This window comes from Micromonospora sp. NPDC005257, assembly GCF_042872445.1.
GTDB lineage: Bacteria > Actinomycetota > Actinomycetes > Mycobacteriales > Micromonosporaceae > Micromonospora.
Map to the genome: position 1 here is coordinate 230,911 of NZ_JBIAKL010000009.1, position 56,046 is coordinate 286,956.

At 73.7% G+C, this 56,046-nt stretch carries 51 protein-coding genes and 1 riboswitch (1 of these 52 only partly in view); of the genes, 27 read left to right on the forward strand and 24 right to left on the reverse strand.

All coding sequences use genetic code 11. The annotated features are described in order from the left end of the window. Positions 1-10 precede the first annotated feature (10 nt). The gene (locus ACFYO8_RS20505; protein WP_354868711.1) at positions 11-940 is read right to left on the reverse strand and encodes a sugar isomerase; all 930 of its coding nucleotides are present in this window, start codon (positions 938-940) and stop codon (positions 11-13) included. 197 nt (positions 941-1,137) lie between these two features. Between ACFYO8_RS20505 and ACFYO8_RS20510 the strand changes: the two genes are divergently transcribed. From ACFYO8_RS20510 to ACFYO8_RS20525, 4 genes are all read left to right on the forward strand, one after another. Further along, positions 1,138-1,923 (forward strand): DeoR/GlpR family DNA-binding transcription regulator, encoded by a 786-nt coding sequence (locus tag ACFYO8_RS20510; protein WP_354868709.1) that lies wholly within the window; start codon positions 1,138-1,140, stop codon positions 1,921-1,923. A gap of 96 nt (positions 1,924-2,019) precedes the next feature. Further along, positions 2,020-3,018: an ATP-binding cassette domain-containing protein gene (locus tag ACFYO8_RS20515; RefSeq protein WP_354868707.1), complete on the forward strand. Its 999-nt coding sequence runs from the start codon at positions 2,020-2,022 to the stop codon at positions 3,016-3,018. After that, the gene (locus ACFYO8_RS20520; RefSeq protein WP_355015078.1) at positions 3,015-4,028 is read left to right on the forward strand and encodes an ABC transporter permease subunit; all 1,014 of its coding nucleotides are present in this window, start codon (positions 3,015-3,017) and stop codon (positions 4,026-4,028) included. Before ACFYO8_RS20515 ends, ACFYO8_RS20520 begins: the two co-directional genes overlap by 4 nt. A 139-nt stretch (positions 4,029-4,167) precedes the next feature. After that, on the forward strand, positions 4,168-4,701 hold the full coding sequence (locus ACFYO8_RS20525) for a DUF3263 domain-containing protein (RefSeq protein ID WP_355096984.1): 534 nt from the start codon (positions 4,168-4,170) through the stop codon (positions 4,699-4,701). 6 nt (positions 4,702-4,707) lie between these two features. Here the strand turns inward: ACFYO8_RS20525 and ACFYO8_RS20530 are convergent, their stop codons facing one another. After that, positions 4,708-4,920 (reverse strand): hypothetical protein, encoded by a 213-nt coding sequence (locus ACFYO8_RS20530; protein WP_013288875.1) that lies wholly within the window; start codon positions 4,918-4,920, stop codon positions 4,708-4,710. 308 nt (positions 4,921-5,228) lie between these two features. Between ACFYO8_RS20530 and ACFYO8_RS20535 the strand changes: the two genes are divergently transcribed. The 3 genes from ACFYO8_RS20535 (at position 5,229) to ACFYO8_RS20545 (ending at position 7,362) form a co-directional block, all read left to right on the forward strand. After that, positions 5,229-5,738 carry a GNAT family N-acetyltransferase gene (locus tag ACFYO8_RS20535; RefSeq protein WP_354868700.1) on the forward strand — a complete coding sequence of 170 codons (510 nt, stop codon included), beginning with the start codon at positions 5,229-5,231 and terminating at the stop codon, positions 5,736-5,738. Between the two features lie 139 nt (positions 5,739-5,877). Continuing rightward, positions 5,878-6,324 (forward strand): hypothetical protein, encoded by a 447-nt coding sequence (locus ACFYO8_RS20540; protein ID WP_354868697.1) that lies wholly within the window; start codon positions 5,878-5,880, stop codon positions 6,322-6,324. A 3-nt stretch (positions 6,325-6,327) separates the two neighbouring features. Further along, positions 6,328-7,362 (forward strand): SRPBCC family protein, encoded by a 1,035-nt coding sequence (locus ACFYO8_RS20545; RefSeq protein ID WP_354868695.1) that lies wholly within the window; start codon positions 6,328-6,330, stop codon positions 7,360-7,362. Positions 7,363-7,389: 27 nt separating this feature from the next. Here ACFYO8_RS20545 and ACFYO8_RS20550 read toward each other — a convergent pair whose 3' ends face one another. The 7 genes from ACFYO8_RS20550 to ACFYO8_RS20580 are packed head-to-tail and all read right to left on the reverse strand — an operon-like array spanning position 7,390 to position 15,925. After that, positions 7,390-9,630 carry an AAA family ATPase gene (locus ACFYO8_RS20550; protein WP_355096490.1) on the reverse strand — a complete coding sequence of 747 codons (2,241 nt, stop codon included), beginning with the start codon at positions 9,628-9,630 and terminating at the stop codon, positions 7,390-7,392. 25 nt (positions 9,631-9,655) lie between these two features. Beyond that, positions 9,656-10,162, reverse strand: coding sequence for a hypothetical protein (locus ACFYO8_RS20555; RefSeq protein ID WP_354868692.1), 507 nt, complete (start codon positions 10,160-10,162; stop codon positions 9,656-9,658). 45 nt (positions 10,163-10,207) lie between these two features. Beyond that, positions 10,208-10,969: an ATP/GTP-binding protein gene (locus ACFYO8_RS20560; RefSeq protein ID WP_354868690.1), complete on the reverse strand. Its 762-nt coding sequence runs from the start codon at positions 10,967-10,969 to the stop codon at positions 10,208-10,210. Further along, on the reverse strand, positions 10,947-11,396 hold the full coding sequence (locus ACFYO8_RS20565) for a DUF742 domain-containing protein (RefSeq protein ID WP_354868689.1): 450 nt from the start codon (positions 11,394-11,396) through the stop codon (positions 10,947-10,949). The genes ACFYO8_RS20560 and ACFYO8_RS20565 overlap by 23 nt, the downstream gene beginning before the upstream one ends. Then, on the reverse strand, positions 11,393-11,857 hold the full coding sequence (locus ACFYO8_RS20570; protein WP_354868687.1) for a roadblock/LC7 domain-containing protein: 465 nt from the start codon (positions 11,855-11,857) through the stop codon (positions 11,393-11,395). The genes ACFYO8_RS20565 and ACFYO8_RS20570 overlap by 4 nt, the downstream gene beginning before the upstream one ends. Next, positions 11,854-14,778, reverse strand: a complete 2,925-nt coding sequence (locus tag ACFYO8_RS20575; protein ID WP_354868684.1) for a nitrate- and nitrite sensing domain-containing protein — start codon at positions 14,776-14,778, stop codon at positions 11,854-11,856. The genes ACFYO8_RS20570 and ACFYO8_RS20575 overlap by 4 nt, the downstream gene beginning before the upstream one ends. Further along, positions 14,765-15,925: a hypothetical protein gene (locus ACFYO8_RS20580; protein ID WP_355096593.1), complete on the reverse strand. Its 1,161-nt coding sequence runs from the start codon at positions 15,923-15,925 to the stop codon at positions 14,765-14,767. Before ACFYO8_RS20580 ends, ACFYO8_RS20575 begins: the two co-directional genes overlap by 14 nt. 374 nt (positions 15,926-16,299) lie before the next feature. Here ACFYO8_RS20580 and ACFYO8_RS20585 point away from each other — a divergent pair, with 374 nt between their 5' ends. The 3 genes from ACFYO8_RS20585 (at position 16,300) to ACFYO8_RS20595 (ending at position 20,725) form a co-directional block, all read left to right on the forward strand. Beyond that, positions 16,300-19,164: an alpha/beta fold hydrolase gene (locus ACFYO8_RS20585; protein WP_355015071.1), complete on the forward strand. Its 2,865-nt coding sequence runs from the start codon at positions 16,300-16,302 to the stop codon at positions 19,162-19,164. Then, on the forward strand, positions 19,164-20,126 hold the full coding sequence (locus ACFYO8_RS20590; RefSeq protein WP_355015070.1) for an ABC transporter permease subunit: 963 nt from the start codon (positions 19,164-19,166) through the stop codon (positions 20,124-20,126). The genes ACFYO8_RS20585 and ACFYO8_RS20590 overlap by 1 nt, the downstream gene beginning before the upstream one ends. A gap of 149 nt (positions 20,127-20,275) precedes the next feature. Beyond that, complete coding sequence (locus ACFYO8_RS20595; RefSeq protein WP_354868672.1) at positions 20,276-20,725, forward strand: DoxX family protein; 450 nt, start codon at positions 20,276-20,278, stop codon at positions 20,723-20,725. A gap of 56 nt (positions 20,726-20,781) precedes the next feature. On the opposite strand, the gene ACFYO8_RS20600 is transcribed toward ACFYO8_RS20595, so the two are convergent. Together ACFYO8_RS20600 and ACFYO8_RS20605 are read right to left on the reverse strand one after the other, a co-directional pair. Next, entirely contained in the window at positions 20,782-21,462 is a 681-nt protein-coding gene (locus ACFYO8_RS20600) for a DUF4232 domain-containing protein (protein ID WP_354868669.1), read from the reverse strand. A gap of 7 nt (positions 21,463-21,469) precedes the next feature. Next, positions 21,470-21,607 carry a hypothetical protein gene (locus ACFYO8_RS20605; RefSeq protein ID WP_355094578.1) on the reverse strand — a complete coding sequence of 46 codons (138 nt, stop codon included), beginning with the start codon at positions 21,605-21,607 and terminating at the stop codon, positions 21,470-21,472. Positions 21,608-21,613: 6 nt separating this feature from the next. Between ACFYO8_RS20605 and ACFYO8_RS20610 the strand changes: the two genes are divergently transcribed. Together ACFYO8_RS20610 and thrC are read left to right on the forward strand one after the other, a co-directional pair. Continuing rightward, entirely contained in the window at positions 21,614-22,195 is a 582-nt protein-coding gene (locus ACFYO8_RS20610) for a hypothetical protein (protein WP_355094576.1), read from the forward strand. A 130-nt stretch (positions 22,196-22,325) separates the two neighbouring features. Next, a riboswitch (SAM riboswitch) is annotated at positions 22,326-22,458 on the forward strand. Positions 22,459-22,470: 12 nt separating this feature from the next. Beyond that, positions 22,471-23,760, forward strand: a complete 1,290-nt coding sequence (gene thrC / locus ACFYO8_RS20615) for a threonine synthase (RefSeq protein WP_354868660.1) — start codon at positions 22,471-22,473, stop codon at positions 23,758-23,760. Here the strand turns inward: thrC and ACFYO8_RS20620 are convergent. Then, on the reverse strand, positions 23,714-24,607 hold the full coding sequence (locus ACFYO8_RS20620; protein WP_387257407.1) for a substrate-binding domain-containing protein: 894 nt from the start codon (positions 24,605-24,607) through the stop codon (positions 23,714-23,716). The two genes, thrC and ACFYO8_RS20620, sit on opposite strands and share 47 nt — an antisense overlap. Before the next feature lie 162 nt (positions 24,608-24,769). On the opposite strand from ACFYO8_RS20620, the gene ACFYO8_RS20625 reads away from it, so the two are divergent. The 3 genes from ACFYO8_RS20625 to paaN all read left to right on the forward strand — a co-directional run bounded on the left by ACFYO8_RS20625 (position 24,770) and on the right by paaN (position 28,906). Beyond that, on the forward strand, positions 24,770-25,939 hold the full coding sequence (locus ACFYO8_RS20625) for an MFS transporter (RefSeq protein WP_355094574.1): 1,170 nt from the start codon (positions 24,770-24,772) through the stop codon (positions 25,937-25,939). 221 nt (positions 25,940-26,160) lie between these two features. After that, positions 26,161-27,180 carry a GNAT family N-acetyltransferase gene (locus ACFYO8_RS20630; RefSeq protein ID WP_354868653.1) on the forward strand — a complete coding sequence of 340 codons (1,020 nt, stop codon included), beginning with the start codon at positions 26,161-26,163 and terminating at the stop codon, positions 27,178-27,180. 52 nt (positions 27,181-27,232) lie between these two features. After that, positions 27,233-28,906: a phenylacetic acid degradation protein PaaN gene (gene paaN / locus ACFYO8_RS20635; protein WP_354868650.1), complete on the forward strand. Its 1,674-nt coding sequence runs from the start codon at positions 27,233-27,235 to the stop codon at positions 28,904-28,906. A 63-nt stretch (positions 28,907-28,969) separates the two neighbouring features. Here the strand turns inward: paaN and ACFYO8_RS20640 are convergent, their stop codons facing one another. Then, entirely contained in the window at positions 28,970-29,485 is a 516-nt protein-coding gene (locus ACFYO8_RS20640; RefSeq protein ID WP_354868648.1) for a GNAT family N-acetyltransferase, read from the reverse strand. Positions 29,486-29,703: 218 nt separating this feature from the next. Between ACFYO8_RS20640 and ACFYO8_RS20645 the strand changes: the two genes are divergently transcribed. From ACFYO8_RS20645 to groL, 3 genes are all read left to right on the forward strand, one after another. Then, positions 29,704-29,907, forward strand: coding sequence for a cold-shock protein (locus tag ACFYO8_RS20645; RefSeq protein ID WP_039909088.1), 204 nt, complete (start codon positions 29,704-29,706; stop codon positions 29,905-29,907). Between the two features lie 113 nt (positions 29,908-30,020). Further along, positions 30,021-31,256 carry a hypothetical protein gene (locus tag ACFYO8_RS20650; protein WP_355015069.1) on the forward strand — a complete coding sequence of 412 codons (1,236 nt, stop codon included), beginning with the start codon at positions 30,021-30,023 and terminating at the stop codon, positions 31,254-31,256. A gap of 277 nt (positions 31,257-31,533) precedes the next feature. Then, positions 31,534-33,156: a chaperonin GroEL gene (groL, locus tag ACFYO8_RS20655; protein WP_354868642.1), complete on the forward strand. Its 1,623-nt coding sequence runs from the start codon at positions 31,534-31,536 to the stop codon at positions 33,154-33,156. Between the two features lie 69 nt (positions 33,157-33,225). On the opposite strand, the gene ACFYO8_RS20660 is transcribed toward groL, so the two are convergent. From ACFYO8_RS20660 to ACFYO8_RS20675, 4 genes are all read right to left on the reverse strand, one after another. Then, entirely contained in the window at positions 33,226-33,450 is a 225-nt protein-coding gene (locus ACFYO8_RS20660) for a hypothetical protein (protein ID WP_354868639.1), read from the reverse strand. Positions 33,451-33,520: 70 nt separating this feature from the next. Continuing rightward, a complete protein-coding gene (locus ACFYO8_RS20665; protein ID WP_354868636.1) occupies positions 33,521-34,447 on the reverse strand; it encodes a GNAT family N-acetyltransferase in 927 nt (308 codons plus the stop codon). A gap of 133 nt (positions 34,448-34,580) precedes the next feature. Continuing rightward, positions 34,581-36,023 carry a hypothetical protein gene (locus ACFYO8_RS20670; protein ID WP_354868633.1) on the reverse strand — a complete coding sequence of 481 codons (1,443 nt, stop codon included), beginning with the start codon at positions 36,021-36,023 and terminating at the stop codon, positions 34,581-34,583. A 706-nt stretch (positions 36,024-36,729) separates the two neighbouring features. Next, the gene (locus ACFYO8_RS20675) at positions 36,730-39,129 is read right to left on the reverse strand and encodes a S8 family serine peptidase (RefSeq protein WP_357710611.1); all 2,400 of its coding nucleotides are present in this window, start codon (positions 39,127-39,129) and stop codon (positions 36,730-36,732) included. 68 nt (positions 39,130-39,197) lie between these two features. On the opposite strand from ACFYO8_RS20675, the gene ACFYO8_RS20680 reads away from it, so the two are divergent. Beyond that, positions 39,198-41,015, forward strand: a complete 1,818-nt coding sequence (locus tag ACFYO8_RS20680) for a glycerol-3-phosphate dehydrogenase/oxidase (protein ID WP_355094177.1) — start codon at positions 39,198-39,200, stop codon at positions 41,013-41,015. Positions 41,016-41,026: 11 nt separating this feature from the next. On the opposite strand, the gene ACFYO8_RS20685 is transcribed toward ACFYO8_RS20680, so the two are convergent. Continuing rightward, positions 41,027-42,427: an FAD-linked oxidase C-terminal domain-containing protein gene (locus ACFYO8_RS20685; RefSeq protein ID WP_355094163.1), complete on the reverse strand. Its 1,401-nt coding sequence runs from the start codon at positions 42,425-42,427 to the stop codon at positions 41,027-41,029. Between the two features lie 33 nt (positions 42,428-42,460). Here ACFYO8_RS20685 and ACFYO8_RS20690 point away from each other — a divergent pair, with 33 nt between their 5' ends. Continuing rightward, on the forward strand, positions 42,461-42,793 hold the full coding sequence (locus tag ACFYO8_RS20690; RefSeq protein WP_354868625.1) for a DUF4031 domain-containing protein: 333 nt from the start codon (positions 42,461-42,463) through the stop codon (positions 42,791-42,793). Here ACFYO8_RS20690 and ACFYO8_RS20695 read toward each other — a convergent pair. Beyond that, the gene (locus ACFYO8_RS20695; protein WP_354868622.1) at positions 42,719-43,354 is read right to left on the reverse strand and encodes a metal-dependent phosphohydrolase; all 636 of its coding nucleotides are present in this window, start codon (positions 43,352-43,354) and stop codon (positions 42,719-42,721) included. The genes ACFYO8_RS20690 and ACFYO8_RS20695 overlap by 75 nt on opposite strands. A gap of 68 nt (positions 43,355-43,422) precedes the next feature. Between ACFYO8_RS20695 and ACFYO8_RS20700 the strand changes: the two genes are divergently transcribed. Together ACFYO8_RS20700 and ACFYO8_RS20705 are read left to right on the forward strand one after the other, a co-directional pair. Next, positions 43,423-44,661 carry an FUSC family protein gene (locus tag ACFYO8_RS20700; RefSeq protein WP_354868619.1) on the forward strand — a complete coding sequence of 413 codons (1,239 nt, stop codon included), beginning with the start codon at positions 43,423-43,425 and terminating at the stop codon, positions 44,659-44,661. Between the two features lie 65 nt (positions 44,662-44,726). Then, on the forward strand, positions 44,727-46,277 hold the full coding sequence (locus ACFYO8_RS20705) for a PrsW family intramembrane metalloprotease (protein WP_354868616.1): 1,551 nt from the start codon (positions 44,727-44,729) through the stop codon (positions 46,275-46,277). 21 nt (positions 46,278-46,298) lie between these two features. Here the strand turns inward: ACFYO8_RS20705 and ACFYO8_RS20710 are convergent, their stop codons facing one another. Continuing rightward, a complete protein-coding gene (locus ACFYO8_RS20710; protein ID WP_167796936.1) occupies positions 46,299-46,466 on the reverse strand; it encodes a hypothetical protein in 168 nt (55 codons plus the stop codon). Positions 46,467-46,556: 90 nt separating this feature from the next. Further along, a complete protein-coding gene (locus tag ACFYO8_RS20715; protein WP_354868613.1) occupies positions 46,557-46,904 on the reverse strand; it encodes a co-chaperone GroES in 348 nt (115 codons plus the stop codon). A 162-nt stretch (positions 46,905-47,066) separates the two neighbouring features. On the opposite strand from ACFYO8_RS20715, the gene ACFYO8_RS20720 reads away from it, so the two are divergent. Continuing rightward, the gene (locus tag ACFYO8_RS20720) at positions 47,067-48,353 is read left to right on the forward strand and encodes an AI-2E family transporter (RefSeq protein ID WP_354869160.1); all 1,287 of its coding nucleotides are present in this window, start codon (positions 47,067-47,069) and stop codon (positions 48,351-48,353) included. Positions 48,354-48,405: 52 nt separating this feature from the next. Here the strand turns inward: ACFYO8_RS20720 and ACFYO8_RS20725 are convergent, their stop codons facing one another. After that, entirely contained in the window at positions 48,406-50,550 is a 2,145-nt protein-coding gene (locus ACFYO8_RS20725; RefSeq protein ID WP_354868610.1) for an ATP-dependent DNA helicase, read from the reverse strand. 124 nt (positions 50,551-50,674) lie between these two features. Between ACFYO8_RS20725 and ACFYO8_RS20730 the strand changes: the two genes are divergently transcribed. Then, positions 50,675-51,181, forward strand: coding sequence for a DUF402 domain-containing protein (locus ACFYO8_RS20730; protein WP_354868608.1), 507 nt, complete (start codon positions 50,675-50,677; stop codon positions 51,179-51,181). Between the two features lie 6 nt (positions 51,182-51,187). On the opposite strand, the gene sigJ is transcribed toward ACFYO8_RS20730, so the two are convergent. Next, the gene (gene sigJ / locus ACFYO8_RS20735) at positions 51,188-52,141 is read right to left on the reverse strand and encodes an RNA polymerase sigma factor SigJ (protein ID WP_354868605.1); all 954 of its coding nucleotides are present in this window, start codon (positions 52,139-52,141) and stop codon (positions 51,188-51,190) included. 167 nt (positions 52,142-52,308) lie between these two features. Here sigJ and ACFYO8_RS20740 point away from each other — a divergent pair, with 167 nt between their 5' ends. The 3 genes from ACFYO8_RS20740 (at position 52,309) to ACFYO8_RS20750 (ending at position 55,045) form a co-directional block, all read left to right on the forward strand. After that, the gene (locus tag ACFYO8_RS20740; protein ID WP_354868603.1) at positions 52,309-53,259 is read left to right on the forward strand and encodes a PPK2 family polyphosphate kinase; all 951 of its coding nucleotides are present in this window, start codon (positions 52,309-52,311) and stop codon (positions 53,257-53,259) included. Between the two features lie 150 nt (positions 53,260-53,409). After that, positions 53,410-54,036 carry a DUF47 domain-containing protein gene (locus ACFYO8_RS20745; RefSeq protein WP_030504473.1) on the forward strand — a complete coding sequence of 209 codons (627 nt, stop codon included), beginning with the start codon at positions 53,410-53,412 and terminating at the stop codon, positions 54,034-54,036. A gap of 4 nt (positions 54,037-54,040) precedes the next feature. After that, the gene (locus tag ACFYO8_RS20750; protein WP_354868600.1) at positions 54,041-55,045 is read left to right on the forward strand and encodes an inorganic phosphate transporter; all 1,005 of its coding nucleotides are present in this window, start codon (positions 54,041-54,043) and stop codon (positions 55,043-55,045) included. Between the two features lie 42 nt (positions 55,046-55,087). Here the strand turns inward: ACFYO8_RS20750 and ACFYO8_RS20755 are convergent, their stop codons facing one another. Further along, positions 55,088-56,046: the 3' portion of a Gfo/Idh/MocA family oxidoreductase gene (locus tag ACFYO8_RS20755; RefSeq protein WP_354868597.1), read on the reverse strand. 10 nt of this gene lie beyond the right edge of the window; 959 of the gene's 969 nt are visible here — the last part of the coding sequence; its start codon lies off the right edge, out of view; its stop codon occupies positions 55,088-55,090.

A 56,046-nucleotide genomic window follows, 5' to 3' on the forward strand; every position in this document is an offset into this window, starting at 1 on the left:
GTGCGTTCGCTCATGCCAGGACCACGGACCGGGTGAGGTGGCGGGGCGCGTCCGGGTCGAGGCCGCGGCTGGTGGCGAGCGCTACCGCGAACCGCTGGGCCAGGATCAGGTCGGCCATCGGGTCGACCGGGTTGCGGCCGGCCGACCAGCTCGTCAGCACCGTGCGCCAGCCGTGCGTGCGGCTGTGCACGAACGCGGCGCCGGTGGCTGCCACGTCCTCCGGCAGGCCGTCCGGGATCTCGCCGAGCGCCCACACGAGACGGCCGGGCGCGGCCACCGAGATCGGTCCGTGCCGGTAGTCCATGGCCGGGTACGCCTCGGCCCAGAACGTGGCCGCCTCGCGGCACTTCAGCGCGGCCTCCTGGGCCAGGCCGACGGTCCAGCCGCGACCGAGGAAGGTGACCTGCTCGATGCCGGCCGGGTCGATCGGCAGCGGGGCGCGTACGGCCACCTCGGCGTCGGCGGCCAGGCGGCCCAGGTCCTCGCCGAGGTGGGCGCGCAGCAGCGCGAGCGCTGTGGTGGCGAAGCGGGTCTGCACCACGGCCCGCTCGTCGGCGAAGGGCAGCGTGACTGTGGCGTCGGCGAGCGTGACGGCGGCCGAGTCCGGGTCGCCGACCAGGACCGTGGTGGGGATCCGCCCGCGCAGCGCGGTGAGCAGGTCGAGCACCTCGGTGGTGGTGCCGGAGCGGGTGATCGCGATCAGCCGGTCGTAGTGGCGGCCGGCCGGGAACTCGCTGGCCTGGAAGGCGTCGGTCTCGCCCTGGCCGGCGGCCTCGCGCAGCCCGGCGTACGCCATGGCCATGAACCACGACGTGCCGCAACCGACGACGGCGACCCGCTCGCCGGGGCGCGGCAGGTGCTCCGCGACGGTCGGGGCGAGTCGCGCCGCCTCCCGCCAGCAGTCGGGCTGGCTCGCGATCTCCGCGTGCACGTACGCCATGACAACTCCTCGCCGGGGGAGACTTTGCGCAATACGGCGCGATACGGCCGCCTTTCGCGCGCCATTCTGCGTGAAACCCTGCGGTCGTGGCAACCGTCCCCCAGTTCGCGCAGCGCAGGGTTTTGCGCGGACCCATTTTCGCGCACTAGTGTGCACGCAACCGATCACCGTTCACGCACAACTGGGGAGGCCCCGCGGTGGACCGCTACGCGCGCTGGAACGCGCTGCTGGAGATGCTGACCAACAGCGGCCGGGTCAGCGTCGAGGAGGCGGCCGAGCGGCTGGATGTCTCCCAGGCCACCATCCGGCGTGACTTCGACCAGCTCGCCCAGCAGCAGATGATCACCCGTACCCGGGGTGGCGCGGTCGCCAACGGCGTCTCCTACGACCTGCCGCTGCGCTACAAGACCGCTAAGCACTCGGCCGAGAAGCAGCGGATCGGCGCGGCGGCCGCCGCGCTCGTGTCGCCGGGCACCGTCGTCGGCCTCAACGGCGGCACCACGAGCACCGAGGTGGCCCGGGCGCTGGCGGTCCGTCCGGATCTCAACACCAGCGCCGAGGGCGCCCAGCTCACCGTGGTGACGAACGCGCTGAACATCGCCAACGAACTGCTGGTGCGTTCGCGGATGAAGGTGGTGGTGGCCGGCGGCGTGGTCCGGCCCAAGTCGTTCGAGCTGGTCGGCCCGCTCGGCGGGGCGCTGCTGCGCGAGGTCACGCTCGACGTCGCGCTGCTCGGCGTGGACGCGATCGACCCGCAGCTGGGTGCCGCCGCGCACCACGAGGGCGAGGCGGCCATGAACAGCCTCATGGTTGCCCGGGCCAAGCGGGTCGTGGTGATAGCTGATTCCTCGAAGCTCGGCGGGCACGCGTTCGCGCGGATCTGCGCGGTGGACCGCGTGGAGACCCTGGTGACCGACTCCGGCGCGTCCCCGGAGGTGGTGGCGGCGTTCCGCGACGCCGGCGTACACGTCGTCTGCGCCTGACCTCACCCGACACGCCGACGCTGCATACCGGGTATTGCCTTCTGATGCATACCGCGTATGGTGTCGCTGACGCCTACTTATCGGGGGAGGTCAGCTGTGTCGGCTGTCCTGGAGATCGAAGGTCTCCGCAAGACGTACCGGAGCCGGAAGCGAGGGGTCCGCCACGCGCTCGACGGCTTCGACATGCGAGTGGAAGCCGGCCAGGTGCACGGCTTCCTCGGTCCGAACGGCTCGGGCAAGACCACCACGCTGCGTACGCTGCTCGGCCTGATCAAGCCGAACGGTGGCCGGATGGCCATTCTCGGCCAGGAGCTGCCGCACTCGCTTCCGGCGGTCGCCGGGCAGGTCGGCGCCATCGTGGAGAGTCCGCAGTTCTTCCCGCACTTCTCCGCCCGCGACACCCTGGGCCTGCTCGCTCAGGCCGGTGAGCTGCCCAAGCAGCGCGTCGACGAGGTGCTGGAGCTGGTCGGGCTGCGCGACCGGGCCGGCGAGCGGGTCAAGACCTACTCGCTCGGCATGAAGCAGCGGCTGGCGGTCGCCTCCGCGCTGCTCAAGAACCCCAAGCTGCTGATCCTCGACGAGCCGGCGAACGGCCTCGACCCGGGCGGCATCCGGGAGATGCGCGGGCTGATGCGGGAGCTGTCCGAGGCCGGGATGACAGTGGTGCTCTCCAGCCACATCCTCGGCGAGATCCAGCTCATCTGCGACTCGGTCACGATCATCTCGCTCGGCCGCCGGGTCGCGTTCGGCCCGGTCGACCAGGTGCTCGCGGCCCACTCCCAGGGCGCCGTGCGGGTACGCCTGGAGGCGGTCAGCGACCTGCCCCAGGCCGCCGACGCGCTCAGCCGTGCCGGGGTCCGCGTCGCCGCCGAGCCGGACCACCTGATGCTGTCCGGCGTGGACAAGCCGGCCACCGTCAGCCGGCTCCTCGCCGAGCAGGGCCTGTACGTCAGCGAGCTCACCCCGGTCGCTGTCGACCTGGAGAGCGTCTTCCTCGAACTGACCGCCACCGCGCCGATCGCCGGTCAGCACCGTCAGGTCGACCAGTCCGCGAAGGTCGACCAGACCGTCACCGCAGGAGGTTGGGGCGCATGAGCCTGTTCGTCACCGAGCTGCGCCGGCTCGGCAAGCGCCGGGTCACCCGGCTGATGCTGGTCCTGCTGGTGCTCGGCCTGGCCACCGTCGCGACCGCGTTCAGCTTCTCCAGCGAGAAGCTCTCCCCGACGGTGGTGGCGGCGGCGGAGGCCGACTCCCGGGCCCAGTACCAGCAGGCGACGGAGCGGTGGAAGCGTTCGATCACCGAGTGTGAGGCTGCTCAGGCCCGCGGCGAGCAGACCGAGGAGGAGTACGGCCCGAACTGCGGCAAGGACTACCAGCCGCAGCCGGACATGTTCGACCCGAAGTGGAACCTGCCGTACCAGTTCGACTTCCGGGCCGAGTTCCCCCTCTTCATCGCCGTGTTCGCCGCCTCCGTGGCGCTGTTCGGCTTCATCGTCGGCGCCTCCTTCGTGGGCGCCGAGTGGAACACCGGCGGGATGATGAACCTGCTGCTCTGGCGGCCGAAACGGCTGACCGTGCTGGGCACGAAACTGGCCGCCCTGCTCGCCACCGTGTTCGGTCTGACAGTGGTGCTCGGCGCCCTCTGGACGGCGGCGTTCTGGCTGATCGCCAGCCAGCGCGGCAGCACCGCGAAGATGACCCCCGGAGTGTGGCAGTCGATCGGGCTGGACGGGCTGCGTGCGCTGGCGATGACGCTCCTCGTGGCGGCGTTCGGGTTCGCGCTGGCCTCGCTCGGCCGGCACACCGCGATGGCGCTGGGTGCGGCGGTGGGCATCTTCGCGGTGAGTGAGATCGGCATCCGGATCGCGGTGGCGGTGCTCGGGGTCCAGTTCGGTGACCGGTACGTGCTGTCCACGTACGCCCAGTCGTGGTTCCTGAAGCAGGCGGAGCTGTTCGACTACGACACCTGCCAGTTCTCCCAGGGCGCCTGCGAGCCGGCCACGTACATGGTCACCTGGCAGCAGTCGGCTGTGGTGTTCGGCGTGGCCCTGCTCGGCGCGGTGGTGGCCGCGTTCTGGACGATGCGGCGGCGGGACATCGCCTGACCTGGTCCGCGCCGCCGGCACCGCCCGGCGGCGCGGACCCCGCGTCCGATGCGGCCGGGGGGGGCGGCCCTGGTTACGCTGGGGCTCCCCCGGCCGGCGCGCTCCGCGCGCCGGTCACCCGCCGTCGGAGAGGAGCACCATGTCCGCCGACGCCTCGCAGCGGGCCGCCGTCGACCGGTCCGACCCGCCGGGGCCCACAGCGGGTACGCGCCACGCGGGCGGGAGCGTTCCGCCACCGCGCACCGCTCCTCCCGTCGAGTCCACAGCACCGCCGAAGCCGGACGCGCCGTCGGAGTCCGCACGACCGGTCGAGCCCGGATCGCCCGTCGAGCCCGGATCGTCCGTCGAGCCCGGATCGTCCGTCGAGTCCGCCGCGCCGGTCGAGCAGGCCGGGCCGGACGCGGCAGACGTGGGCGCTGCGGCCGGTGCGGGCGCGGCGCCGGCCGGCCTCACCGAGCGCGAGCGGCGGATCCTCGCCTTCGAGGCGCAGTGGTGGAAGCATGCCGGCGCCAAGGAACAGGCCATCCGGGACACCTTCGGGCTCTCCGCGACCCGCTACTACCAGCTGCTCAACGCCCTGCTCGACCACCCGGCCGCGCTCGCCGCCGAGCCGGTGCTGATCGGCCGGCTGCGCCGGCTGCGTTCGTCGCGCGCCCGTAACCGGCGACGCTGACAGGCGTCACTTCTCGTACGTGCGCAGCCCGTTGCCGATGGCGAAGAACGTCGGCGCCCACTCGCCGATGAAGATGCCCCAGCGGTCCGCCCGCGCCACCCCGGCGCGCTCCATGTGCTTGGAGAGGAACCAGCTCGTGACCGAGAGGCCGATGCTGACGAATCCGGCGAGGTAGGCGTGCTCCGCCCGGATGCCACCCTCGTGCAACCGCTCCAACATCTCGTACCCCCCTGTCACCGGGACCGACCCCCGTCACCCCCGACGCTACCGAAGGTCCGGAGATGATGACGCACGGTTGCCGCGATCGGGGTCGGCGGCGGCACAAGCGCACCGACGACGCCTCGGCCGTGTGCTGCGAGTTCGATCCCCCGGCCGTGACCACGCTCACCCCGGAACGACCGGTCGGATGACAACGCAGCGTGAGGCGGAAACACCCGGGGGTACGACCGGACGAGGCGGTCGGCCGTAGCGGCAATCCCTCCCCAAAGCGGTGGACGACTCGGACGGGCGGGCGGCAGACTGCGGACGTGACGGGTGCGGTACGGCTGGAGCCGGTGAACGAACGGAACCTGGAACCGTTGCTCTCCGTAGCGGCGGCTGAGGCGGAACCGGATGACGTCATGCCTCCGGTGGACGCCCCGGCGGGCTGGTCGCTGGCCCGCCGCGACGCGTTCCGCGAGTTCCACCGCGCCAGCCTCGGCGGGCTGAACGGCCCCACCGGCACGGCCATGTACGCGATCGTCTCCGGCGGCGAGGTGGTCGGCGTGGTGCGGATGACCCGCCGGGACGAGCCGGGAACCGTGGAGACCGGCATGTGGCTCGGCCGGTCGGCGCGGGGCCGGGGCCTGGGCGTCGCCGCCCTGCGCCAGTTGCTGAACGCCGCCGCCGCGGCCGGGATGCACACGGTGGTCGCGAACACCACGCCGGACAACGCGGGTGCGATCTCGGTGCTGCGTAAGTGCGGCGCGGAACTGCGTACCGAAGACGGAAGGCTGCACGCCCGGATGTCGCTGGACTCCGCCCTGCCGATCCGCTGAGCCACCTCATCCGGGTTCCTCCTGCTCGACGCCGCCTCGGTGGGCGGTCTCGCGCTCGTGTGGAGACGTTTCTCCGATGGTCTGACGGGTAGCCCGCGTCTCCGGGTCCGCGACTTCCCGGGAGCGCGAAGGAGAGCGGATGAGAAGCGGAGCACGGGTGGCGTTCGCCGTCGGGTTCGGCTACCTGCTGGGTCGCCGGAAGAAGATGCGTACCGCGTTGACGCTCGCCACGGCGGTCGCCGCCGGGCGGGCCAGCCGGCACCCCGGGGGCCTGAAGCAGCTCGCCGAGGACCTGATGGCCGCGAGCCCGCAGTTGCGCAACCTCGGTGGGCTGGGCCCGCCGCTGGTGGCCGCCGGGCGGGCGGCCGCGACCGCCGCCGCCGGCAACGGCATCGACGCCATCGGCGGACGACTGCGCGGGGGCGCCGACGCGTTGCGCCGCAGGACCGGTGCCGACCGGCCGGCCGGCGAGCGTTCCGCGCCGGCCGCCGGAGGTGCCGCACCGGGAAAGGAGCGTTCCGCGCCCGATGAGGAGCCGGAGCTGGACGACCAGCCGGTGCCGGCCCGAGCCGATCGGGGGCGGTGAGCCGTGGCGACGAGCAGCCTGGCCGACCGGGCCCGCGACCAGATCGGCGCCGAGCTGCGCAACCTCGCCGCCGCGCTCGGTGAGCGGGCCGTGCAGGTGGTCACCGACCGGGTCACCGACGCCACCGGGCGGTTGAGCGAGTACGCGAAGCGCGACGGCGATCCGGGCCTGGTGGCCGCCGCCACCGGCGCGCACCGGCTCGCCGAGGGCGCCTCCCCGGTCAAGGCGATGTTCCACGCCGGCCTGGCCGGCGGTAAGGAGAAGCTGATGACGGCGCTCGGCGTGCGCAGGGGAGGCCGGGAGGGCGGCCGTACGGCCAGGGTCACGAACATCGTCGAGGCCATCGAGGTCGGCGTCCCGGTCCGGGTCGCGTACGACCAGTGGACGACGTTCGGCGACTTCCCGAGTTCCCTGCCGCAGGTCGAGCGGGCCGACTGCGACGCCGACGAGAGGATGACCTGGACGGCGCGGATGCTCTGGTCGCGCCGGAGCCGGCAGTCCACCATCGTCCGGCAGATCCCGGTCCGGCTCGTCCACTGGCGGTCCACCGGAGAGAAGGGCTCGGTCGACGGCACCGTCAGCTTCCACGAGGTCGCCCCGGAGCTGACCCGGATCCTGGTCGTGCTGGAGTACCACCCGCGCGGCCTCGTCGAGCACACCGCCAACCTGTGGCGGGCCCAGGGCCGCCGGGTCCGGCTGGAGCTGAGGCACTTCGTCCGGCACGTGATGACCCGGACCGTGCTCGACCCGGACGCGGTCGAGTGCTGGCGCGGTGAGATCGAGGACTCCCGGGTGGGCAGGGACCACGCGACCGCGCTCCGGGAGGAGCGAGGCGACGCCGGGCCGGCCGACGACGAGTACGCCGCCTACGACGCGGGCAACGACTTCGGCGACGACGAGTACGCTGGCCAGCCGGTCCGGTCGGCGGCGGAGCGTTCCCGCGACCGGCCGGCACGCGGGCGCCGGGAACCCGGACGCCGCCGCCGTGTCCCGGAGCCGCCCCGCCGCCCGGCCGCGCGCCGCCGCGGCGAGAGCTGACCGGCCGCTCGGCGAGCCGGCCGGTCGCTACCGGCCGGCGGCGTACGACTCCAGGCGCGCGAGCTGCACCGGGTCCAGGGAGGGCCGGACGCGGGCCCGGGCCGCCTCGACGTGCGCGGCGGTCACGGTGCTCGCGTGCAACGACTCGCGCATGGCGGCGAGCGCCGCCTCCCGGATCAGCGCGGCGCAGTCGGCCGCGGAGAAGCCGTCCAGCTCGGCGCCGAGGGCGTCGAGGTCCACGTCCGGCGCGAGCGGGACGTCCCGCGCGGACGCACGCAGGATCTCCGCACGGGCCGGACCGTCCGGCGGGGGCACGTAGACCAGGCGTTCCAGCCGGCCCGGACGCAGCAACGCCGGGTCGACCAGCTCGGGGCGGTTGGTCGCGCCGACAACCACCACGTTGCGCAGTGCCTCCACCCCGTCCAGTTCGGTCAGCAGTGCCGCCACCACCCGGTCGGTCGTACCGCCGTCGGTGGCCTGCCCGCGTACCGGGGCCAGCGCGTCCACCTCGTCCAGGAAGACGAGCGTGGGCGCGGCCTGCCGGGCACGGCGGAACAGCTCCCGGACCGCCCGCTCGCTCTCACCCACCCACTTCGAGAGCAGCTCCGCGCCCTTCACCGACAGCACGTTCGCCCGCCCGGAGCCGGCCAGCGCGGTCACCAGATAGGTCTTGCCGCAGCCTGGCGGGCCGTAGAGCAGCACGCCGCGCGGCGGCGTCACGCCCAGCCGGGCGAACGTGTCCGGGTAGGTGAGCGGCCAGAGCACCGACTCGGTGAGCGTCTGCTTGACCTCGTGCAGCCCGCCCACGTCGTCGAGCGTCACCGACGCCAGCTCCAACGTGGAGGCGGACATCGTGGTCGGCCGGACCACCTCCAGCGCGGCGGTGAAGTCGGCCATCGCCACGCTCGGCGTCTCCGCCGTCTTCTGCCGCAGCGCCGCGCGTACCCCGGCCTCGCGGACCAGCGCCGCCAGGTCCGCCGCGACGAACCCGGGAGTGCGGCCGGCCACCTCGTCCAGCCGGACGTCACCGGCCAGCGGTACCTCCCGGGTCAGCACCGTCAACTGCTCACGGCGCAGCGACGCGTCGGGCAGCGGCACGGTGATCCGCAGCGCGAGCAGGTCCGGGCCGCGCAGCGCCGGGTCCACCGCCTCGGGGCGTCCGGTCGTGCACACCACCGCCACGCCGGCGCGCAGCGTCTCGGCCGCCACCTGCCGGAACACGGTGGCCAGCGGACCCGGCTCGTCGGCCGGGGCGATCGCCTCCACGTCGGTGACCAGCAGCACGGCGGGGCCACCGGCGCGTACCGCCGAGGCCGCCTCGCGCAGCCGGCCCGCCGCCGCGTCGTCGGTGAGCGCGGCCAGCTCCGGCGCCCAGAGCGGCCGGACGCCCGCGCCGACCCGGGCGGCGACGGCACGCACCAGCGCGGATTTGCCCGACCCGGCCGGGCCCTCCACCAGCACGCCGAGCGAGACGGTGGTGCCGAGGCGGCCCAGCACCTCGCGGTGGTGGAAGCCCAGGTCCAGCAGTTCGGTCAGCTCCTCGGCCTGGGCGCGCAGGCCGGGCAGCTCGTCCACGTCGGGCGCGTCCTCCGGGCCGAGCAGGCCACCGGCGGGTCCCGTCCCGGCCGGGGTGGCCGAGGGCGCGGAGACCCGAGCGGTGGAGGCCGGGGACGCGGGGCCGGAGCCCCGGGTGGCGGGGCCGTGTTCCCAGCCCACCACCGTGTCCATGGTGACGAGCGCGCCGACCGCCGGCTCGGCCGACACGACGGTGAGCAGCGTGCTCGTCCAGGCGTACCCGACGGAACTGGCGAGACTGCGCCGCGCGGCCTCGATCAGGCCGCGCACGGCGGCGTCCGGGAGCACGTCCTGCGGCAGCAGCGAGACGTCGTCCCCGGCGGTGACCACCTTGCCCAGCAGCGCGAGCCGCAGCATCTCCGGCGGGACCGCGGCGATCACGGCGGCCGGGCCGGACAGGGTGAGCCGGCGTGCCGGGGTCGCTGGTAGCGGGCTCACCGTGACCTGGCCGCCGGCCCGCAGTCCGAGGTTGCCCAGCAGCAGGTCGTCGGCGTGCAGCAGGGCGCCGCTGGTGCTCGCGTCGGCGGCGGCGGCGATGCCGGCCGTGACCCGGCGGCCGGTCAGGCGTACCGGATCGCCCGGGCGCAGCGCCAGCGCGGTGAGGACCTCGGGGTGCAGGCGCACCACGCCGCGGCGGGCGTCGAGCGCGGCCGGCCGCAGCGTCGCGGTCAGGGTCAGGTCGGGTTCGGCCACCCGCCGACAGTAGCCGCCCCGATCATCAGGTGCCGGGTCGGCGCGGGCCCCGGTCGTCCAGCAGTGAAGGGTCGCGCCGGATCATCTCGGCCAGCCGGGCCGCCGGGTCGGACTCCAGCGAGTCGTGGCCGGGCGCGGGCACCGTCTTCACCGACATCGGCCAGGCCGGTGGCGGCGCGGGCGGCGTCGCCGGTCCCACCGTCACCGCCGCGCCGGACCAGGAGACCCGCAGCGGGTACGCCTGCTCGCCCAGTTCCACGCGCAGCGTCACGGCCAGCCCGGGGTGCTCGGCCACCACCCGGCGAACCGCCTCGGCGACCTCCTCGACCGGGTCACGCCGCACCGGCGCGTCTCCACCCCGCAGCCGGTACGCGCCGCGCCCCGCCCGCCCCTCGCCCGGCTCGTCCGCCGCCTCCGCCGGCACGTCCCGCTCGGGCGTCCCGGCCGGCTCGTCGGCCAGCGGTGCCCGGCGGCGCATCGCCTCCTCGCGCCGTGCCATCCGGGCCAGTGTCTCGTCCAGATCACCTCTCATGGCGTCCACCCCTTCGCCAGACAACGGATCGAAACGACTACCGGTTCAGCCTGCCCGGGATCGGGTCGCCCGGTCCAGCGCGCGGTCCAGGACGACGAGCAGGGCGTCCCGTACCGAGAGGCGGTCCCGGGCGTCGAACTGGACCAGCGGCACCTGCTCGCCGATCGCCAGCGCCCAGCGGATCGACGGCAGGTCCAGGGCCAGCCGGCCGTCGAAGGCGTTGACGCCCACCGCGAAGGGCAGCCCGGACCGTTCGAAGAAGTCGATCGCCGGGTAGCAGTCGTCGAGCCGGGCGCTGTCCACCACCACGAGCGCGCCGAGCGCGCCCCGGGACAGGTCGTCCCACATGAAGCCGAAGCGCGCCTGGCCGGGCGTGCCGAAGAGGTAGAGCTTCAGGCTGCGGTCGATCGTCACGCAGCCGAAGTCCATGGCGACGGTGGTGGTGGTCTTTCCGGCGACCCCGCCCGGGTCGTCGATGCCGATGCCAGCGGTGGTCATCTCCGCCTCGGTGGTCAGCGGCGCGATCTCGGAGATCGCGCCGACGGTGGTGGTCTTGCCGACCCCGAAGCCGCCGGCGATGAGGATCTTTACCGGGATCGGCGGCCGGGGTGCCGGCACCCGGCTGACGATCGGGGCCGGTTCGGCCGGCGGCGCACCCGGCGGCAGGTACGGCAGCGGCATGCTGTGCGGGGGTGGCGTGGCCCGGCCGATCAGCGGTGCCGGGCCGCCGTAGCGGCCCGGGGCGCTGTTCGCGGCCGGCCCGCCCGTGGCGGCCGCCGGCCATTCAGGAGATCGCACGAAGTCCATCAATCACTCGCAGGATGATGTCGGGATCGAGGGCGTCGTCGACGTCCGCGACGTGCACGTCGAGATGGCCGGCGGCGCGAAGGTCGCCGACCAGCACCCGGGTCACCCCGAAGTGCATCCGGGTCCGGGCGGAGATCTCTGCCACCGAGACGGGCTCGGCACAGATCGCGACGATCGCCGCCAGTTCCGGGGCCAACCGGGCGGTCACCGCCCACGAGGTGCTGCCCGGGCGAGCGGTGACCTGGGTCTCCAGGCCGATCGCCGGGTCGCCGTCCACCCGCCCGGAGGTCAGCACGAAGGGGCGTGGGCCGGTCGGCTCCCCGTCGCCCGCGTCCGGCTCCGGCACCGGAGCGGACGCGCTCAGGAAGGGGCGGATCCGGATGCCGGGTTCCGGCTCCGGGTCCGCGCCGGCGGCCCCCGGGATCATTGCTGTACGGCGTTCTTCAGCTCGGCGATCAGGCGGGGACTCAGCGCGCCGCCGGCCCGGCCGGCGAACAGCGTCATCTCGTACGCCACGGTGCCCAGGTTGGCGGTGCGGTCGGCGACGACGCCGAGTACCGAGCCGCTGCTGATCGCGCTGATGAGCAGGTACCCCTCGGCCATGTCGACGATCACCCGGTTGAGCGCGCCGAGCGCGTACCAGCTCGCGGCGCCCCCGGCGAGGCTGGTCATGCCGGAGACGACGGCGGCGAGCCGTTCCGCGTTGGACCTGTCCTTGATCGCGGACATGGCCATCAGCAGCCCGTCCGAGGAGACCGCGATCGCCTCCATCACCCCGGCGGTGCTGGAGGTGAACGAGTCGAGCAGCCAGTTGAAGGTGCGCGCCTCGGGACTGAGGTCCCCGGTGGTGCTCTGTTCGACGTTCTCGTGGAGGTAAGGGCTGGTCACCGTGATGGGTCCTCTTCGTAGCGACGGTCGGTACTGACTTCGCGCAGAGCACGGGCGACGCCCGCCTCGAACTCGCTGATCCGGTTGCGGACCTCGACGGGATCGCCGGGGTCGGAACTGGTGGGGGGCACGGACTGCGTCGGCGCGACGGACAGGTTCGCGCCGGGCACCCGGCGGCTGAGCCGGGGCCGTTCCGCCGCCGGGGGTGTGTCGCCGACGTCGCCCTGGGCCCGCCGTACCCCGTCCTGGAACTCCTCGACCAGGGCCCGGACGCTCGACGGATCCGCCGGCACGCCGATCAGCGGACCGCCGGTGGCCGGACCGGCCGGCGCGGCGGGCGGGGCGGTCGGCAGGTTCGCGCCGGGTACCCGCTGCCGGATCGGCGACCGGGTGCCGGGCCGGCCGGCGGGCGGGCCGACCGGGTTCGGCCCGGTCGGCGCCGGCATGGCCGGCGGTGACCCGGCCGGTGCCGGCGGGCGGGCGCCACTCGGCGGCGGCGCGGGCGCCGGCCGGTGCTGTGGCGCGGGCCCGGGACGGTGCTGTGGTACGGGCCTGGGACCGTGCTGCGGTGCGGGCCTGGGACCGTGCTGCGGTGCGGGCCCGGGACCGTGCTGCGGTGCGAGCGCCGGGCCGGTGGGCGGCGGGACCAGGGCCGGGCCGGTAGGTGGCGGGGCGAGCGTCGGCCCGGCGGACGGCGCCAGGGCCGGGCGGGCGGCCGGCGGGGTCCGGGTCGGGCCGGTCGCCGGCCCGGTGGCCGGGGGAGCGGCCGGGGCCGGGCCGACGACCGGGGTCGGCGGGGCGACGTGCCCGGCACGCGCGGCCGGGCCGGCCGGCGATACGGCCGACGGCGGCCAGACCGGCGGCGGACCGCCGACGGGCTGCCCCGGCCCCTCGGCCGGTTCTGCCTCGTCGTCCTGGTTGCCGAAGGCGTTCCACGGGTCACCGCTGGACATGCTGCGGGTGGCCCGGCTCAGCAACTCGACGTCGAAGCCGGCCGGGACCTCGACGGTCGGCGGCTCCGGCTCGCGGGTGCCGGGCACGGCGGCCCGGCCGGCGCTGACGCCGACCGGCTCGGGGCGGCGGATCACGAGCGAGGCGGCCGGGATCTCCAGGGCGGCCGTGACGCCACCACCGGGGGTGTGGCTCAGCCGGGCGCGCCAGCCGTGCCGGCGGGCCAACCGGCCGACCACGAACAGGCCGAGCACCTCGGTCGGGGCGAGGTCGAGGCGTTCCCGCCTGGTGAACCGGGCGTTCTCCTCGACTATCCGGTCCTCGGTGAGACCGATGCCGTGGTCGACCACGACCAGCCGGGCTCCGCCGTCGGTCAGCTCACCGGTCACCACCACACGGGTGTGCGGCGGCGAGAACGAGGTGGCGTTCTCCATCAGCTCGGCGAGCGTCAGCACCAGGTCGCCGACGATGGCGGGGGCCGCCGCCACACCGGGCGCGACCTCCACGTCGACGCGGGTGTAGTCCTCGATCTCGCCGAGCGCGAGCCGGACCACGTCGGCCAGCGGGACCGGCGCCACGTGGCCGTCCGAGCCGGTGGCGCCGGAGAGCACAACCAGGCTGCCCGCGTTGCGGCGCAACCGGCTGGAGATGTGGTCCAGCCGGTAGAGGTGCTCCAGGCGGCCCGGGTCGGTCTCCTGCCGTTCCAGCCGGTCGATGAGCGCGATCTGGCGGCCGACGAGGTTCTGCGTACGCCGGCCGACGTGGCCGAACATCTGCGCCACGTTGCGCCGGCCGGCGACCTGTCGCTCGACCAGCCGGGCGGCGGTGTGCTGCACCCTGTCGAACGCGCGGGCCAGGTCGCCGATCTCGTCCCGGGCGCTGACCTCCACCGGGTCGAGGCGTACCGGGGGGACGGTCTCGGACTCGTCGTCGGCGACCCGGGTCAGCTCGGCCTCGGTGACCCGGGCGACCCGCTCGGCGGAACGGGTGAGCCGGCTCAGCGGCCGGGCCACCGTACGCGCCACCGTCATGCTCAGCAGCACCACGACGAGCAGGATCGCCGCCGCCGCGAGGCTGACCAGCCAGGCCGCGGTCAGCGCCTCCCGTTCCCGGGCGCGGGTCTCGGCGATGACGTCCGCGACGACCTTCTTCTCCACGAACTGGCCCAGCGTGATCATCGAGCGAGCCGAGGGGAACAGCACGTCCAGTGGCACCGGCGCGATCGCCGCGTCCGGGTCGCGGAGGCTGTCCACCAGGAACGTCGGGCTGGTCCGGGCGGCCACCGCCGCGTCGTCCAGCTCGGCCACCTTGAGCTGCTCGGGCGTGATCAGCTTGCGGAACCGCCGGTTGTCGACGTTGAGCCCCGCCATGCAGGCCACGAACGACCGGGCCACCAGCGGGTCGCCCGTCGCCTTGACCAGCACGATCTGGGTGGTGCACGAGCTCAGGGCCTCGTCGACGCGCAGCAGCGAGTCCAGGGCGAGCACCTGCCGTCCGGCCGCGGTGTCGGTGTTCACCTTGAAGGGCAGCCGCAGCGCGTCGATCAGGGCGGTGTCGACCTCGCCGAAAACGGTCAGGATCTGCTGCGGCGTGGCCCGGCCGCCGAGCGTGGCGTTCCGGACGTCCTCCAGCCGGCGTATCTGGTCGAGGCTCTCCCGGACCGGCGCCGGCAGCGGCTCGGCGCGCAGGTCGGCGACCCGGTCGTCGACGGTGGCCGACTTCTGGATCAGCTCGGTACGGCTCACCCGCCGCAGCAGCAGCCCGATCGAGAGCAGGCGTTCCTGCTGGAGATCCTGGACCAGGCTGCCGACCCGGCTGGCGATGCGGACGGTCTCGGCGGTGTCGGCGGCCTGCCGGGCGGCGGACACCCGGTCGATGACCACGGGTACGGCCAGCCCGACCATGCTGAGCAGCGGGATGATCACCAGCAGGGCGAGCTTGCCCCGGATCCGCAGACTACCGAGCAGCATCGAACGGCCTCCACCCGTCGGTGTCGATGCCGCGCCCCACCGCGACCGGCTGGCGGTCGGTCTCGGGTGCGGTGAGCGGCGGGTGGACCGCCGGCGCGGCCTCGGCCGGCTCCCGGCGTGTCGCGGCCGCGCGGGCCCGGCGTAGCGCGGCCACCTGCAGCGCGACGATCCCGGCGATGAGCACCAGCGCCGCCCCGGCGGCGATCCGGCCCAGCAGCCGGTCCCGTTCGAGGGCGTCGAGCCGGTCCCGCAGCAGCGCGTCGAGCTGGTCGAGGATGACCGTACGGAGCTGCTTGGCGGCGTTCTGCGCGTTGAGCCCGGCGCGGGTGAGCTGGTCGGTGCCGGGCGCGGACCGGCCGGCGCCGGGCGCCGAGTAGACCGAGAACGTCTCCAGCGAACGCTGGTAGGTGTCCAGCGGGGTGAGCACGTTGGCGCCCAGGTCGGTGCTCTCCGAGTTGTCCACCGCCGAGCGCAGGTCGGCGACCAGGTTGGTGGCGGGACCGAGCGCGGCGACCCGCAGCTCGGCCAGCTCCGCGCCCGTCCGCACGCGTTCGTCGGCGGGACGCTTGGCGGCCAGCCGGCCCAGGTCGACGAGCCGTCCGGCCAGCACCGTCGCGGTGGGCAGGTCGCCGCCGATGCCGTCCTGGAGGAAGAACGAGTCGGCGCGGGGGTCACGGACCAGGCCGGAACTCTCCCGTACCTTGCCGTAGAGGGCCAGCAGCAGGTCGGACGCCTCGCCGTAGGCCCGGTACGCCGCCTCGGGGTTACCGATCCCGCGATCGGGCAGCGACTCCAGCTTGGCCCGCAGCCCGGCCCAGCGTTCGTGGGTGCGCAACTCGTCGCCGACGGCGTTGTCCACCTCCGCGACGCCCTCGATGGCGGCGGCGAGCGAGGCGCGGGACACGGTGCCCTCGGCGACGGCGATGGCCTGGGCCTCCACCAGGGTGTCGGTGATCGGCCCGAGGGCGCGCAGGTAGCGGACGCCGAGCCGTTCCCGGCTGGCCAGCTCGTGGTCGTCGGCGTAGTCGCGCTCGGCCTGGATGAAGATCAGCCCGAGCGGGGCCAGCAGCGCCAGTGCCAGCACCAGGGCGAGCGTACGGCCCGGTACGGCGGGCCGCCGACGGACCCGCGACGCGGGGACTGTCATGGTGTGTCTCCTCCGGCGACGGCGGGGCGGTCGGTGCGCCGGGAGGTCGCCGTACGCAGTCCCGTGCACCGGACCGGAAAATTAGTCGAACCGGACGCGGGTGTGACCTCGGCCGATGAGTCGGCTTAACGTCAGTCCACTTCGGGTGACCCTGTGTCAGGGCGAAAGGCACGTAGCGTGCGATCGTGTTGCCGAGAAATGACATCGGCGATGGTTTGCGTCGGTAGATGTGAATTCACATGATCCGAATACGTCTCGCTGGGATGCTCTGGACCTTTGGCGGATGAGGGACGCCGCGCGACGAACGGTGCAACCGGACAGACGTACGGCGGATCTCAGCGAATGCTCAGCCACCGGCCCGTACCGTGTGGCGCATGAGATCAACCGCCGCGCGGCTCCGGCGCGCCCTGGCCGGCCATCCGCGCCGCACCGTCGCCGCAGTGGTGGTGGTCGTTCTCGTCGCCGCCGCGCTGGTCTGGACGGCCCGGCCGCGGGGCGCGGACTTCCGGACCGAGTCGACGTTGGTGACGGTGCGTTCCGGGCCCTCCGGCGACGAGCCGGTCGATCTGGACACGACGCTCTACCTGCCGGCGGACGCGTCGGCGTCGAAGCGGGTACCGGCGGTGCTGCTGGCGCACGGCTTCGGTGGCACCAAGGATTCGGTCCGCTCCGACGCCGAGGACCTGGTCGCCCGTGGGTACGCGGTGCTCACCTGGACCGCCCGCGGCTTCGGGCGCAGCGGCGGCCAGATCCACCTGGACAGCCCCGACTACGAGGTGCGGGACGCGCAGCGGCTGCTCGACCGGCTGGCCGAGCGTCCGGACATCCGCCTCGACGCGGCCGGCGACCCCCGGGTCGGTGTGGTCGGCGGCTCGTACGGCGGCGGCCTCGCCCTGCTGCTGGCCGCGCAGGACCAGCGGATCGACGCGATCGTCCCGATGATCACCTGGAACGACCTGCCCCGCGCCTTCCTGCCGGAGAGCAGCGGCCGGCAGCCCACCGACGGTGTGTTCAAGAAGGGCTGGGCCGGCATCTTCTTCGGCGGCGGCGGGAACGCTGGCTCCGGCCCGGCCGGGCTCTCCGGCGCCACCGCCGCCGCGCCGGAGGGCGCTCCCGAGTCGGCCGGCCCGCCGAGCCCGCAGCCGGGCGCCGGACCGGGCACCGGTTCCGGTCGCGCGCCGGGTGGCGCCGCCGACCCGGCGTGCGGGCGCTTCGCGGCCGACGTCTGCGCCGCGTACCTGCGCATCGCCACCACCGGCCGGGCCGACGCGGCGGCGGTCGAGCTGCTGCGCCGGTCGTCGCCGGCCGGCGTGCTGAATCGGATCAAGTCGCCGACGCTGCTGGTGCAGGGCGAGGCGGACACGCTGTTCCCGCTGGCCGAGGCCGACGCCAACGCCCGGGGCATCGCCGCCGCCGGCACGCCGGTGCGGGTCGCCTGGTTCACCGGCGGCCACGACGGCGGCTCCGGCCCCACCTCCGACTCGGACCGGGTGAAGTTCCTGACCGCGCAGTGGCTCGACCACTACGTCAAGGGGGACGGGGCAGCGCCCGGCGACACGTTCACGTTCTCCCGGATCGCCGGGTTCGACGCGCTGGACCGGGGCCTGGTGGCGACCGGCTTCCGTACCGCCGACTATCCGGGGCTGGCCGGGCAGGACCGCCGCGAGGTGACGCTCGCCGGCCCGCCCCAGCCGGTCGCCGTACCGCCGAACGGCAACCCGGCGGCGATCTCCTCGGTGCCGTTCGCGGGCGCGCTCGGCTCGCTGCTGGACGGCGTCGCCGGTGACATCCCCGGCCAGCACGCCCGGTTCGAGTCGGCGCCGCTGGACGCGCCGGTCGACGTGGTGGGCGCGCCCACCGTGCGGATCAGGGCCGCCTCCGCGACCGGCGAGGCGGTGCTGTTCGTGAAGCTCTACGACGTCGACCCGCAGGGCGCGGCCACGCTGCCGTCCGGCCTGGTCGCGCCGGTGCGCCTGACCGGCCTGCCGGCCACCGTCGACGCGGCCACGCCGGTCACCGTCACGCTGCCGGGGATCGTCCGGCGGGTCGAGGCCGGGCACCGGCTGCGGCTCGTGGTGGCGACGTCGGACCAGGCGTACGCCTCCCCGGCCGAGCCGGCGGTGCACACGGTGGCGCTCGCCGACGGGCCGCTGACGCTGCCCACAGTCGACGCCACGCCGATCCCCACCACGGCCACCGTGTGGCGCTGGGCGCTGGCCGGGCTGGTCGCCGCGATCGTGCTCGGGCTCGTCGTGGTCGTGCTGCTCACCCGCCGCCGGCACCGTCGCCAGGACGACTCCGTGCACCCGGAGTACGCGGGCGTCCCGCTCGCCGTACGCAACCTGCGCAAGGAGTACGCGGACGGCTTCGTCGCGGTCTCGGATGTGGACTTCGAGGTGCACCCCGGCCAGGTGGTCGGCCTGCTCGGGCCGAACGGCGCGGGCAAGACCACCACGCTGCGGGTGCTGATGGGGCTGACCCAGCCCACCGCCGGGGAGATCTACGTCTTCGGTCACCGGCTGGTGCCGGGCTCGCCGGTGCTGTCCCGGATCGGGGCGCTGGTCGAGGGGCCGGGCTTCCTGCCGCACCTGTCCGGCCTGGACAACCTCAAGGCGTACTGGCGGGCCACCGGGCGGCCGTGGGAGGACGCGCACTTCGACGAGGCGCTGGAGATCGCCGGCCTGGGCGACTCGGTGCACCGGCGGACGAAGAAGTACAGCCACGGCATGCGGCAGCGGCTGGCCATCGCCCAGGCGATGCTCGGCCTGCCCGAGCTGCTGGTGCTGGACGAGCCGACGGACGGGCTGGACCCGCCGCAGATCGCCGAGATGCGCCGGGTGCTCCAGCGCTACGCCACCGGCGGACGGGCGGTGCTGGTCTCCAGCCACCTGCTGGCCGAGGTGGAGCAGACCTGCACGCACGCGGTGGTGGTGAACAAGGGGCGGATCGTGGCGTCCGGCCCGGTGGAGGAGATCGTCGGCGAGTCGCCGAGCGTGCTGTTCGAGGTGAGCGACCCGGACGCGGCGCGTACGGTGCTCGACCGGCTCGACGGCGTACGGGTGCTGCCCGACGACGACGGCGGGCTGGTGGTCGACACGAACGGCACCGCCCGCAGCGAGGTGGTGGCCGAACTGGTCCGCGCCGGTATCGGGGTGGACCGGGTGGTGCCCCGGCGCCGCCTGGAGGACGCGTTCCTCGCCCTGGTGGGCGAGAACTCTCGGGGAAGCGGGGACCGGTGATGGCGGGTTCGTCTGTGGCATCGTCGCCTGGCGGCGGCACGTCCGGCACGTCCGGCACGTCCGGCACGTCCGGCACGTCCGGCACGTCCGGCACGCCGGCGCCGGGCGCGGGCGGCGCGGCGGCCGGTTACCGGCCCTCGGCCACGCTCCCGTTTGGCGCGGAGTTCCGGCGGCAGGCGTCGCGCCGGCGTACCCAGCTCGCGCTGGGGTTCATGGTGCTGCTGCCGCTGATCATCCTGGTGGCGTTCCAGTTCGACGCCGGGGACGACGACGGCGGCGGGCGCGGCGAGTTCTCCAGCCTGGCCGACCTGGCCACCTCGGGCGGGCTCAACTTCACCCTGTTCTCGATCCTGGTGTCCGCGTCGTTCCTGCTGGTCGTGGTGGTGGCGCTGTTCTGCGGTGACACGGTGGCGAGCGAGGCGAGCTGGGGCAGCCTGCGCTACCTGCTGGCCGTGCCGGTGCCCCGGGCCCGGTTGCTCGCGGTGAAGCTGGTCGTGGCGCTCGCGTACTCCGGGCTGGCCCTGCTGTTGCTCGCCGGCACCGCGCTGCTGGCCGGCACCCTGCGGTACGGCTGGAAGCCGCTGAGCAGCCAGGTCTCGGCCGAGCTGGCGCCGGCCGACGGGTTGCTGCGGCTGCTCGGGGTGCTCGGCTATCTCGCGGTGGTGCTGCTGGTGGTGGCCGGGCTGGCGTTCCTGCTGTCGGTGACCACCGATGCCGCGCTCGGCGCGGTCGGCGGGGCGGTGCTGCTGTGGATCCTGTCCAGCATCCTGGACCAGATCACCGCGCTGGGCGGGCTGCGCAACCTGCTGCCGACCCACTACAGCAGCGCGTGGCTGGGCCTGCTGTCGACGCCGATGCAGACCGACGACGTGGTCAAGGGCGCGTTCTCGGCGGTCGTCTACGCCACGTTGTTCTGGGGCCTGGCCTTCTGGCGTTTCACCCGCAAGGACGTCACGAGCTGAGGTGACCGGCGGGGTATCCCTGGAGCGCTGCCGCCCATATCATGGGAGCGTTCCCAAGCAATTGTCCCGCCTGCAAAGAAATCGATACACATGGATGTGTGTGATCGTCATCCTGGGGTTTGTCAGATGCCCGTCCCAGGAGGTCCCACATGATTCCGTCCCAGCTCAGCGGCCCGGCCCTGTCCCTGTTCCGCATGGTGGTGGGGGTGCTGTTCCTGTGCCACGGCGCCGCGTCGATATTCGGCGTCTTCGGCGGCAACCAGGGCTCCGGCGCGGCCGTTCCGTTCGCCACGTGGCCCGGCTGGTGGGCGGCGCTGATCCAGCTCGTGTGCGGCGCGCTGGTGCTCGTCGGCCTGTTCACCCGGCCGGCGGCGCTGCTCGCCTCCGGCTCGATGGCGTACGCGTACTTCGTGGTGCACCAGCCGGACCACCTGATGCCGATGCAGAACGGCGGCGAGCTGGCCGCGATCTTCTGCTGGTCGTTCCTGCTCGTGGCAGTGCTCGGCCCCGGGAACTGGGCGCTCGACGCGTTGCTGGCCCGGCGTCGCGCCACCACCGCCGAGCCCACCGCGGTTCCGACGGCTTCCGTCCCGGCCTGAGCCGTCACCGGCGAGCCGGGGGTCCGGTACGGCAGCGCCCGTACCGGACCCTGGTTCTACAGCGGGTTGACCGGCGGGGTCGTGGGCGGCGGTGGGGCGGCCGGCGTGGGCGTGCCGGTGGCCGGGCCGGGCTTCTGGCGCTTCCACGCGCTGACGCCCAGCCGGCCGGTGTTGCCGAGGTCGATCGGCCCGTCCAGGGCTACCGGGTACGCGGGCCTGCCGGTCACCGGGGCGACGTCGAGTTCGGTGCCGTTGGTGGCCACCACTGTCGCGTCGGTGACCAGGTTCCGCCAGATCAGCGCCGCGCCGGCCCGCTCGCCGGGGGCCAGCACGATCCGGGTGGGCGGGTGATCGAAGCCGGAGGTGATCGGCTTGGCGCCCGGGATGATCCGCACCTTGATCGGGTCGCCGTCGGCGTCCCGGAGCGTGACCGCCGGATAGCCGCGCAGCTCGTACGGCCGGTCGCCGCAGTTGACCAGTTCCAGGCCCATCGCGCGCAGGCCCATCGCGGCGCTCACCCCGCTCTCGGTGATCGCGATGCCCTCCGGGGAGCAGGTGGCGGCGGGCGTGTGGTCGGCCGTGGGCGCGCCCGGCCGCGGCGGAACCGTGGTCAGCGGGTCGATGCCCGTGGGCGGCGGGTCGGGCAGCCTCCCGTCCGCGGGCCCCTGCGTCGGGGCGCAGGCGGCCATCAGCGTCACGCCGGTGAGGGCGCCGATCAGGCGCGCCGGTCTCCGCATCCGGCGATCATGCCACTTCGCCGCGCTCGGCGAGGACCGCATCGAGCAGGCCCGGGTAGATGCGGTCCATTTCCTCGCGGCGCAGCCGCACGTAGCGGGTGGTGCCGGCGTCCCGGGTGCGGGTCATGCCGGCCTCGCGCAGCACCTTGAGGTGCTGCTCGCCCTGCTGCTGGCCCGCGAGGGGGTCACCGCCCTGGCCACCCAGCGGCGCGGCGTCGAGGTGGTGCTCCTCGGCGCCCTCGGCTTCGCCGGGTTCAACACGCTGATGAACCTCGCCCTCGGCCACGCCGCACCGCAGCAGATCGCGCTGTTCGCGGCCACCGTGCCGCTGGTCACCCAGTTCGTCCGCTGGGCGCGCGACGGCGTCCGCCCGCGCCCGGCGCTGCTCGGCATCTCGCTCGTCGCCCTGGTCGGCGTCGGTCTGGTGATCACTCGCGGCCGGCTCGACGGACTGGGCCAGTTCGGCTGGGGCGGGCTGCTCATGATCGGCGCCGTGCTCGGCTGGGCCTTCTACACCCACGGCGCGAGCCGGTTCCCGGAGTGGTCCGCGCTGCGCTACACCACGCTGACCGCCGTCGCGGGCATGCTCGCCATGCTCGCCATGCTCGCCGCCAGCGCCGTCGCCGACCTCACCGGGCTCCAGCACGCGCCGGCCGCCGCCGACCTCGCCGCGATCGCTCCCCAGCTCGCGTACGCGGTGCTGGTCGCCGCCGTCCTCGCTCGGCAGCGGTGACCACGACGGCGCCCGAGCCGCCCGCGGTGGCGGACCCGGTCGCGGTGGTCGGGCGCTGAGCGGCCCACAGCGTGGGATCCCGAGGTGGCACGGCCGTGAGCAGCGCATAGACTCGGCGGCACAACTGAATACCTCATCCAGAGGGGCTGAGGGATACGGCCCGACGACGCCCCGGCAACCACCCGCACGCTCGACGACGAGCGACGGCGGGCAGGTGCCAATTCCGTCCCCGCCGCACCCGGCGATGCGGGGAAAGATGAGAGGAAATCCTCGACATGACGTCGACGCTTCCCGTCGCCACCGGCATCGACACCACCCTCAGCCCGGCTCGCGCCCTGGTCTGCCGTGCCTGTTCGGCGCGCTACCCGCTCGCCGCGCAGCACGCCTGTTACGAGTGCTTCGGGCCGCTGGAGGTCGACTACGACAGCGCCGCCCTGGCCGCCGTCACCCGCGAGCAGATCGAGGCCGGTCCGGACAACATCTGGCGGTACGCGGCGCTGCTGCCGGCCGGTCAGGACCCGGCCACCCGGGTCACGCTCGACCCGGGTCTGACCCCGCTGGTGGCCGCCCCGCACCTCGCGGCCGAGTTGGGGCTCACCGCGCCGCTCTGGGTCAAGGACGACAGCGCGAACCCGACCCACTCGTTCAAGGACCGGGTCGTCTCGGTGGCGCTCACCGCGGCCGGGGCGCTCGGCTTCACCCGCTACGCCTGCGCCTCCACCGGCAACCTCGCCAACTCCGTCGCCGCGCACGCGGCGCGGGCGGGCGTGCCGTCGATCGTCTTCATCCCCGGCGACCTGGAGCAGGGCAAGGTCGTCACGACCGCCGTCTACGGCGGCGACCTGGTCGCCATCGACGGCTCGTACGACGACGTGAACCGGCTCTGCGGCGAGCTGGTGGAGACCGACGAGTTCGAGGACACCGCGTTCGTCAACGTGAACGTGCGGCCCTACTACGCCGAGGGCTCCAAGACGCTCGGCTACGAGGTGGCCGAGCAGCTCGGCTGGCGGATCCCGGCCCAGGTGGTCATTCCGATGGCCAGCGGCGAGCTGCTCACCAAGATCGACAAGGCGTTCACCGAGCTGGTCGAGATCGGGCTGGTCGAGGCGCCGGCCGGTGGCTGGAAGGTGTTCGGCGCGCAGTCGGCCGGCTGCAACCCGATCGCCACCGCGCTGCACGGCGACACCGACACGATCACGCCGGTCAAGCCCACCGGCATCGCCAAGTCGCTGAACATCGGCGACCCGGCGGCCGGCCTGTACGCGCTGGAGGCGGTGCGGCGTACCGGTGGGTGGATGGAGTACGCCGACGACGACGAGATCCGGGCCGGCATCCGGTTGCTCGCCCGTACCACGGGTGTGTTCGCCGAGACCGCGGGCGGGGTGACCGTCGCGGTGCTGCGCAAGCTGGTGGAGTCGGGCCGGCTCGACCCGGCCGTCGAGACGGTGGTGTTCAACACCGGGGAAGGGCTGAAGACGATCGACGCGGTAGCCACCCAGGTCGGCCCGACGCACCGCATCAAGCCGTCCCTGCGCGCGGCCCGCGAGGCGGGCCTGCTGTCCTGAGGACCGTCCACTCGGCGGGTCGGCTGGTGGCGCGCACCACGACATGCCACTCCCGCCGCGTCGGAGTCGTGACCGGGAGGCCGAGCGCCACCCGGGCGCAGTAGGCGCCCTGCTCGCGCAGGGACTGTGCCAGGGTGGTCAGCCCGCTGGGAGCGGCGGCGTCGCTGTCGTCCCAGCCGGTCACCGCGAGATCTTCGGGCACGCGTCGACCGGCGGTGGCGGCGGCGCGCAGCGCGCCGAGGGCGAGTTCGTCACTCATCGCGGCGATCGCGTCCGGCGGATCGCCGCTGGCCAGCAGTTGACCGACGAAGGCCTCGCCCTCGGCGCCGTGGTTGATCGGGCAGACGGCCAGCCGTAGCTGGTCCGGTGGACGCCCGGCCTCCGTCCAGGCGTCGCGGAAGCCCTGCCACCGGCGGCGGGTCACCGGGAACCGCGCCTCTGTCTTGTCGTTGCCGTTGAGCAGTTGGCGGACGCGTCCGCGATCGAGTGGAAAGCCGAGCACGAGTGGGCGGCGGGCCCGCGCGAAGGCGACCCGGCCGATCGCGACCGCCGCGGCGCGGTCGTCGATGCCGACCACCGGCATTCCCCGTCCCTCCGGGCCAGCATGGATCACGGCGGGCAGGCCGGTACCGGCCACGGCATCGAGGACCGGATCGTCGTCGCTGGTGGTCCAGACCACGTAGCCGTCCACGGCGGCCTCCGCGACCCGCCGGAGGTCGGTGCGGGCGCCGGTGATCGGCACCAGGGCGAGTCCGACACCCTCGGCGGCGCACACATCGGCGACGCCAGCGAGAAAGCGCGCGGCCTGTGGGTCCTCGAAGGCGTAGGTCAACCGTTCGCCGAGCACCACACCGACCGTGCCCGCCCGGCCGGTCCGCAGGGAGCGGGCGGCCGGATGCGGCCCTGGATAGCCCAACCTGCCCGCCGCGGCGCGGACCCTCGCGGCGGTCGCGGCGGAAACCCTGTCCGCGCCACCGCGCCGGACACGTTCGTCCGGGACGCACCGACCGTGCTGTCCTACGCGGTCCTGGCCTGCTTCACGTTCTGGCTGTACGCCTTCACCCCGGCAGTGACGCTGTTGCGCGCCGAGTTGGGCTTCTCCTACTCGGTGCTCGGGCTGTATCAGGTGTTCTGGTCCGGCGGCGCGGCGCTTGCCGGTGCCGCATTCGGATGGGCCGCGCGCCACCTCGCACGCGGCGCGCTGCTGTGGGGGTCGGCAGTGGCCACCGCCGTCGGCGCGGCGGCGTTCACCCTCGGTGGCGGGGTGCCGGCCACCCTGATCGGTGCCGGTGTCTTCGGCACGGCGGGCACGATGCTGCTCGCGGTGGTCCAGGCAATCCTGTCCGACCGGCACGGAAACCGGCGGGACCGGGCGCTGACCGAGGCCAACGTCGGCGCCGGCGCCTCCGCGGTCCTCGCCCCGCTGGTCCTCGGCGGGGCGGTGGCCCTGGCGTTGGGCTGGCGTGTCACCTTCGCGCTGCCGGCGGTCGTCCTGGTAGCGCTCTACCTGGGCTACCGGCGTCAACCTCTGCCGCCGGCGACCGGGCGCCGGGCCGTCGGCGGAGCCGGACGGTTGCCGGTGGCCTGCTGGCTGTTCGCCGTGCTGACCGCGGTGAGTTCGGCAGTCGAGTTCTGCCTGGTGTACTTCGGACCGCAACTGCTCCTGGACATCGGATTGTCCGCAGCCGCCGCCGGCACGGCGCTGAGCAGCAACCTCCTCGGCATCCTGGTCGGGCGCCTGATCGGCGCACGGGTCACCCGACGCCCGGGCCGCAGCGTCACCCTCCTGTACGTCTCCCTGGCGACGACGTTCGTCGGTGTCGTGCTGTTCTGGGTGACCGGCCGGCCGGCCCTCGCCATCGGCGCGCTGTTCCTGTCCGGGCTGGGGATCGCCAACCTCTACCCGCTCGCGCTCGCGCTCACCCTCGGCACCGCCCAGGGGCAGGAGGACCGGGCCAACGCCCGTACGCAGTTGATCCTCGGCGTGCTCGCCGCCGCGTCGCCCTACCTGCTCGGTAGCCTGGCGGACCAGCGTGGACTGGCCGCCGGCTTCGTGGTCGAACCGGTGCTGATCGGGGGCGGTGCCCTCCTGCTGTGGGCCGGACTACGCGCCCTCCCCTCGGGTGTTCGGTCAGTCGCGGCTCGCCCGGACGGGGGATCGGACAAGATCGGTGGGTAACCGGCGATGTGCGGTGAGTGCGAGAAATCCACCGAGCGGGACTTGACGACAGGAACCGGACGGCGCAAGATGCTTCGTGCGGGAGGGCATCCGCCGGAGAATTTTCAAGTTCTCGCGACCCAACGCCGGAGGCGTTGTGTGGACGTCCCTCCCGACCAACGTCCGAAGGGGCCGGCGGAAACCGCTGGCCCCTTCGCTGTGTCCGGTGCACGCTCGACGCCATGGCCCTGACCGTGACACCGCTGGACCCCACCGACCTGCCGGCGCTCGACGCGGCGTACCGGATCGAGGTCGCGGCGCAGGCCGTCGACGAGCCGGATCTGCCGCCGCCCTGTCGGCGGCGCTTCGATTCGCTGCTGCGGCACCCGATGCCCGGCATCGACGCGCGTTGGCTGGTGGCCCGGCTCGACGGGACCCCGGTCGGCTGGCTCCGGCTGTACCTGCACACGCTCGAGAACACCGAGAACGCCAGCGTCGAGCTGGTCGTGGACCCGACGTACCGGCGGCGGGGCATCGGCCGAGTGCTGCACGAGCACGGGGTGCGCCTGTTCCGCGAACACGGCGGCAAGCGCCTCGTCGGCTCCACCGGCGCGGCGTTGCCGGGCGAGGAGGAACGGGTGTTCCCGGGCGCGGCGTTCGCCGTCGCGGCGGGCGCGAAGCCGGCCCTGGCCGACATGCGCCGCCGGCTCGACGTCACCGCGCTCGACCGCGACCGGCTGGCCGCGCTGGTGAGCGGGGCCCGTGCCGCCGCCACCGGCTACCGGACGGTGCGCTGGGGCGACCACACCCCCGAGGAGTACGTCGCGGATGTCGCCTACCTCCAGGGCCGGCTGCTGCTCGACGCCCCGATGGGCGAGCTGGAGTGGGAACCGGAGCAGCGGGACGGGGCGCGGTTGCGGGACGCGGAGCGGGCGCTGGACGTCCGGGGCGTACGGCGCTACAACACCGGGGCGGTGCATGAGGCGTCCGGCCGGTTGGTCGGCGTGACCCAACTCACCCTGGAGGCCAGCAGCACCGGGCACGCCTGGCAGGAGATCACCCTGGTCGACCCCGGCCACCGTGGCCACCGGCTGGGCCTGCTCTGCAAGGCCGAGAACCTGGTGCACACGCTGGCCCACGAGCCGGCCCTGCGGACCGTCGACACGTGGAACGCGCTGGCGAACACGCACATGGTCGCGATCAACGACCAGCTCGGATTCCGCCCGGCCGCCGGTTCCGTCGACTGGCAGTTGACGATCTGAGTTGTGACACGCCCCTACTGATCTGGTGCCTTTCTGTTGCATGATGGCGGGCATGACGGAGACCCCGCACCCCCTGTACGACAGGCACCGCGAGACCCTCGACCGGGCGCTGACCGCCATCGCGGAGCGCGGGTACTGGTCGGCCTACCCCGAGTCGCCCAGCCCTCGCGTGTACGGCGAGACCGCCGCCGCCGACGGCAAGGCCGCCTTCGAGGCGTACCTGGGCGGGGACTTCCCGCTCGACCAGGCCGGTGACGGCACCACGGTGGCCACCGAGGTCAGCCCGTTCGGGCTGGCGCTGGACGTGCGCTACCCCCACGCGAGCGCCGACCAGCTGGTGTCCGCCGCCGGCACCGCGCTGCCCGCCTGGCGCGACGCGGGCCCGCAGGCCCGGGCCGGCGTCTGCCTGGAGATCCTGGACCGGCTGCACAAGAACATCTTCGAGCTGGCCAACGCGGTGCAGTTCACCAGCGGCCAGGCGTTCGTGATGGCGTTCCAGGCCGGTGGCGCGCACGCGCTGGACCGGGCCCTGGAGGCGGTCGCCTACGCGTACGCGGAGATGACCCGTCACCCGGGGACCGCCGGGTGGGAGAAGGCCGCCGGCAAGGGTGACCCGCTGCGGATGACGAAGACGTTCCACGTCGTGCCGCGCGGTGTCGCGCTGGTCATCGGCTGCAACACGTTCCCGACCTGGAACTCGTACCCCGGCCTGTTCGCCTCGCTCGCCACCGGCAACCCGGTGGTGGTGAAGCCGCACCCGCGCGCGGTGCTGCCGCTGGCGATCACCGTGAAGTACGCCCGTCAGGTGCTCGCCGAGGCCGGGTTCGACCCGAACCTGGTGCAACTCGCCCCCGAGACGGACGGCGAGAAGCTCGCCACCACGCTCGCCCTGCACCCGGCCGTGAAGATCGTCGACTTCACCGGCTCCACCGAGTACGGCGACTGGCTGGAGGCGAACGCCCGGCAGGCCGCCGTCTACACCGAGAAGGCCGGCCTGAACACGGTGGTGATCGACTCCACCGACGACTTTGCCGGGCTGTGCCGCAACCTGGGCTTCACGCTCACGCTCTACAGCGGCCAGATGTGCACCACCTCGCAGAACCTGCTGATCCCGCGCGACGGCATCGAGACCGACCAGGGGCACAAGAGCTTCGACGAGGTGGCCGCCGGGATCGCCGGCGCGGTCGCCAAGCTGACCGCCGACCCGGCCCGGGGCGTCGAGCTGACCGGCGCGATCGTCAACGACGGCGTGCTGGAGCGGCTGGAGGAGGTCACCAAGGTCGGCGAGCCGGTGCTGGAGTCGCGCACCGTCGGGCACCCGTCCTTCCCGGGCGCTGTGGTGCGTACGCCGACGGTGGTGAAGCTGGACGCCGCCGACACTGCGATCTACTCGCGGGAGTGGTTCGGCCCGATCTCGTTCGCCATCGCCACCGACTCGACCGAGCACAGCCTGCGCATCATGCGCGAGACGGTGGGGGAGAAGGGCGCGCTGACCGCCGGCGTCTACTCGACCGACGAGGCGGTGCTGGACGCGGCCGAGGCGGCGGCGATCGACGCCGGAGTGCACCTGTCCTGCAACCTGACCGGTGGGGTGTTCGTCAACCAGTCGGCGGCGTTCTCCGACTTCCACGGCTCGGGCGCGAACGCGGCGGCCAACTCGGCGCTGACCGACGGCGCGTACGTGGCCAACCGGTTCCGCATCGTGCAGAGCCGCCGGCACGCCTGACCGGAGGGGCCCCTTCTCGACGCCTCCGGTAGGGGAGGGGCCCCTTGTCGACGCCGCGCCGGGTCAGGCCGGGCGGCGCATCTGGAGCTCGTGCAGGCCGGTGATCCGGGGGTGCGGCACGCGTACCCCGGTGTCCACGAAGCCCAGCTTCTGATAGGCCCGGTAGGCGCGGTCGTTGCCGGCCACCACCTCCATCATCAGCTCGGGCCGCCCGCAGGCGCGCGACCAGGCGGCCACCTCGTCGACCAGCGCCGCGAGCAGGCCGCTGCCCCGCCGGGCCGGCGTCACGTAGACCGCGTAGACGAGCGTCAGGCCCGGCTCGTCCGGTGCGGCGGTGCCGCCCGCGTGGCCGACCAGGCGACCGCCCGGGTCGGCCACGAACTGCGCGATGTGGTCGCCCCGCGAGACGGCCGCGATCCGGGCCGCGAACTCGGTGTGCGGCCGCGCCGCGGCCTCGGCCACGGTCTCCAGGAACGCCAGCGGGGAGTCGGCCAGCATCTCCAGCCGGAGCGCCCGCATCCGGGCGGCGTCCTCCGGCCGGACCCGGCGGACGGTGGTCGTGGTGGTCGCGCTGGTCATGCCGCATGCATACCGGACGGCCCCCGCGGGTGTGCGACAGGCCCGGGTACGGCCCGGAATATGCCCGATTTGTGGTCGTGCGCCGTCGTCACGCCTCGTGTAGCGTGCGATTTCGGTCACCGAATTCAGCGTTACCGATCGCTGAGCCCGGTGCGCCACCGGTGCCGGTCCGCCGGCTTCCGGGTCTTGGAACGCCGCGCAGAGTGAGGAAGTGCACCGTGGCACAGGGCACCGTGAAGTGGTTCAACGCCGAAAAGGGCTACGGCTTCATCGCCGTCGACGGCGGGCAGGACGTCTTCGTCCACTTCTCCGCGATCGAGATGGACGGCTACAAGGCGCTCGACGACGGCCAGCGGGTCGAGTTCGAGATCGCGCAGGGGCAGAAGGGTCCGCAGGCCGAGCACGTCCGCGTCATCGCCTGACGTCCGCCCGCCGGGCGGTTCCGCAGCCGGGTCCGCCGATCGGAGGGCTGTGGAGCGAGCGCGCACAGTGGAAGATCGGGAGCCGTTCCAGCCGTAGCCGCTGAGGAGGGCCCTTGTCCGATCTGCCTCCGCCGGATCCCGCCGAACCGACGCCGTCCGGCCCTCCGGCCGACCCGACCGCGCCCCCGCCTGCAGGTCCGGTGTCGTCGGACGCCGCTGGAGGGTCCGCGCCCGACTCCGGCCGGACCCCGCCCGCCGACCCGTGGGCCGGTCACACCGGCCACACCCCGGCCGTCCCGCCGCAGCCCGGGTACCAGCCGCCGCAGCCCGCCGCCCCGAACCTACCCGGTCAGCCCGGCCAGCCCGGGTGGACCGCCCCGGGCGGCCCTCCCTCGCAGGGCTGGAACGTGCCGCCGGGCTGGGGCGGCCCCGCATATCCGATGCCCGGGGCGGCGTACCCGGCGCCGGCCGGTCCCGGGGCGTACGCCGGTTGGCCTTCCGGCGTCGACCCGCAGGACCCGCTGGTCAACCCGCCGCATGCGGGCATCGGTCCGTGGTTCGCCCGCTGCGCCGCCGCGCTGCGGCGTGGCTGGCGGCAACTGCTGCCGATCGTGCTCCTCTGCCAGGTACTCCCGGCGGCGGTGATCAGTATCATCTCGCTCGTCCTCCCGCCCGACGTGGAGCTGACGACCGGCGCGGGCGGCGCACAGGCGCTGCCGACCGGATTCTGGGGCCAGCTCTCCGCCTTCTACGGTGCGACGTTGTTCGCCGCTCTGGCGTTCGGCGCGCTCCAGGCGCTGGGCTGGGCCGCGGGCGCCTGGGTGGTCGCCCGGCAGGCGGCCGGCCAACCGGCCGGGTTGTCGGCGGCGCTCCGCTACGGGCTGCGCCGCGCGCTCGGCCTCTGGGGCTGGACCATCGTCGACTCGCTGCTTGTCACGATCGGCACCTGCTTCTGCCTGCTGCCCGGCATCTACCTCACGTTCGCGCTGGCCCTGTTCGGCCCGGTCTACCTGTTCGAGCGGGTGGATCCGATCGGACGGGCGTGGCGGATGTTCCACAACCGGTTCGGCATGGTGCTGGGCCGGGTCGTGCTGGTGATCGGAGCGGTGCTGGTGGCCACCGTTGTGCTGGACGCCGTGCTGCGCAGCATCAGCGTGACGGTGTTCGGCGTCGAGCCGATGGGTGCCGTGGGCACCGCGATCGGCGCCGTGACGCTCGCCGTGTCCGGTGCCCTGCTGGCTGCTCCGGCGTACCTGGCGCAGCAGGTCGGACTGGTCGTCACGTACGCCGAACAGCGGGCTCAGGAAGGCCCGGTGAACGCGGCCCAACTGGCGGCGGAACTCGGCTGAGCGGGGCTGTCGTGCTTGCACTCGGCTAGGGAGAGTGCTAAACAAGTCATTGGCACTCGCGTACGGTGAGTGCCAGAAGGTCGGGGCGGTAGGGCCACGGTCGCGCCGGTGTCCGAAGGGACGCCGGAGCGGTACGAGGCCGGTCGTCGCGGGCTGTCCGGCCCGACCGAGGAGAGACGTCGTCGTCGCCAGGTGGCGACGTCCCCAAGGTGCGTACACCAGACGGCCCATCCGGGCATCCCGGGTGGCCCGTGAGTGTCCAGGAGGGCAACGCCGTATGGCCAAGATGATCGCGTTCGACGAAGAGGCACGCCGCGGCCTCGAGCGGGGCATGAACCAGCTCGCCGACGCCGTAAAGGTGACCCTCGGCCCCAAGGGCCGCAACGTCGTGCTCGAGAAGAAGTGGGGTGCCCCCACCATCACCAACGATGGTGTGAGCATCGCCAAGGAGATCGAGCTCGAGGACCCGTACGAGAAGATCGGCGCCGAGCTGGTCAAGGAGGTCGCGAAGAAGACCGACGACGTCGCCGGTGACGGCACGACGACGGCGACCGTCCTGGCCCAGGCCCTGGTTCGTGAGGGTCTGCGCAACGTGGCCGCCGGCGCCAACCCGATGGCCCTGAAGCGGGGCATCGAGGCGGCCGTGGCCAGCGTCTCGGAGGAGCTGCTCAAGCTCGCCAAGGACGTGGAGACCAAGGAGCAGATCGCCTCCACCGCCTCCATCTCCGCCGCCGACCCCAGCGTCGGCGAGATCATCGCCGAGGCGATGGACAAGGTGGGCAAGGAAGGTGTCATCACCGTCGAGGAGAGCAACACCTTCGGCCTGGAGCTCGAGCTCACCGAGGGCATGCGCTTCGACAAGGGCTACATCTCCGCCTACTTCATGACCGACCCGGAGCGTATGGAGGCCGTCTTCGACGACCCGTACATCCTGATCGTCAACAGCAAGATCGCGTCGGTGAAGGACCTGCTCCCGATCCTGGAGAAGGTCATGCAGTCGGGCAAGCCGCTGCTGATCATCGCCGAGGACCTGGAGGGCGAGGCCCTGGCCACCCTGGTGGTCAACAAGGTCCGTGGCACCTTCAAGTCGGTCGCCGTCAAGGCGCCGGGCTTCGGTGACCGCCGCAAGGCCATGCTGACCGACATCGCCATCCTCACCGGTGGCCAGGTCATCAGCGAGGAGGTCGGCCTCAAGCTGGACGCGACCGGCCTGGAGATGCTGGGCCGCGCCCGCAAGGTCGTGGTGACCAAGGACGAGACCACCATCGTCGACGGTGCCGGCGACGCCGACCAGATCCAGGGCCGGGTGAACCAGATCCGGGCCGAGATCGACAAGAGCGACTCCGACTACGACCGGGAGAAGCTGCAGGAGCGTCTGGCCAAGCTGGCCGGCGGTGTTGCGGTGATCAAGGTCGGCGCGGCCACCGAGGTCGAGCTGAAGGAGCGCAAGCACCGCATCGAGGACGCCGTCCGCAACGCGAAGGCCGCCGTCGAGGAGGGCATCGTCCCGGGTGGTGGCGTCGCGCTGGTGCAGGCCGGCAAGACCGCCTTCGACAAGCTGGACCTGGCCGGCGACGAGGCGACCGGCGCGCAGATCGTCAAGATCGCGCTGGACGCCCCGCTGCGGCAGATCGCCGTCAACGCCGGCATGGAGGGTGGCGTCGTCGTCGAGCGGGTCCGCAACCTCGACCCGGGTCACGGCCTCAACGCCGCGACCGGCGAGTACGTGGACCTGCTGGCCGCGGGCATCATCGACCCGGCCAAGGTGACCCGTTCCGCGCTGCAGAACGCCGCCTCGATCGCCGCGCTGTTCCTCACCACCGAGGCCGTCGTGGCGGACAAGCCGGAGAAGAACCCGGCCGCCCCGGCGGGCCCGGGTGGCGGGGAGATGGACTTCTGAGTCCAGCTCCACCCAGTACGCCGAAGGGGGCGGGCCGCGTCAGCGGTCCGCCCCCTTTCCGCGTACGCGTCAGGTGGGCAGCCGGCGCTGGTTGCGGCGCTTGTGCGCCCGGTCGTACGGCGGCGGCAGCCGCCTCGGCTCGTCCACCGGCTGCCGTGGCTCCTCCACCGGTTGCCGGTCCGCGCCGGCCAGCTCGGCGAGCTGCTCGGCGTCGCCGATGTCGAGCCGGTCGAACGGGAGCTGGCCGGGACGCTCGTCGGCCGGTTCCTCGGCCCGTTCGTCATTCGTGGTCATGCGCCGCCTCCTCTGCCCCGACCGTAGAACCCGGTCGATGATGAAGGAGGCCGAATGGCGCTATTGGCGTCTATGCGCCGTTGATGGCTTTCCGGTAGAGGAAGAACACCCGCTCGATCCGGGCCCCGGCCGCGTTCGAGTAGAACGGCACCGGTCCCACCCAGCCGATCTGCGCCGCGCCGACCCCGGCCGCCGCCTGGTCACGCAGGCAGCGGCGCAACAGCACGCCGCCGATCCCGGAGCCCTCCGACTCCGGTGCGGTGCCCATCGGTCCGAACCAGCTCGGCCGGGCCGACCCGTACGCGGCGAACCCGAGGATCTCGCCGTCGCGCTCGGCGAGGTGCGCGCCCGCATCCGGCCGCCCGACCGAACCGGCCAGCTCGCCGTCCCAGGCGCCGCCGAACGTGGACCTGGCGAACGCGGCCAGCGCCGGCAGGTCGTCCGGGGTGGCACGGCGTACCGTCACGCCGCGCCCGGCCAGCCGCTGCTCGGCGGCCTCGGTGGAGCGCAGCGCCGCCGATCCCTCGGCCAGGCCGGCGGTCATGTTCCACGCGGTACGGTCCTGCCGGTAGCCCAGCCGCTGCGCCGCGCAGACCGCCGGCGTGTAGCGCACGTCGATGCCCGGCCAGGCGTAGTGCGGCGGGCTCCCGGCGAGCAGCACCTCGGCCGCCCCGAGCACGCCCAGCCGCCGTTCCGCCTCGTCCAGCAACGCCTGGCCGACGCCCTGGCGGCGTTCCTGTGGCGCGACCGCGACCAGGTCGACGTGGCCGACGCGCGGATCGGCCGCCGACAGCGATCCGACGAGTACGCCCACCAGCGCGCCGCCGCGTACCGCGCCGAGCACCACGACCGGCCGGTGCGCCGCCGCGCGCCGGGTGAGCGTCTCCAGGATGTCCGGGGCCTCGGCCGCGTCCTCGGGCAGGTCGAGCGCGTGCCGGCAGAGGTCGACGACGGCCGGCGACGGCTCGGGCGGCAGCTCGGTGATCTCCACGTTCATGGCTGCCGACGGTAGCGCCCGCAGCCGGGCGGCGGGTGCCGGACCTGGTGTGACGCGGTCATCTGCCGGCTCGACTGACGCCGCCGGCGAGCCGTGGTGGCCGGCGTGACCAGCCGGCCACCACGACTCACGCTCAGCGCAACCTGCCGGTGACGTGGGCGGCCCACTGCCGCTCGAACTCCTTGTACGAGACGCCGAACAGCTCCTGGGTCAGGGTCTCGACCGACTTGCCCCGGTAGTTCCCGACGACGAACTGGAAGAGTTTCTGCTCACCGTACTTCCCGGCGATGTAGTCCATTGCCGCGTGACCCAGCAGGTAGTGGTAGTTCAACCGGCCCGGGGACGACGCATCCCAGACCCCGTTGCTGGGCAACGACACCTCGCCGCGATCCGCGCGTAGCTGTCGCCTTCCCTCCGGGATGCTGTGGTTCGTCGTCCACGGCTTGGGGGAGTAGGCCATGTACTCGGCGAACCCCTCGACCGTCCACATGGACCGCTCGGATCGGTGCGGGTTCTCCTTGTCGACGGCGACGAGGGTTGCCACCATCGAATGGGCGAGCTCGTGCCGGAAGATGATCGGCGGGCCGTCGGGATGCGCGCTCGTGAAGTACGAGGTCTTCAGGTCGATCACCACCCGGCTGCCGGCGATGAGCGGGCCGTCGAGCCGTTCCAGCTTCGCGTCGTACTCGGCGGTGCGCATGCCGATGGAGACGCCGGCCTCCGTGGGTGGCTCATCTTCGATACGCCACAACGACCCCAGTTCCTTCCGGCCCTTCACGAGCGAGACGACGAATCCCGACGGGATCTCACCCTCCACTCCGGCGGCCTTCCAGGCGTCCATGTTCTTCACCGCCGCGGCTTCGACAGCCGGTGCGTGACGCCGGGCCTCGGCGCGCAGTGATCCGTCGACGATCAGCACCGTGTGCTCGGTCTTCTCGACGTGGACGGTGTCCCACTTGTCCCAGGGGGTGGGGTAGAAGTCGTCATCCGTCGCCTTGAATCGCGCCGGAATCTTGTCGATCGCGGTGACCTTGAGCGGGCCGTCCTTCACGTCCTGAACGACCTTCCAGAAGTACCTCCGTTCGACCGGCGCACGGTCGTACTCACCGATCCGGTGGAGGAACCCCAGCATCAGGTCGAAGGTGAAGCCCGCGCCGAGTGGCTTGACCTCACCCAGGCTCCTGTTGGCGAACGTCGCCTCGCTGAACGGAATCTTGGTGAGGTTGTGGAACACCCGGGTCTGGTCGGCGATCAGTTTCTTGTCGGCCGGGTCGAAGGGCGCCAGGAAAGCCTTGAGATCCCGGTCCTTCAGCGCCCGGGTGTGCTCGGCCAGCAGGCTGTCGACCAGCTCCCGCTTGACCGGGTTGTCCCTCTCCTCGCGGGCGGCGATGCGCTTTTCGGTCTGCTGGTGGCCCCAACTGCGCAGGGCGAACGCGCCGCCGACGCAGAGCAGCACGACCGCCATGAGCGAGGAAAGCGTGATCCAGATCCAGCGCTTCGACTTCTTGCGCGGTGGCGGCCCGGGACGGTACTGGCCGGGCGGACCATACCCGCCGGGGCCGTACGGGCCGGGCATGGCCGGCGGTGGGCCGTACTGGCCCGGCGGCCGACCCGGCGGCGGCCCGTACGGTCCACCCGGACCCGGACCCGGACCCGGACCCAGAGGCGGAGGCGGGTAGGCCCCCGGCGGGGGATGGGCACCGGGTGCCGGATACGCGCCAGGTGGCGGGTACGCACCCGGGTGCGGGTACGCGCCGGGCGGCGGCGGATGGGCAGCCGGACCGTGCGGGGCGGCCGGGTGCGGTGGGGTCGGTAGGTGTCCCTCGGTCATTCGCTCAGTCCTTGCTCGTCTCCGTACCGGCGAGGGACGCGCGAAGACACAGCACCGTCCCCCGATCGGTTGCTTCAGATCGCACCTGTTGTTCCGCCCGGTGCCAGGCGTCGAACGCCGCGAATCCACAGGCGTCAGCCGGCCGCGCAGCGCGTCGGCTGACTAGTGGTGCCGGCCGGTGCCCTCGACCCGGTCGCCGGGCGTGCGGCGGCTGCGGGTACCCGGGTGCTTCGCGGCGGCGTCCGCCGTCAGAGCCGGACCGAGCCGGCTGGGCAGTTCCCGCTCACGGTGCCTGGCCCGGATCGTCGTCGCTGGAACCGCCGCATGTTTCCCCCGTTGTCGTCGATGTCAGCCACCGGTCCGATCTGCCGACGGCCGGGTGCTGGAGTGCCCACATGATCAGCGGGGCGCCGTCCACTGTCAAGAGTGCTGCCGCGGTGACGACGTGTGCTCACCCGGCGCGGGCCGCGCGCACCGCCGCGTACGCGTCGACCAGCCCGGCGCCGGAGACCTCGCCCGGTCCGCCGCACGCGTCGGTGGGCGACGGAACCGGCCGGGCGGTGTCGCGCAGGATCGCCCGGGTCCGCTCCAGGTCCCCGATCAGCGCCGGGTTCGCCGACCACATCAGCGCCACCACGCCCGCCACCTGCGGGGTCGCCATTGAGGTGCCGCTCAGTGCGGCGTACCCGCCACCCGGCATCGCCGAGACCACATCGGCGCCCGGGGCGACCAGGTCCGGCTTGGCCCCACCGTCCGGGGCCGGGCCGCGGCTGGAGAAGTCGGTCACGCGGCGCTGCCGGTCCACCGCCCCGACGGTCAGCACGTCCGGGTAGGGCGCGGGCGGGTCGACGATGGAGCCGCACGAGGGGCCGGTGTTGCCGGCGGCGGCGACCACCAGGATGCCGGCCGCGGTCAGGGCGGCGGTCGCCGGTCGCAGTGCCCCCGGGTCGCAGCCCTCCACCGGCGGGCAGCCCCACGAGTTGGTGAGCACGTCCGGAGCGCGGGAGGGACGGCCTTCGGTGAGCGGGTTCCCGCCCGCCGGGAACGGGGCCAGCATGAACTGGAGGCAGTCGAGGTAGCGGGCCGGGCTGCCCATGTTGCGGTCCAGGTTGACGCAGCCGACCCAGCTCGCGCCCGGCGCCACGCCGATCCCGTCCCGGCCGACCGCGCTGCCGAGCGTGTGGGTGCCGTGGCCACCCCGGTCGCCCGGGGCTCGGCGGCCCTCCCAGGGGTCGTACCAGGAGTCGTCGCCGCCCCGGAAGCCGCCCGCGAGGGCCGGGTGCCGGCCGTCGACACCGGAGTCGGAGCTGCCCACCACCACGCCCGACCCGGTGACCCCGAGGTCCGACCAGACGCGGTCCGCGCCGATCAGCGAGATGTTCCAGGCCGGACCGGCCGGGGCCGGCACGTCGCCGCGCGCCGGTGGGGCGAGCGCGGGCAGCGGGCGCAGCCGCTGGCTGACCAGTACCCGGGCCACCTCGGGACGGCTGGACAGCCAGGCGCGCACCGCCGGCCCGCCGTCCGTCTCGATGGCGTTGACCAGGTAGTACGGCGTCGGATTCAACCCCATCCGGGTCAGCGTGCGGCGCAGGTCGCCCTGCGTGCGGTCGGCGGTGGCCACCAGCCGCCGGTAGACCTCGCCCGCCCGGGCGTCCCGCCCGGCCCGGCCCGGCGTCCCGGCCGGCAGGCCGGTCAGGCCGGCCTGCTCGCGCAGCACCACGAGCAGCCGCTCGCCGTGCAGCCCGGGCTGGCCGGGGACCACGTACACCACGGCGACGGCGGCGAGCAGCGCGGCGACGGCCAGCGCGGCCGGACCGCGCCGGGGCGCGCGGGCGCGGGACCGGGCGAGCAGGACGCCGTACCCGACGGCCAGCAGGACCGCGACGGCGAACGCCACGCCGGTGCCCACCGCGACCCAGAACGGCAGGTCGCGGACCGTGGACAGCAGGAGGCTGATCTCCTCCGGGTCGGTGAAGGCGAGCGGCCCCACCAGGGCGAGCCCGACCAGCCAGCGCACCGGCGCGGGCCCGGCCGGCCGGCCCGCGTTGCGGGCCGCCGCCTCCAGCGCGGCCAGCACGAAACCGAGCGGCGGCAGCAGGACCAGCGCCGGCAACTGCACGCCCGACTGCCCGGCGCCGGCCGCGAGCGGGGTCAGCGCGACGCCCGCGACCAGGCCGCCGACCAGCACCAGCCGGGCCGGGCCGGGCCCGAACGCGGCCCAGAAACCGGTGCCGAGCAGCGTCCCGGCGAGCGCGCCCAGCGCGGCGGCGACCAGGCCGGCGAGCAGCGTCTCCAGCGTCCCGCCCAGCGCGCCCACCCACGCCCAGGGCAGCAGCACGGCCAGCCCGGCGGAGATCGCGAGCAGCGACACCGGCCCGAACCGGCCCTCCGGGACCGCGTCCACGACGACCGGTGGCCGGACGCGGCCGAGGCGGGCGGCGACGAACGCGAGCACCGCGACGGTCACCGCGAGCGCGGCCAGGTACGCCTCGTGGTGCACCGGCGGGACCGCCCGCAGCAGCGTGGTCGCCCCGAGCGCCACCACGGCGGCGGTCCAGGCCCGGCCGGTCGCCCGCAGCGCGGGGGAACGCGGCGCGAGCGCCAGCGCCAGCGCCGGGGCGCCGGCCAGCAGCACGGTAGCCACCGCGACCACCGGCCAGGCCACCACCGGCCGGTCCGCGCCGACCACCAGCGCCACCTGGTCGGCCAGCCAGCCGATGATCTGGCCCGGCACGGTGAGCAGCACGATCCACACCCCGGTCGCCACCGCCGCGACGACCGGCCACGGCCCGTTCTCGCGCGGTGGCGGCGGCGGTACGGGGAGAAGCGGCGGACCGGTCAGCATGGTCATCACGGTACGGCCGGGCCGTGTCACCGCGTGCCCGAGACGGTTACCGTTGACTGGTGCGTGATCCGAGTGTGTCCCGATCCACGGCCGGCCGGCTGTCCGCCGAGCGCCGCGCCGACGACCTGCGCCGGCTCCGGGCCGAGCGGTTCGACGTGCTGGTCATCGGTGGTGGCGTGACCGGAGCGGGCGCCGCGCTCGACGCCGCGTCCCGAGGGCTGAAGGTCGCCCTCGTGGAGGCGCGCGACTACGCGGCCGGCACGTCCAGCCGGTCCAGCAAGCTGATCCACGGCGGCCTGCGCTATCTGGAGCAGCTGGAGTTCCACCTGGTCCACGAGGCGCTGACCGAGCGCGGCCTGCTCGCCACCCGGCTCGCCCCGCACCTGGTCCGGCCGGTGCCGATCCTGGTGCCACTCCCCGCCGAGGGCGGCGCGGCCGACCTGCCCCGGCGGTTCTTCCGCCGCTCGTACTACGGGCTCGGCGTGGCCGCGTACGACGCGTTCGCCGGGGTGTTCGGCGGCGGGCGGGGGATGCCGCTGCACCGGCACCTGACCCGTGAGGGCGCCCGCCGGATCTTCCCCAGCCTGCGCCCGGACAAGCTGGCCGGCGCGATCCGCTACTACGACGGTCAGGTCGACGACGCCCGCCTGGTGGTGACGCTGGCGCGCACCGCGGCGAGCCTCGGCGCGACGGTGGTGACGAGCGCCCGCGCGGTCGGCCTGATCCGCCAGGCCCGGGAGGTCACCGGCGTGCGGGTCCGCGACCTGGAGGCGCCCGGCGGCTCGCCGGACGCCGAGTTCGAGGTACGCGCCCGCACCGTGATCGCCGCCACCGGCGTGTGGAGCGACGACATGTCGCGGATGCTCAACGACGTCGGGCTGCGCCCGAAGCTGCGGGTCCGCGCCTCCAAGGGGGTGCACCTGGTGGTGCCCCGCTCGGCGATCGTCGGCGAGACCGGCCTGATCCTGCGTACCACGAAGAGCGTGCTGTTCGTGATCCCGTGGGGCGGGCACTGGATCATCGGCACCACCGACACGGACTGGCAACTCGACAGGTCCCACCCGGCCGCCACCGCGAGCGACATCGACTACCTGCTGTCGCAGGTCAACACCGTGCTGGACCGGCCGCTCACCACCGCCGACATCGAGGGTGTCTACGCCGGGCTGCGCCCGCTGCTCGCCGGCGAGGCGGACTCCACCTCCAAGCTGTCACGTGAGCACGCGGTGGTGGAGCCGATGCTCGGCCTGCTGCTGGTAGCGGGCGGCAAGTACACCACCTACCGGGTGATGGCCTCCGACGTGGTCGACCGGGCGATGCACCGGCTCGGCCGGGCCCGCCCCTCGCGTACCGCCGACCTGCCGCTGCTCGGCGCCGACGGGTACGCGGCCATGTGGCGGGACCGGGCCGACCTGGCCCGCCGGCACGGGGTGGCGGTCGGGGTGGTCGAGCACCTGCTGGAGCGCTACGGCACGCTCACCCTCGACCTGCTCGCCCTGGTCGACGCCGATCCGCTGCTCGGTTCGCCGCTGGCCGGCGCACCCGAATACCTGGCCGCCGAGGTGACGTACGCCGCTCGCGCCGAGGGCGCGCTGCACCTGGAGGACGTGCTGACCCGGCGTACCCGGATCTCGATCGAGACCAGCCACCGCGGCCTGGAGTCGGCGGAGCACGCCGCGGAGCTGATGGGCGCGGTGCTCGGCTGGGACGCGGCGACCCGGGACCGGGAGGTCGCCCACTACCGGGCGCGGGTGCTGGCCGAGCGGGAGTCGCAGCTCATGCCGGACGACATCGCTGCCGACGCGGCTCGCCTCGGCGCCCCCGACGTACGCGGGTTCGCGGCCGACCGGGGCACCGACGGCACGGGCGTCGAACTTCCGGCCTCCCCCAGGTAGGGGATCCCCGACTAGAACATCTTGCCGGGGTTGAACAGCCCGGCCGGGTCCAACGCCGCCTTGATCGCCTGGTGCACGCGTACGCCCACCGGGCCGATCTCCTGGGCCAGCCAGTCCCGCTTGAGCAGCCCGACGCCGTGTTCCCCGGTGCAGGTGCCGCCCAGCTCCAGCCCCAGCCGCATGATCTCGTCGAAGGCCCGCCGCCCGCGGGCCAGGCTCGCCGGATCCGCCCGGTCGACCACGATGTTCGGGTGCATGTTGCCGTCGCCCGCGTGGCCGACCACACCGATCGGCACCTGACACGCCTCGGCGATCCGGGCCACCCCGTCGAGTAGCTCCGCGAGCCGGCCGCGCGGCACCGCCACGTCATCGATGACCAGGCCGCCGTTGCCACCCGGAAACGTCTGCGCCGCGAACCGCTCCATCGCCGGGTGGGCCAGCCGCCGAGCCTGGAGCAGAGCGGCGGCCTCGGTCGCGTCGGTGGCCGCGTAGACCTCGTCGGCGCCCGCGGCGGTGCACACCTCGGCCAGCCGGGCCAGGTCGTCGGCCGCCCGAGGGCCGGTGTCCACCGCCGCGAGCAGCAGCGCCTCGGCGTCCGTGCGCAGACCCATCGGCCGGTACGCCTCGATCGCCAGCAGGTGGGTGCGGTCCAGCAGTTCCAGCAGGCTCGGGGTGAGCCCTCGCTCGGCGATCCCGGCGACCGCGCCACCGGCCGTCGCCACCGTGGGGAAGACCGCGACCAGCGTCAGCGACTCCTCCGGGGCGGGACGCAACGCCACAGTCACCTCGGTGATCACACCGAGCGTGCCCTCCGAGCCGACGAACAGGCGGGTCAGGTCGTACCCGGCGACGCCCTTCGCGGTACGCCGCCCGGTGCGCAGCACCTCGCCGGAGGCGAGCACCACCTCCAGGCCCAGCACGTACTCGCTGGTCACGCCGTACTTCACGCAGCACATGCCGCCGGCGTTGGTGGCCACGTTGCCACCGATGGTGGACGACTCCCACGAGCCGGGATCCGGCGGATACCAGAGGCCGTGCTCCCGTACCGCGCGGGCCAGCGCCGCGTTCACCACGCCCGGCTGCGCCACGGCGATCCGGCCGACCGGATCGATCTCCCGGACCTCGTCCATCGCCGTGGTGCTCACCACCAGCGCACCGGCCATCGCGTTGGCCGCGCCGGCGAGTCCGGTCCGCGCACCCTGCGGCACCACCGGCACGCCGTGCCGGCCGGCCGCCCGGACCACCGCCACCACCTCGTCCGTGCTGCGGGGACGCACCACCGCCAGCGGGGTACCCGAGTCGCACAGGTCGGCCTCGTCGCGCTCGTGCCCGGCCAGCAGATCCGGATCGGTCAGCACGGCGGCGTCGCCGAGCGCGGCCCGCAGGTCGTCGAGGAGGGGATGGGCGGCCATGCCGGGAAGGCTACCGGCGTACCGTCTGTTGCCGTGCTCTACCTGGACCCGCCCACCGTGCCCTGGCGTGGCCGGCTCTGGTCGCACCTGATCAGCGACGTCTCGTACGCCGAGCTGCACGCGTTCGCCGAGCTGCTCGGCGCGCCCCGGCGCGGCTTCGACCGCGACCACTACGACCTGCCCGCCGAGCGGTTCCGGGCGGCGGTCTGGCTGGGCGCCACGGTCGTGCCGTCACGGGAGATCGTCCGGCTGCTGCGGGACGCCGGCCTGCGCCGCCCGAAGCACCGCGTCTCAGGTGAGCGCGGCCAGCTCCCGGGACAGGTTGGCCCGGGCCCGGACCTCCCAACGGGCGTGCGGCTCGGGTAGCCGGTAGAGCGCCGGCAGGGCGAGCAGGTGCCGCAGCACGGCGGCCCGGCCGGCGCGGAAGTCCGGCTCGGGCACGTGTGCGTACTCCGCGCGGATCGCGGCGGCGTACCTGTCGTAGCGCTCCGCCGGGGCGGCGAGCACCGCCAGGTCCGCGTCGCAGAGCAGCGCGCCGTCCGGGTCGTCCGGCCCGACCACGTGACCGGCGGTGAGCAGCACCAGGCGGCGAACCCCGGTCACCGTCGCGGCCGGGAGGCCGGCGGCGGCGAGCAGCTCGGCGGCCAGGTCGGCGCTGGCCCGCTCGTTGGCGTCGCCCGCCGCGCGCGGGTCGTAGACCGCGTCGTGACACCACGCCGCCAGGCGGACCAGGTCGGGGTCGCGGGCCCGACCGGCGTACGCGTCGACCACGTCGAGCACCGCGCGCAGGTGCGCCTCGTCGTGGTAGCGCCGGTGCGGCTCCCGCCAGGCCGCCAGCAGCCGGACGCCGGCCCGGTCGACCGCCGCCGGACGGGTCGCGCCCGCCGCCCGTGCCGTGTCCCGCCACCGCGCCGTCAGGTCGTCCATCGGGTGCAGTCTGCCGCACCGGGCGGCGGACCGGGGATTCAGCGGGTTCGTCGCGGGTAGTACCCGCCATGCCCCGGGACCGACGTCTGCCGTTCCTTCGTCGCGGCAACCTGCGTGCAGAGTCGGCCGACCGCGACGGGCAGCGGATCGCCTCCGCCGTGGAGGAGCTGCGGCGCCGGGGCAAGGCCACCCTGCACGACCGGCTGCACCGGGTCCGCACCACGTTCGGCCTGGCGGTGCAGGCCGGGCTCGCCGCCGGCCTGGCGTACCTGGTCGCGCACCGGCTGCTGAAGAACCCGCAGCCGGTTTTCGCGCCGATCTCGGCGGTGGGCACGCTCGCCGCCTCGGTGGGCCAGCGGTTCCGGCGTACGGTCGAGCTGATCGTCGGCGTGGCCGTCGGCGTGCTCGTCGGGGACGTGCTGATCTACTTCGTCGGCACCGGGGCGTGGCAGCTCGCGCTCGTGGTGACCTCGGCGATCCTGCTGAGCATCTTCGCCGGCGCGAGCGTGTCCATCGTGATCCAGGCCGCGGCGACCGCGGTGCTGATCGTGACGCTCAGCCCGTCCATGGAAGACCTTGAGTTCCCCCGCTTCGTCGACGCGTTCCTCGGCGGCGGCATCGCGCTGCTGGTCACCGCCGTCCTGTTGCCGCTCAACCCGCTGCGGGTGATCAACCGGGCCGCCCGGCCGGCGCTGGACCTGCTCGCCGACCAGCTCGACGCGGGCGCCGAGGCGCTGCGCAACCGGGATCGGGACGCGGCACAGCGGGCCCTGTTCCGGCTGCGCGAGAACAAGGGGGAACTGGCCGCGCTCGCCGAGGCGATCGAGGGCGCCAAGGAGACGAGCACGCTCTCACCGGCCCGGTGGCACCGGCGCGGCGAGCTGACCCACTACGCCGAGGCGGCCGACCCGATCGACCGGGCCATGCGCAACAGCGGCACGCTGATCCGCCGCGCGGTCACGATGATCGAGGACGCCGAACCGGTCCCCGGGCCGATGCCGGACGCGATCGGCCACCTGGCCGAGTCGGTACGCCTGCTCCGGCAGGAGTTCGCCGCCGGGCAGGAGCCGGAACACGCGCGGGAACGGTCGCTGCGCGCGGTGAGCGAGGCCGGCCGGGCGTACGCCGACGGGGTGGGCTTCTCCGGCAGCGTGGTGATCGCCCAGGTGCGCACTACCGCGAGCGACCTGCTGGTGGCGTCCGGTATCGAGCAGGAGGAGGCGAACCGGCTGGTCCGGCAGTCGTTCGGCGAGAACCGACAGGCCGAACCCGCCGCCCACCCACCCACAGCCCCTCCAGTCGGCTGACCCCATCGCCGCGGACCGGGGCTCGACGCCGGCGCTCGTGACCTGTCCGGAGCGCAGCCGTCGCGATGAGCCCGGACCAGTGGGTCGCGGGTGACTACGCTGACCGCATGGCCGACACCCCATCCGGCGGAGCCCTGCCGCCGTCCGCTCCCGCCGCCCCGCCGCCGGGGGCGCCGACGCCCCGGATGCCGCTGCGCCGGCTGGGCTGGCGGCGCTTCCTCGCGCTGGCCGGTGTGGTGCTGCTGATCGCGGCCGGCGCGTTGTTCATGGTGTTCACCCTCGGCGAGAGCCTGGGTGCCGAGGCGCTGCTGGTGGGCGTGATCGCGGCGATCCTGCCGGTGCCGGTGCTGGTCTCCTGCTTCCTCTGGCTCGACCGGTACGAGCCGGAGCCGCTGAAGTACCTGATCTTCTGTTTCGCCTGGGGCGCCTTCGTCTCCACCGCGATCTCGCTGCTGGTGAACACGGCGGCCGCGGGGCTGTTCGACGACTGGGGGCTGCCCGCCGCGCTGACCGCGGTGCTGGTCGCGCCGTTCATCGAGGAGCTGACCAAAGCGGCCGGCCCGCTCCTGGTGCTGATCTTCCGGCGCCGGGAGTTCTCCGGGATCACCGACGGCCTGGTCTACTGCGGGCTCTCCGCGGTCGGCTTCGCCATGGTGGAGAACATCCTCTACCTGGGCGGGTACGGCTACCGCACCGGCGTGGAGCAGTACGGACCGGCCACCGGCACGCAGCAGGTCATCGCGATCTTCATCGTCCGGATCCTGCTGTTCGGCTTCGCCCACCCGCTGTTCACGTCGATGACCGGTGTCGGGCTGGGCGTCGCCGCGCGTACCGCCGACCGGCGGGTACGGGTGCTCGCGCCGCTCGCCGGGCTGCTGCTGGCGATGATCCTGCACGGCACCTGGAACCTGCTGCCCTCGCTGGCCCAGGCCACCGGGGAGACCGTGATCGTGCTCTACGGCTACATCGGCGTGATGGTGCCGATCTTCTTCGCGATGGTCGGGCTGGCGGTCTGGCTGCGTGCCTGGGAGGGGCGGCTCACCGAACGCACCCTGCCGGACTACGTACGCGCGGGCTGGCTCACCCCGCCCGAGGTGGCGGCGCTGGGCAGCCTGGGCCGGCGGCACGCGGCGCGTACCTGGGCGCGGCGGGTCGCCGGTGACGGCGGGGTACGCGCGATGCGCGGTTACCAGTTCGCCGCGACCCGGCTGGCGCTGCTGCGCGACGGGATGCGCCGAGGACTCGACCGCAAGCCCGCCGAGCGGGAGCGGACGGCACGGGAGGAACGGGAGCTGCTGGACGCGATCACCGCGTACCGGTCGTTCTTCGTCGGTCGTGACCCGCAGGCGCCGGTCGGGGTGTGGGACGGTCAGCGCTATCACCTGCGGTTCCCGGACGGTTCGCAGCGTCCGGTCGAGGCGCCGGACGACCCGGTGGTGCCGATCCCGGTGGTGCTGGCCCCGCCGCCCGCCTTCCCGCCGGGCGGCTACGGCCCGACCGGCTGGCCCGGCCCGGGTGGCGGTTACGGCCCGGGTGGCGGTTACGGCCCGAGCGGCCACGGCCAGGGCGGCTGGCCGGGCGCGGGCCACGGTCCGGGCTCGCCCTGGGGACGCTGACGACGGTCGCCGAGGGGCCGGTCAGCTCATCAGGCCGGTCAGGAAGTCGCCGAGCCCCTGGGCGATGGCCATCAGCGCGGCCCCGATGCCCTTGAACACCTGCGCCGCCCCGTCCGGCCGGAACGCCATGAAGTAGATCAGGAACGCGAGGAATCCCCAGGCGAGGATCTTCTTGATCACTACCGGCATGGTGTCCCTCCCCAGGGCGCGCTGAGGTGCCTGGGCTTCCCGCCGGGCAGCGCCGCAAACGGCGGGAGGCGCCGTCGGAGGGAGGAAGGGCTACAGGTAGAGACCGGTGGAACCGGCGGCGGCGCTCTCCACCCGCTCGGCCGCCACGGCGTGCACGTCCCGCTCGCGCAGCAGCACGTACGCCCGCCCGTGCAACTCGACCTCGGAGCGGTCGTCCGGGTCGAACAGCACCCGGTCGCCGGACACGATCGCGCGGACGTTCGGCCCGACGCCGACCGCTGTGGCCCAGGCCAGCCGCTTGCCCACGGCGGCCGTCGCGGGGATCACGATGCCCGCGGTGGAGCGGCGTTCTCCCTCAGCGCCCTCGGTACGCACCAGCACGCGGTCGTGCAGCAGGCGGATGGGCAGCCCGGCGTCGAGACTCTGGTCGGCGGTCACGCGAAGACGCTACCGCGTGGCCGTCCGTCGATTCCGGCGTGGTTGGTGAGAGTGCCGGGCGGGCAATGTGTGGCCGAGTCGCCCTAGGGTGGGCGTACGGACGTGTCCTGTGCCCCCTGCGACCCGGTGGGCCTGATTTTGCCGGAGGTGCGCTTGAGCCGCATGGAGCGGATGCGCGGACGGCTCCGCCGTGCGTACGAGTCGGGCCGGGAGGCGGCCCGGACCCGGCGAGCAGCCGCCGCGGAGCCGGTGGACGGGGGCGTGGCCTCGCCCGCCTCGCCGGGGCCGGCCGCCTCGCCGGAGGCGACCGTGGTGGGCGTCGAGCCGCCGGCGGCGATGCACTCCTCGACGGTCAGCCGGGACGACATCGAGGTGCCGCACGCGCTGCGCATCTCCGCCGCGTGGTGCTGGCGGCTGATCGTGATCGGCATCGTCACCTGGGCCCTGATCAGGATAATCGGCACGATCAGCATCGTGATCATCCCGCTGACCGTCGCGCTGCTGCTCTCCGCCCTGCTCGCACCGGCGGTCGGCTGGCTGCTCAGGGCCCGGCTGCCCCGCTCGCTGGCGACCGCCGTGGTGCTGGTCGGCGGCCTGGCCGGGGTGGTCGGCACGCTCACGCTCGTGGTCAACGAGTTCATCAAGGGCGTGCCGGAGCTGAGCCAGAAGTCCTCCGAGGGCGTCCGGCAGATCCAGGACTGGTTCAAGACCGGGCCGCTGCACCTGTCCGACAGCCAGCTCGACCGCTACATCAACGAGGCGCAGAACTGGATCAACGGCAACACCGAGCGGTTCACCAGCGGTGCGCTCAGCACCGCCGCCACGCTCGCCGAGGTGCTCACCGGCGCCGTCCTGGTCCTGTTCGCCACGTTCTTCTTCCTGCGCGACGGCAACAACATCTGGCGGTTCCTGGTCCGGCTGCTGCCGGTGGCCGCCCGCTGGAAGGTCGACGACGCCGGTCGCGCGTCCTGGGCGACACTCGGCGCGTACGTGCGAGCCACCGTTCTCGTCGCCTTCATCGACGCCGTCGGCATCGGCATCTTCCTGGTGCTGTTCGACATCCCGTTCGCGTTCCCGCTGGCCGCGCTGGTCTTCCTGGGCGCGTTCATCCCGATCGTCGGAGCGTTCCTGTCCGGCGTGGTGGCGGTGCTGGTGGCGCTCGTCGACAGCGGCCCGGTGACCGCGCTGATCATCCTCGGCGCGGTGGTCGGCGTGCAGCAGGTCGAGGGCCACGTGCTCCAGCCGTTGATCATGGGCCGGGCGGTGGCCATCCACCCGCTCGCCGTGATCATCGGTATCGCCGCCGGCGTGGTGCTCGCCGGCATCGCCGGCGCGCTGGTCGCGGTGCCGCTGATCGCCGTGATGAACACCGCGGTGCGGCGGCTCGCCGCGCGTACCGTGCCGGACACCCCGCCGGACGCGGTGGTGGTCGCCTCCCAGGCGCCCTGACCAGGCACTACTCGCCGACGCCCGCGTCACCCCGCCCGGGGAGGCGCGGGCGTCAGCTCTTGGCGAGCCGTTCCAGCGCGCCCCGGGCCACCTCCGGCCGGGTGGTGTACCAGAACGGCGGCAGGGAGCGGCGCAGGAACGGGCCATACCCGCGGGCCGTCTCCAGCCGCGAGTCGAGCACCGCCACCACGCCCCGGTCGCCGGTGGCCCGGATCAGCCGGCCGACACCCTGGGCCAGCCGGACCGCCGCGATCGGCACGCTCACCGCCGCGAAACCGGAGCCGCCACCGGCGTCCACCGCCGCCGCCCGCGCCGCCGCCAGCGGCTCGTCCGGGCGGGGGAACGGCAACCTGTCGATCACCACGAGCTGACACGCGTCGCCCGGCACGTCCACCCCCTGCCAGAGCGACATCACCCCGAACAGGCAGCTCTCCCGCACCTCGCGGAACCGGCGCACCAGCAGCGGCAGTGCCTCCTCGCCCTGGAGCAGCACCGGCAGGTCGGTCCGCGCGCGGACCAGCTCCGCCGCCTGCTGCGCGGCCCGTCGCGACGAGAAGAGCCCGAGGGTACGACCACCGAGCGCCTCGACCAGCGCCAGCAGCTCCTCACCTGCCGGTCCGGGCAGCCCGGAGACGCTGGGCCGGGGCAGGTGCGCTGCCACGTACAGGATGCCCTGCCGGGCGTAGTCGAACGGCGAGCCGACGTCCAGCGAGCTCCAGCCCGGCCCCTCGGTCGCCGGTACGGTGCCGATCGATGCCCGGCTGCCCTCGGTGGCGGCCACCGGCGGCGTGCCTGAGGCGCGGCCGGCGGCGGCAGCGGTGGCGATCGCGGCGGCGGCCGGGGACGGCGGTGCGGGCGGTGGCGCGTCCAGCCCCAGCGCCCGGGCCACCGTGTCGAAGCGCCCGCCCAGCGCCAGCGTCGCCGAGGTGGCGACCACAGTGCGCTCGTCGTACAGGTGGGTGGCGAGCGTGCCCGCCACCGACAGCGGCGCCACCACGAGCGCCCGGCGGCTGCCGTTGTCCGGCTTCTCGACCCAGGCGACGTCGTGGTCGGCCTCCTCCAGCAGCCGCTGGGCGGTGGTGGACAGCTCGTCCAGCACCGCTTTGGCCTGCTGCTTGCGTACCGGATCGGGGTCGTCGGCCTTCACGTCGCCGATCGCTTCCAGCGCGGCCCGGGTCGCCGAGTCAAGCAGCGTGCACGCCTCGCGCAGCGCGGGCGGCAGACCGGCGGTGAGGCGCCCGGCCGGCGCCTCGGCCAGCCCCACGGCGAGCGCGTCACCGGCCTCGGTGAGCCGCTCGGCCACGTCGGGGCGCAGCAGCGGCCGGGCCCGCCGGGTGGACCTGTCGATCAGCTCCGGCACCAGCTCGGCCTGTGCGGCCGACGAGACCCGGTCGGCCAGCTCGTGCGCCTCGTCCACCACCAGCAGCTTGTGCGGCGGCACGATGTGCCGCCCGGCGAGCATGTCGACGGCGAGGAGGCTGTGGTTGGTGACCACGATGTCGGCCTCCCGGGCCCGGGCGCGGGACGCCTCGGCGAAGCACTCCTGCCCGAACGGGCAGCGGCTCGCCCCGACGCACTCCCGGGCCGGCATGGAGACGCTGCGCCACACCTGGTCGTCCACGCCCGGGTCCAGCTCGTCCCGGTCACCGGTGGCCGTCTCCTCGGCCCAGTCGCGCAGCCGCTGCACCTGCTTGCCCAGCCGGCCCGCCTCGCCGAGCCACTTGGTGCCGCCGTTGCCGGGACGTGGCGCGTCGAACAGCGCGTCGTCCGGCTCGTCCTCGACCGAGCTGTCCAGCCGGGCCAGGCACAGGTAGTGGTGGCGGCCCTTCAGCACGGCGAAGGTGGGACGGCGGCCCAGCACCGGCTCGACCGCGTCGGCCAGCCTCGGGAGGTCGTGCTCGACGAGCTGGGACTGCAACGCCAGCGTGGCGGTGGAGACCACCACCGGCCCGTCCACGGTCAGCGCCGGAGCGAGGTAGGCCAGGGACTTGCCGGTGCCGGTGCCGGCCTGCACCAGCAGGTGCTCACCGGAGGTGATGCTGCGCTCGATCGCCTCGGCCATCTGCTCCTGGCCCGGCCGGGCCGCGCCGCCCGGAACCGCGCCCACCGCGGCGGTCAGCAGCTCCCCGGCACCGGGTCGGTTGCTCCGGCGCTTCCTCGGGACGGCCGGGCCGGTGGCGGTGCGGGACGGGGTCACCGTGCGACCGTACCCGCCGGCACCGACCGGGGTCCGGCCGCTCCGGCGGCGTGGCGGGACGGTGGGTGGCGTCCGGTTACTTCCCGATCGCGTGGCGTGGCCGGAATCGGTTAGGGTGCCAGGCATGCCGAGCGACGTGGTCCGCGTGATCTACCGCAAGTACGACGGCAGCGCGCACCGCGACTACCCGGCCCGCCGGCTCGCCGAGGACGACCTCGGCGTCTGGCTCGGCGTGCCCGCCGGCACCGAGTCCGTCTACCACGGCCGCCCCTCGGTCGAGCAGATCCCGTTCGTCCTGCTGGTGCCACATCACGGCTGGTGGACGGGCATGTTCAACCCGCCGCCGCGCACCAGCGAGGTCTACTGCGACATCGCCACCCCGGCCCGCTGGGAGGGCGAGGACACGGTCCACCTGATCGACCTCGACCTGGACGTCGTGCGCCGCCGCGAGACCGGCCGGGTCGAGTTGCGCGACGAGGACGAGTTCGCCGAGCACCGGGCCCGCTGGGGCTACCCGGACGACGTGGTGACCGAGGCCGAAGCCGCGGCCCGCTGGCTGCTCGGCGCGCTCGGCGACGGGACCGAGCCGTTCGCCGCGTCGTACCGGAAGTGGCTGGCTCTGGTGGTCTGAGCCGGCTCACCAGCGCGGCGGCCAGACGGCGTCCGGCCCCAGCGGCGGCAGCTCGCCGACCTTGTCCGGGTTGAGCTGGTTGAAAACACCGGTGATCCGCCCCTCGTGGACGGCGAACGAAGTGACCGTCCGGATGGTCCGTCCGTCCCGGTAGGGGACCTCCGACTGCCAGCCCAGCGTGCCGTCGACCACCACTGGCCGGATCCGCAACGCGCCCCGCGTTCGGGCCTGGGTGACCAGGCCGAGGATCAGGCGTCCGGCCGCCTCCGCGCCGACCACCGGCCGGCGGGCCGCCGGGAAGTGGCCGCCGGAGTCGCCGATCGCCACCGCGTCCGGGGCGAGCACCCGCACCAACTGCTCCAGCTCGCCCGACTCCACCGCCGCGACGAACGCGTTGAGCACCCGCCGCTGTTCGGCCAGGTCGGCGGTGTGCCGGGGCGCGTCCGGCCCCTGCACCGCCCGGCGGGCCCGGGACGCGAGCTGGCGCGCCGCCTCCGGGGTCACCGCGAGCACGTCCGCCACGTCGGCGAACGGCACCGTGAACACGTCGTGCAGCACGAACGCCACCCGCTGCTCCGGCGTCAGCCGTTCCAGCACCACCAGCAGGGCGGTGCCGAGCTGGTCGGCCCGCACCGCCCGCTCGGCGGGGTCGGGCGCGAACCCGTCCGCCGCGGGGGCCGCGGTCACCACCGGCTCGGGGAGCCACTGACCGGGGTACGCCTCCCGGCGCACCCGGGCGGAGCGCAGCACGTCCAGGCAGATCCGGGAGCAGGTGGTGACGAGCCAGCCCCGCAGATCGCGTACGCGGGCGCGTTGCTCCGGGTCGCTCAACGCCCCGGAGAAGCGCAGCCAGGTCTCCTGCACCGCGTCCTCGGCCTCGCTGCGGCTGCCGAGCATCCGCTGCGCGATTGCCAGGAGACGCCCTCGTTCCGCCTCGAACTCCCCCGTACGTGCGTCCACCCGCCCATTCTCCCGCCCTTCCGCCCGCGACGGTGCCCCGCCCACGCTCGTCGATCTTGCATTTGCTGCCCCGACAAAAGTTACTTTCCGGGCGCGACAGGGTCCGCAACCGCAAGATCGACGGGCGCGGGCGGGCGGGAACGGGCCGAGGGGGCGAGGATCGGGGGATGAGTGAGGTGGTGGGGCCCGAGGGCGGGCGCATGCGGGAGTTGCTGCGGGTGGCACCGGGGCCGGTGAACCTGGCGGCGATCGACCCCCGGTCGACGCCGGGGTTGCCGGCGGCGGCCGGTCGCGGGGCCGCGCGCAAGGAGTGGGCGAGGGCTCAGGTCGAACTGGTCGGCGCGGAACTGGGGCGGCAGCAGGAGATGCTCTACGCCTCGGCGCAGGGCGCCGCCGGGCCGGGGAGCGCCACCAGCGCGCCGGCTCAGGCGGACGCGGGACTGGAGGGGAACCGGCCGCGCCGGGTGCTGCTGGTGCTCCAGGCCATGGACTGCGGCGGCAAGGACGGCACCGTCAAGCGGGTGGCGGGCGCGATGAACCCGCTGGGGCTGCACATCCGCTCGTTCGGGCCGCCGACCGAGGAGGAGTTGCGGCACGACTTCCTGTGGCGGGTCCGCCGGGCGCTGCCGCCGCCCGGATACGTGGGGGTGTTCAACCGCTCGCACTACGAGGACGTGCTCATCGCGCGGGTCGAGGGTCTGGTCGACGAGGCGACCTGGCGATCCCGGTACGAGATCATCAACGATTTCGAGCGGGAACTGACCGAGCAGGCGGTCACAGTGGTGAAGGTCATGCTGCACATCTCGTACGCCGAGCAGGGCGAGCGGCTGATGGAGCGGCTGACCGACCCGACGAAGTTCTGGAAGTACAACGCGAGCGACCTGGACACCCGGGCCCTCTGGGGCGAATACCAGGCCGCGTACGCCGAGGCCATGGAGCGTTGCGGCACGGAGGCCGCGCCGTGGTTCGTGGTGCCGGCGGACCGCAAGTGGTACCGCGACTGGGCGGTCGCCCACCTGTTGCGGGAGACGTTCGAAGGGTTGGATCTGGGGTATCCGCCTGCCGATTTCGACGTCGAACGGGAGCGTGACCGGCTACGGAACCAGCTCGGCGGGTGATCAGGTGAACGGAAGGTGAACGACCGGTGAATCGGGTCTGACCGGGGGTGGGCCGATCGAGACTCGGTTCGACGCGGTCCCTAGCATGCGCAATGCAGACGCCCCGGAGGGCGACGGCCACCCTTCCACCGACACGACGAGGTCCGTGCTGTGAAGTTTTCCTTCCGTCCCACCGAGGGCGCTTTCTACGAGCTCTTCACCAGGGCCGCACAGAACCTGGTGAAGGGGACCGACCTGCTCAACGAGCTGGGCCTGCCCGGCGCCGACGTGCAGTCGATCAGCGAGCGGCTGACCGACATCGAGCACGACAGCGACCAGATCACCCACGAGCTGTACAAGAAGATCAACTCCACCTTCATCACGCCGTTCGACCGGGAGGACATCTACCGGCTCGGCTCGCTGCTCGACGACGTGATGGACCACCTGGAGGCGGTCGGCAACCTGCTCTACCTGTACGGCCTGACCAAGCTCCCGTCGCTTCCGCGCGAGCTGCACGAGCTGGTGAACGTGCTCGACCTGCAGGCCAAGCTCACCGCCGAGGCGATGCCCCGGCTGAAGTCGATGAAGGATCTCGAGGACTACTGGATCGAGTGCAACCGGCTCGAGAACGACGGCGACCAGGCGTACCGGATGCTGCTGGTCCGCCTCTTCTCCGGTGAGTACGACGCGCTCACGGTGCTGAAGATGAAGGAGGTGGCCGACGAGCTGGAGGCCGCCTGCGACGCCTTCGAGCACGTGGCCAACACCGTCGAGACCATCGCGGTCAAGGAGTCCTGATCCAGTGACACCCGAACTCATCGCCGTGCTGGCGGTGATCGCGGTCGCCATGGCGTTCGACTACACGAACGGCTTCCATGACGCGGCCAACGCGATCGCCACCAGCATCTCGACCCGGGCGCTGACCCCCCGGATCGCGCTCGCGCTGGCCGCCGTCGGCAACTTCGTCGGCGCGCACTTCGGCGCCGGGGTGGCCAAGACGGTCGGCGACGGGCTGGTGACGTTGCCGACCGGGGTGGAGAGCCTCGGCGTGGTCTTCGCCGGCGTGCTCGGCGCGATCATCTGGAACCTGATCACCTGGTACTTCGGCCTGCCGTCCTCGTCCTCGCACGCCCTCTTCGGCGGCCTGGTCGGCGCGACCCTGTTCGCCGCCGACGGCATCGTCCAGTGGGGCACCATCATCGAGAAGGTCCTCGTCCCGATGGTGCTCTCGCCGGTGGTCGGCCTGATCCTCGGCTTCCTGGTGATGCTGGCGATCATGTGGCTGTTCCGGAAGGGCCAGCCGGGCAAGCTCAGCCGTGGCTTCCGGTGGGCGCAGACCGCGTCCGCCGCCGCCATGTCGGTCGGTCACGGCATGCAGGACGCCGCGAAGACCATGGGCATCATCGTGCTCGCGCTCTACACCGGCGGTTTCCAGGAGAGCAAGACGCACATCCCGGGCTGGGTCTTCTGGACCTCCGCCGCGATGCTGGCGGCCGGCACGTACGCGGGCGGCTGGCGGATCATCCGGACGCTCGGGCGGAAGATCATCGACCTCGGCCCGGCGGAGGGCTTCGCGGCCGAGACCGTGGCCAGCGCGGTGCTCTACTTCAACGCGCTGGTGCTGAAGGCGCCGATCTCCACCACGCACACGATCACCTCGGCGATCATGGGTGTGGGCTCGACGAAACGGCTCTCCGCGGTGCGGTGGAACGTGGCCGGCAACATCGTGATCGGCTGGATCATCACGTTCCCGGCCGCCGCCGCCATCGCCTGTTTCACGTACCTGCTGGTCCGGCCCTTGTTCTGAGCGACCTGACGCCGAGGGGTTCCCCGCAGTGGCGGGGACCCCTCACGCGTAGGAGACGCCGATCCGGGCCTTGATGTCGTCGATCAGGCCCATCACCTCAAGGGTGACGGCGTGTGGCACCAGCGGGCTCTCGGTCAGCCCGGCCGCCAGGCAGCGCTGCACCTCGATCGCCTCGTACTGGTAGCCGCCGCCGGTCAGGTCCGCCGGGATGGTCTCCGGGTCGGCGCCGGCCCGGTGCAGCACCGCGTGGGCGGGCCGGAAGAACAGCTCGGGCAGGTCGATCCGGCCGGTCGTACCGGTGATCGACGCGGTGATCGCTGTCGCGCCGACCATGCCGCAGCTGAGCGTCGCCACCGCGCCGGAGTCCCAGCCGAGCACCATGCCGGTGTTCTCGTCCACCGCCTCCGGGGTCAGCTTGGCCCACGCCTGCACGTGCTGCGGCACGCCGAGCACCAGGTGGGCCAGGCTCAGCGGGTAGACGCCGAGGTCGAGCAGCGCGCCGCCGCCGAGCGTACGGGCCCGCATCCGGTGCTCCGGCGGGAACGGGCCGGCCACGCCGAAGTCCGCCCGTACGTGCGTCACCTCGCCGATCGCGCCGTCCCGGATCAGCTCCAGCACGCGCAGGATCAGCGGGTTCGTCCGCATCCACATGGCCTCCATGAGGAACAGACCCCGGGCGCGGGCCGTCTCCACCAGCTCGGTGGTGGTCGGCAGGTCCAGCGTGCACGGCTTCTCCACCAGCACGGCCTTGCCGCCGGCCAGGCACGCCAGCGCCGCCTCGTGGTGCGCGGCGTGCGGGGTGGCCACGTAGATCACGTCCAGGTCCGGGTCCGCGGCCAGTTCCGCCCATGAGGCGTACGCCCGCGGCACGTCGTACCGCTGCGCGAACAGCTCGGCGCTCTCCCGGGTACGCGAGCCGACCGCCACCAGGTCGGCGTCCGGCACCAGCCGCAGATCCTCGGCGAAACGGGTGGCGATGTTTCCGGTGGCCAGGATTCCCC

Coding starts and splice junctions, on each gene's coding strand:
- ACFYO8_RS20505 (WP_354868711.1), bottom strand. CDS start 940: ATGGCGTACGTGCACGCGGAGATCGCGAGCCAGCCCGACTGCTGGCGG.
- ACFYO8_RS20585 (WP_355015071.1), top strand. CDS start 16,300: ATGAGATCAACCGCCGCGCGGCTCCGGCGCGCCCTGGCCGGCCATCCG.
- ACFYO8_RS20595 (WP_354868672.1), top strand. CDS start 20,276: ATGATTCCGTCCCAGCTCAGCGGCCCGGCCCTGTCCCTGTTCCGCATG.
- ACFYO8_RS20640 (WP_354868648.1), bottom strand. CDS start 29,485: ATGACCAGCGCGACCACCACGACCACCGTCCGCCGGGTCCGGCCGGAG.
- ACFYO8_RS20720 (WP_354869160.1), top strand. CDS start 47,067: ATGGAGCGGATGCGCGGACGGCTCCGCCGTGCGTACGAGTCGGGCCGG.
- ACFYO8_RS20560 (WP_354868690.1), bottom strand. CDS start 10,969: ATGGACTTCGTGCGATCTCCTGAATGGCCGGCGGCCGCCACGGGCGGG.
- ACFYO8_RS20525 (WP_355096984.1), top strand. CDS start 4,168: ATGTCCGCCGACGCCTCGCAGCGGGCCGCCGTCGACCGGTCCGACCCG.
- ACFYO8_RS20530 (WP_013288875.1), bottom strand. CDS start 4,920: ATGTTGGAGCGGTTGCACGAGGGTGGCATCCGGGCGGAGCACGCCTAC.
- ACFYO8_RS20695 (WP_354868622.1), bottom strand. CDS start 43,354: ATGGACGACCTGACGGCGCGGTGGCGGGACACGGCACGGGCGGCGGGC.
- ACFYO8_RS20600 (WP_354868669.1), bottom strand. CDS start 21,462: ATGCGGAGACCGGCGCGCCTGATCGGCGCCCTCACCGGCGTGACGCTG.
- ACFYO8_RS20740 (WP_354868603.1), top strand. CDS start 52,309: ATGAGTGAGGTGGTGGGGCCCGAGGGCGGGCGCATGCGGGAGTTGCTG.
- ACFYO8_RS20565 (WP_354868689.1), bottom strand. CDS start 11,396: ATGATCCCGGGGGCCGCCGGCGCGGACCCGGAGCCGGAACCCGGCATC.
- groL (WP_354868642.1), top strand. CDS start 31,534: ATGGCCAAGATGATCGCGTTCGACGAAGAGGCACGCCGCGGCCTCGAG.
- ACFYO8_RS20665 (WP_354868636.1), bottom strand. CDS start 34,447: ATGAACGTGGAGATCACCGAGCTGCCGCCCGAGCCGTCGCCGGCCGTC.
- ACFYO8_RS20660 (WP_354868639.1), bottom strand. CDS start 33,450: ATGACCACGAATGACGAACGGGCCGAGGAACCGGCCGACGAGCGTCCC.
- ACFYO8_RS20710 (WP_167796936.1), bottom strand. CDS start 46,466: ATGCCGGTAGTGATCAAGAAGATCCTCGCCTGGGGATTCCTCGCGTTC.
- ACFYO8_RS20590 (WP_355015070.1), top strand. CDS start 19,164: ATGGCGGGTTCGTCTGTGGCATCGTCGCCTGGCGGCGGCACGTCCGGC.
- ACFYO8_RS20730 (WP_354868608.1), top strand. CDS start 50,675: ATGCCGAGCGACGTGGTCCGCGTGATCTACCGCAAGTACGACGGCAGC.
- ACFYO8_RS20685 (WP_355094163.1), bottom strand. CDS start 42,427: ATGGCCGCCCATCCCCTCCTCGACGACCTGCGGGCCGCGCTCGGCGAC.
- ACFYO8_RS20675 (WP_357710611.1), bottom strand. CDS start 39,129: ATGACCATGCTGACCGGTCCGCCGCTTCTCCCCGTACCGCCGCCGCCA.
- ACFYO8_RS20580 (WP_355096593.1), bottom strand. CDS start 15,925: ATGACAGTCCCCGCGTCGCGGGTCCGTCGGCGGCCCGCCGTACCGGGC.
- ACFYO8_RS20555 (WP_354868692.1), bottom strand. CDS start 10,162: ATGAGAGGTGATCTGGACGAGACACTGGCCCGGATGGCACGGCGCGAG.
- ACFYO8_RS20670 (WP_354868633.1), bottom strand. CDS start 36,023: ATGCCCGGCCCGTACGGCCCCGGCGGGTATGGTCCGCCCGGCCAGTAC.
- ACFYO8_RS20705 (WP_354868616.1), top strand. CDS start 44,727: ATGAGCCCGGACCAGTGGGTCGCGGGTGACTACGCTGACCGCATGGCC.
- paaN (WP_354868650.1), top strand. CDS start 27,233: ATGACGGAGACCCCGCACCCCCTGTACGACAGGCACCGCGAGACCCTC.
- ACFYO8_RS20700 (WP_354868619.1), top strand. CDS start 43,423: ATGCCCCGGGACCGACGTCTGCCGTTCCTTCGTCGCGGCAACCTGCGT.
- ACFYO8_RS20575 (WP_354868684.1), bottom strand. CDS start 14,778: ATGCTGCTCGGTAGTCTGCGGATCCGGGGCAAGCTCGCCCTGCTGGTG.
- ACFYO8_RS20520 (WP_355015078.1), top strand. CDS start 3,015: ATGAGCCTGTTCGTCACCGAGCTGCGCCGGCTCGGCAAGCGCCGGGTC.
- thrC (WP_354868660.1), top strand. CDS start 22,471: ATGACGTCGACGCTTCCCGTCGCCACCGGCATCGACACCACCCTCAGC.
- ACFYO8_RS20540 (WP_354868697.1), top strand. CDS start 5,878: ATGAGAAGCGGAGCACGGGTGGCGTTCGCCGTCGGGTTCGGCTACCTG.
- ACFYO8_RS20630 (WP_354868653.1), top strand. CDS start 26,161: ATGGCCCTGACCGTGACACCGCTGGACCCCACCGACCTGCCGGCGCTC.